Source organism: Streptomyces sp. NPDC090108, from assembly GCF_044747185.1.
GTDB lineage: Bacteria > Actinomycetota > Actinomycetes > Streptomycetales > Streptomycetaceae > Streptomyces.
Genome location: NZ_JBIVDQ010000003.1, coordinates 55,775 through 111,949 on the forward strand (window position 1 = coordinate 55,775; position 56,175 = coordinate 111,949).

Sequence of the window (56,175 nt, forward strand, 5' to 3'; positions counted from 1 at the left end):
TGCGGAAGGGGAACTCGGTCTCGGAGTCGACACGCATGCCCAGCAGGGAGAACTCGGGCAGCTCCTGCAGGTTCTTCAGCAGGTAGAAGTGGGTGAAGTTGAAGGTGGTCTCGAACAGGGTGCGCTGGGTGGCGAGGTCCTGCTTCATCTTCGCCATGGGGTAGCGGCGGTGGGGCAGCAGGTCCAGTTCGGCGCGGTACACCCGGCGGACGAGGTCCGCCCAGCTGCCGCCCGCCAGGTCCACCTGGAAGGGCAGGGTGTTCAGGTGCAGGCCGAGCGTGGTCTCCGCGCCGGGCAGTTCGGGCCGGCCGCTGTGCTCGTAGCCGGTCATCACCGCGTTCTGGCCGCTGACCAGGGCGAGGACCTTCATGTGGGCGGCGAGCAGGACGTCCTTGAACGGCACGGACAGCGCGTCGGCGGTGGCCTCGATGCGCTGGGTGAGACCACCGGGCAGCGGCACGTCGCGCAGGACGACGGAGAAGTCGTCGGTGTGCCGGGCGTCCGGCCTCGCGGGCACGGAGGCGGGGCGGGGGTCCTCCATCACCTGGCGCCAGAAGTCCCGGGACTGCTCCGACCGCAGTGCCTCCTGTTCCAGGCCGACGAAGTTGCGCAGGTGGTTGTCGACCGGCGGCCGGGAGGTGTCGCGGTCCTCGCGGATCTGGTGGTACAGCTCGAACAGCTGGGTGTGCAGCAGGGAGATGGACCAGCCGTCCAGGGCCGAGTTGTGCTGGCTGACGGTGTACCGGTAGTGCTCGTCACCGAGGACCTGCACGTGGAGGGTGACGAGACCGCCCTCCTCCCACTGGAACGCGCGGGCCTTCTCGCGGGCCAGCCACTGCTCGTGCCAGGCTTCCTGCCCCGCCTCGTCGAGGTGGCGCAGGTCGTCGACGGTGAGGGGCGGCGGCACGTCGCGGTGCACGATCTGCAGGAACTCGCTGTACCCGGTGAGGTGGTAGGTGGTGCGCAGGATGGCGTGCCGGAGGGTGAGCTGCCGTACGGCCTCGGTGAACGCCTCGGCGTGGAACGCGCCGGTGATCGAGTAGCTCAGCACGTCGTGGTACTGGCCGAGACCGCCGGTGATCTCGGTCTGGAAGATCAGGCCCGCCTGGAGCATGGACAGCGGGTAGGCGTCCTCGGCGTCCTCGGGCAGCAGGGCGCGGTCGGCGTCCCCGACCAGCTCGAAGGGCTGGAAGGCGCCGCGGGCGGCCACGTCCGCGACCACGGGCGCGCCCGCGGCGGCGGCGTCGAGGGACTCGACGAGCTGGGCGACGGTCTGGTGCCGGAACAGCTGCTGGAAGGTGAAGTCCAGGCCCTGGGCGCGGGACTTGGCGAGGACGGACACGAAGTGGATCGAGTTGCCGCCCAGCGCGAAGAAGTTGTCGTGCACGCCGACCCGCGGAAGGCCGAGGACGTCGCGCCAGATGCCGGCGAGGGTCTCCTCGCGCGGGTTGCGCGGTGCCACGTGGGAGGGTGCCTTGCGGCGCAGCGCCTCGGGGCCGCGCAGGAAGGCCCGGTCCAGCTTGCCGTTGGGGGTGAGGGGGAGCTCGTCCAGGACGAGGATCCGGCCCGGGATCATGTACTCGGGCAGCTCCTGGCGGATGTGCTCCTTCAGGGCGGCTTCGGCCACCGTACCGGCTCCGGCGTCGAGGACGACGAATCCGCGCAGCGCGGTCTGCCATCCGTCGTCGACGGCGACGACGGCGGCGTCCCGTACGTGGTCGTGGGCGCGCAGCCGCTCCTCGATCTCGCCCGGTTCCACGCGGAAGCCGCGCACCTTCACCTGGAGGTCGATGCGGCCCAGGTAGTCGAGGGTGCCGTCGGGCAGCCGGCGGACCCGGTCGCCGGTGCGGTACAGGCGCTCCTCGCCGGTCGCGGCGCGTACGGAGTCGCCGGTGACGAACTTCTCCGCGGTCAGTTCGGGCCGTCCGAGGTAGCCGCGGGCCACGCCCACGCCCGCCACGTGGAGTTCGCCCGGGACGCCCACGGCGGTCTGACGGCCCTCGGCGTCCAGGACGTGGAGCCGGATGTTGTCGATGGGCCGGCCGATGGGGATCCGGGCCAGGCCGGCGAGCCCTGTGACCGGCTGGTGGGTGACGTCGACGGTCGCCTCGGTGGGGCCGTAGAGGTTGACCAGCCGCGCGCCTGGGACGAGTTCGGCGCACTTCTCGCTCTGGGCGTGGGTGAGCGCCTCGCCGCTGGTGAAGATCTGCCGCACGGTGCCGAGCCGGGTGCCGTCGCCGAAGCGGTCGAGGTGTGCCAGGAACATGGTGAGCATCGAGGGCACGAAGTGCAGGGTGGTGACGCCGTGCCGGTCGATCGTGTCGAGCAGCTGCGCGGGGTCCTTCTCGGCGCCCGGTGCGGGCAGGGCGAGGGCGGCTCCGGTGAAGGACCACCAGAACAGCTCCCAGACGGAGACGTCGAAGGAGACGGAGGTCTTCTGCAGCAGGACGTCGCCGGGGCCGACGGGGTAGGCGTTCTGCATCCACTGGAGCCGGTTGACGGCGCTGCGGTGTTCCACCTGGACGCCCTTGGGGCGGCCCGTGGAGCCGGAGGTGTAGATGACGTAGGCGACGTCCTCGGCACCGGCCGTCGCCTCGACGGGGCCCGTGCCCGCGCTGTACGACGCCTCGTCGTCCAGGTCGATGCCGGGGGTGTCGCCGGTGGCGTCGGCGAAGCGCGCCTGGTGCAGGACGAGCCGGGCGGAGCTGTCGGTGAGCAGGTAGTCGATGCGGGAGCGCGGGTAGGCCGGGTCGACCGGGAGATAGGCGGCGCCCGCCTTCAGGACGGCGAGGACGGCGGTGACCAGTTCCGGCGAGCGTTCCGCGAGCAGGGCGACGATCGCGCCGGGGCCGATCCCCGTTGCGCGCAGGGTGTGCGCCAGCCGGTCGGAGCGGGCGTCGAGCTCGGCGAAGGTGAGGGTCGTGTCGTCGCTCAGCAGGGCCGGCGCGTCGGGGGTGGCGGCCGCCTGGGCGGTGAACAGGCCGTGCAGGGTGGCGTGCTGGTCGAAGGGCCGAGCGGTGTCGTTGGCCGCCTTGACCAGGGCGTCGTCGTCCGCGGTGCGCAGGTCGACGCGGCCGAGCGGCAGGTCGGGTTCGGCGGTGGCGCGCTCCAGCAGCAGCGCGTACTGGCCGGCGACGCACCGCATGGAGTCCTCGGCGAAGCGGCCGGTGTCGTAGTGGAGGTGCACGACCAGTTCGCCGTCCTCGCGGGCGACGGCGAAGCGGGTGCCGCCGGGGGTGGCGTAGCCGGTGTCGTGGAACCCGGTCAGTTCCAGGGCGGTCTCGAAGACGTCGTCGCGCCCCAGTTCGGCGGCGAGTGCGGCCACCGCGAAGTCCTGGTGGCGTTCGGCCTCGCGGACGGCCGTGGCGGCCTTGGGCAGCAGTTCGCGCAGGGTCCCGTCGGGGGCCAGGCGCACCAGCAGCGGGCCGCCCGCGAAGTCGGGTGCGGCGTTGCGTGTGGGCTGGGCGACGGCCACCTCGTCCTGGCCGGTGTGGCGGCCGAGCAGGGCGGCCAGGGCGCAGGTGAGGACGGCGTTGAGCATCTCGGGCTTGCCGCGGCTGATCCGGTCGAGCCGTTCGGTGAGGGCCGTGCCGAGGCGGTGGGCGTGGGTGCCGGTCTCCGCCTCGCCGCCGCCGGTGCGGGGCCGGAGGTCGGTGAGGAAGCCGGAGGGCTCCGCGAGCGCGGCCAGCTGGGATCGCCAGTGGTCGGCCTGCGCGTGCGGGGCGGAGATTACTGCCTCGTGGTCGAGCGACTGCATGCGATGTCTCCTGCGCTGAAGCGATGTGTGATCGGGCGTGCGTGTGGAGTGATCGATGTACCGCGGTGTTGCGCCCGTCGGGTGGTGAGTTGACGGGCCGAAGGGCCGGGGCGCGGGATGTGCGCCCGGGTCAGAGGTCGAAGTCGAATTCGAGATCGAGGTCGGCGTCGGTGTCCGGGGTCGCCGGCACGCGGGGTGCGGGGCGGTCGGGACACAGCGCGCCGAGTTCGGCGGAGGGGTCCTCGGCGAGGGCGTCGAGCAGGGCGGTGAAGTCGTTCCGCCAGCCCTCCACGGTGTCGCGGTGGAACAGCGCGGACGCGTAGTTCCAGGCCACGTTCAGGGTGTCGGCGTCCTCGTGGATCTGCATGTCGAGGTCGAAGACGGCCTGCCCGGTCTGTTCCAGACACAGCGGCAGACGGGTGCCCTGGAAGTCGGCCGCGAGGTAGCGGCCGCTGTGCAGGGCGATCAGGGCGTCGAACAGCGGGGTGCGGCTGTAGTCGCGTCCGGGCGCGGCCAGGGCGACCACGTCGTCGAAGGGGAAGTCCTGGTGGGCGAAGGCCTCCTCGGCGGTGCGGGCGGTGCGTCGCAGGTAGGTGTCGTACGGCAGCGCGGGGTCCGTGTCGCCGCGCAGGCACACCGTCTGGGCGAACATGCCGACCGTGCGGTGCAGTCCGGGGACGGTGCGGCCGGAGGCGGGGGCGCCCATCGTGACGTCGGCGGTGCCCTTGAGGCGGCCGAGCAGGATGCCGTACGCGGAGGCCAGCACCGCGAACAGGGTGACGTCGTGCCGTCTGGCCAGTTCCCTCAGGCGCGCGGTGCGTTCGGGTCCCAGGTCGAACCGGAGGGTGTCGCCGTCGAGTGTCCGCAGGGGCGGCCGGGGCAGGTCGGTGGGCAGATCGCTCCGGTCGGGCGGGGTGGCGAACACCTCCTGCCAGTGGGGCTTCTGCGATTCCCGCAGGCTGTCGCCCCCGGGGCCGGCCAGCCAGGTGGCGTAGTCCCGGTACTCGAGTGCGGGCAGGGGTGGTTCGTCGCCCGCGTACAGGGCCGCGAGGTCCTGGAGCAGCGGGGCCAGCGAGAAGCCGTCGACGATGATGTGGTGCAGGTCCAGGCGCAGGGTCACGGCGGTGTCCGTGCGGTGGACGTCGGCCCGCCACAGCGGTGCGCGGGCCAGGTCGAAGGGCCTCACGAAGCCGCTGAGCGGCCCGGGTCCGGTGTCGGTCACCCGGACGACGGGGTCGACGCTGCGGTCGATGTGCTGGACGACCTGGCCGTCGTCGGTGACGGCGAACCGGGTGCGCAGCGCGTCGTGGCGCTGGGTCAGCCGGCGCAGGGCGTCGGCCAGCCGTAAGGGGTCGGTGCCGGCGGGCAGGCGGAGGGTGAGCGGCACGTTGTAGTGCACCGCCCGCTCGTCCTTGATCTGCTCGAAGTAGATCTGGCGTTGTTGCGGGGTGAGCGGGTAGGACGGGCGCTCGGGCGCGGGTGCGACGACCGGTGCGGCGCCGGTGCCGCCGGCGGGGCTGCGCCGCAGCAGGGCGGCGAGCCGGCCGAGACTGCCGGGCCGCAGCACGGTGCTCGCGGGGCACGCGCGCCCGAGTCTCTCCCGGACGCCGGCGGCGATGAGGGTGGCGGTGAGGGAGTCGGCGCCGAGGTCGCGCAGATCGTGGGCGGTGCCGATCCCGGAGAGGCCGAGGGCCTGTTCGGCGAGGTCCACGAGGGTCCGCTCGATGTCGTCCGCGGGCGGGACGAACGCGGTGTCCGGCAGCAGGTCGTCACCGCCGGGTTCGGGCAGCCGCGCGCGGTCGACCTTGCCGGTGTGGTTCAGCGGCAGCGTGTCGAGCGGGACGAGGTGTGCGGGGATCATGTGCGGCGCGACGATCCGCGCCAGATGGGCCCGCAGGTCCTCCCGGGCCGGCGGCCGGGGGCCGGCGTAGTAGCCGCAGAGGTACTTGTCGCCCCGGCCGGGCCGGGAGCGGGCGGTCACGATCGCCTCGGCCACGTCGGGGTGGGTGAGGATGGCCTTCTCCACCTCGGCCGGTTCGATGCGGAATCCGCGTATCTTGACCTGGTGGTCGCGCCGGCCGAGGAACTCCACGATGCCGTCGGGGCGCCAGCGTGCCAGGTCTCCGCTGCGGTAGAGGCGTCCGCCGGCCGGGGAGAACGTGTCCTCGACGAAGCGCTCGGCGGTCAGTTCGGGCCGCCCGAGGTAGCCGCGTGCGACACCGTCTCCGCCCAGGCACAGCTCGCCCGGTACGCCGATGGGGCACAGCCGTCCCCGGTCGTCGAGCACGTACGCGGTCGAGTGCCCGATCGGACGTCCGATCGGGATGCGTCCGAGGTCGTCCCGGCCGAGCCGGTGGGTGAGCGAGAACGTGGTGTTCTCCGTCGGTCCGTACCCGTTGACGAGGGCGACGCCGGGGCAGGCCGTCATGGCCTTCTCGACGTGCGCGGGCGACAGGGCGTCGCCGCCGACGAGGAGTTCGCGCAGCGTGCGGAAGGCGGTGGCGTCCTGCTCCACGAGCTGGTTGAACAGCGGCGCGGTCAGCCACAGGGTGGTGATGCGGTGGGTGGCCAGCTCGTGCGCGAGGGCACGGGCGTCGAGGACGGTGTCGGTGTCGGCCAGGTGCACGCTGCCGCCGTTGAGCAGCGGTCCCCACAGTTCGAAGGTGCTGGCGTCGAAGGCGATGGACCCGGTGGGCAGGACCCTGGTGTCCGGTCCGAACCGGACGTAGTCCGTGTTCTTGACGAGCCGTACGACGCCCCGGTGGGTGACCTCGACGCCCTTGGGGCGGCCGGTGGTACCGGAGGTGTAGCAGATGTAGGCGAGGTCGGTGGCCGATCCGGGGCCGGGAAGCGGAGGGCGGGGCCCGGAGGACGGGTCCCCGGAGCCGGGCTCCTGGGGGTGGAGCACCGTCCCGTCGAAGGAGAATCCGGCGGGCAGCCCTGGTGACTCGACCAGGATCCGCACCGACGAGTCGGCGAGCAGCCACTCGGTGTGCGGGGCCGGATGGCTGGTCTCCAGCGGCAGGTAGGCGCATCCGGCCTTGAGGATGCCGAGCACGCCGACGACGAGGTCGGTGGTGCGCCCGGTGCGCAGGCCGACCCGGTCCCCGTGGCGTGCGCCGGCGGCCAGGACGGCGTGGGCCAGCCGGTCGGACGCGGCGTCGAGGGCGCCGTAGGTCAGCCGTGCGGAGCCGTCGGTGACGGCCGTCGCGTCGGGTGCGCGCCGGGCCTGCTCGGCGAACAGCGCCGGGATGGTGGCGGTGTGCGGGTACGGCCTGGCGGTGTCGTTGAACGAGCCGAGGATGAGCGCCCGTTCCTCGTCGCCGAGCAGGTCCGTCTCGTGCACCGGTGCCTGCGGTTCGCGGCCGAGGAAGTCGGCGATCCGCAGGAGGTGGGCGCCCAGCCGCCGTACCGCCGGCTCGTCGAAGAGCGAGGTCCGGTAGCCCAGGAGCAGATCGGCTCCGTCGCGGGTCAGGGACAGTTCCTCGGTCCCCGCGGACACCGGACGGTCGGCGTAGCGTACGGCGGTCCCCGCGGGCCCTCCCGTCGGCACGGCGTGCGCGGTCCGGGCCACGAGGGCGGCGGCCGGCTCGTCCGGGTCGACGGCGACGGTCAGGGATCCGGGGCCGCTCGCGCTCAGGTCGGTGTCGAGCAGGAGCAGCCGCTGTCCGGTGTGGCGGTGCAGAAGTACGGCGAACGCGGCGAGGTCGTGCGGTACGGCCGCGCCGGGCAGGCGGAGCTGGGCGAACGGTGCTCCGACGGCGTCCCGGGTGCGGGGGCGGTCGGTGACGAGGAGGACGGCGTCCCCCTGGGGGCCGGGACCGGCCGGAGTGTCAGGAAGCGGCGGGGACGGTCTCGGCATCGGGGTCGGTGTCACGCTGACGCTGGTCATCTTCCGCTGTCACCCCCAGCCGGAAGCGGAGGTTGCGGAACAGGACCATGGTGAGCGCGCCGGGCAGCACGGCGAGCGAGGCCACGACGAGGATGAGGCCGCTGTAGTGGCCGCCGCTGAGCAGCACGCCGCCGAGGGCGGAACCGGCGGGGAGCGCGCCGGCCATGACGGTACGCATGAGGGTCATCGCCCGGCCGCGCATGAATCCCGGTACCCGGGTCATACGGACGACACCGCCGAGGACCGTCATCGGCGCGGAGAGGATGCCGTTGAGCACGAGGCCGACCAGGATGAGCGGGAGGGCCTTCGGTACGAGGAGGAACAGCACGGCGCCGGACAGCAGTTGCAGGACACCGATGCGGAGCATCTGCTTCTCGGAGGTCTTCGCGGCCCCGGACACGAGGGAGCCGATCAGCTCGCCGGCCGCCATCACGGCCAGCATCAGGCCGAGCACACCGGGGCCGCTGTGGAACTCGTCCTTGGCGAGCCAGGGCAGCGCGACGACCAGGGCGCCGGCGGAGACGTTGAAGGCGCCGAAGGAGAGCGTGAGCACCAGCAGGAAGCGGTCGCGGGTGACCAGCCGGAACACCGGTCCCCAGCCGGGCTTCTCGCCGGGGGTGTCGCCGCTCGGCTCGGGCCGGCCCAGGGGTGCCTTGATCATGCTGATCAGCAGGGCGAAGCCGAAGTAGGTGAGGGCGTCGAGAACGAGGACGTTCTGCGCGCCGAACACCGTGATCAGTGCCGCGCCGAGTGCGGGTCCGATGACGTTCGCGGCGCCCATCGCGGTGGCCTCCAGCCCGGAAGCGGCCTGGAGCTTGTCCTCGGGGACCAGTTCGGGCAGCACCGCGGGGGTGCCCGCCAGCGGAATGATCTTCAGCAGGCCGTAGACGAGCGCGACCACGTACAGATGCCATACGTGCAGGACGCCGGCCAGCGCGAGCAGCGGGACCAGCGCGACGACGAAGCCGCGGAACACCGAGTCGGTGATGAACAGCCTGCGCCGGGAGAACCGGTCGAGGAGGGGGCCGACGAAGGCGCCTCCCACGATCACGGGGAGGGTGAGACAGACACCGAGTACGCCCAGACCGGCCGCGCCGGCCTTGTCGAGCGTGATCCAGGCGAGCGCGGCATAACTCGCGCCGTCACCCAGAAGATTCAGCACCAGGGCCGACCAGAGAAGTCGATAGTCCCTGAGCCTGAGAATGGCAAGATACGCTTTCACGAAACCGTACACCGTTCTATAGACCTGTAGGCAGCAGAAGTGCACGGGCAGGCGTGTTGTGCACACCGGTGGCCCGTTTGGCCGTGCAAGTCGAAAAGCGCGCCGATGGACTGCCGCTCGCTGACGAGCAGGCAGGCCGGATCCCTGCCATGAAGGCCGGCGCCACAAAATACTGATCCGCCGATTCGCCGATTCACCGAATCGCGGTCACGAAGGGCCGAAGCCCGAATCCCCCGATAGAAATACCTGCCGCAGCGCCCCCCGCCCTGCTCTCACCGCTTCGAACGGCAATCCCCGTTTTCCGCCACTTGTTCTAACAGCCTCGCCGAGATCGAGTCAAGCAATTCCTTCCGCGCGCTTTGGCGCGATCTCGACTTGATGTCTTTTTGCGCCATGTCTGAATTCCTTCGGTCGCGGCCGGCGCGGCGCGGCCGGTATGACGGTGACAGCTGTTCTGTCCAGTGGCAGGTGGGCAGGTGGGCGCGCGGCGGACCCGCGGCAACGCATGGCGGCTCCTCCGTGTGCGCGGATGTCCGCCTGTGGTCGCCCACGTGTGCGGCTCTGTGCGTGACCGGCCGCTCACACCTCGTCGGGACCACCTCTTCCGGCCATCGAAAAACAGTGCACACAGCCGGTTTGTTTGCCGACGGGTGGACCTGGGGGGTACGCCGTGCCCGTCCCGGACGGCATCGCGGTGCGGGGACGTGGTGGGGGCGCGACGATGGACTCCGCTACCGGCGGGCGCGGCGGATGCGGAGGGGGCCGCGGGCCTCGGCCTCCGTGACGGGGCGTCCCGCCTGGGTCACCTCGACCTCTCCGGCCGCCGCCAGACGCCAGGCCGCCCGGCGGGCCGGTTCCATCAGGGCCCGCCAGCCGTCGTCGTCACCCTCGTAGACCGCGCGCGCGGCGTCGGACGGGCAGATCGAGGCGCCCTCGGCGCGGCGTTCCAGCAGGCTCAGCACGGCCCGCTCCAGTCGCTCGGCGAGCTGCCGGTCCCTCTCGGTCACGTCCACGAGTGTGACACCGGCGCGTTTTCTCCGAGCGCTCACCACGCGGCCCGCGGCCGTCTTCTGCAGCAGGCCGTAGGCCAGGACCGGCAGGAGCAGGTGCGGCTTGTCGGGCAGCGCGGTCGTGATCAGGACCGCGCTCGCGCTGCTGTTGTTCATGCCGCAGGCGAGGGTGAGCGAGGAGGCCGTCGGCGCGTCGAGCCCGAGCAGGCGCGCGGCGGCGCGGCCGGCGGCGAACGACAGCGCGCAGACCAGCGCGGCCACGGCCGCCGCGGCGGCGAGCAGGAGCGGACGCGGGTGGGCCAGGAAGGAGCCGAGGGCACCCGAGGCGTTGACGTAGGTGAGGACGAGCGAACCGGCCAGGGCGACGGGCGTGACGACGCCGCACACCCGGCGCTGCCAGGACGCGGGCAGCGCCAGGCGGCACAGAACGCCGGCCGCGCACGGCAGGACCACCCCGGTCACGGCGAATCCGTCGCGCCCGGCGTCCGCGACCCTGGTGAGCGTGTCCGCGTAGCCGCCGCTGAGCACCGGCGCCAGGGCGCCGACGACGAGGGGGACGGTGAGGGGGCTGAGGAGGGTGGAGGCGAGGACGAGCCCGACCATGGTCGGCTGGTCGCCGTCGCCGTCACCGGTCCAGACGGTGGCACCGGCGGCGACGGGCATCGCCACGATCAGGATCATCGCGGTGACCAGTCCGCTGCCGCCGTCGGTGTCGGGAGTACGGCGCAGCAGGAACGCGACGACGGGGACGGCCAGCAACGGGATCGCCAGGTGCAGGAGCAGGCCGGTCACCAGGACGGCGGGCCGGCGCAGCAGTGCGCTCAGCGCGTGCACCGGTACCTGGAGTCCCGCCGAGCAGAGCACCAGGAAGAGCAGGACCGGCGGTGTGCTCCAGTCCAGGGTGCCCGCGGTCCCCAGCGGCACGGTGTGGGTCCGGCGCAGCGACAGCCCGGGACCGGGCACGAGCAGGGCGGCGGCGTAGGACACGACGACCGCGCGGCCGAGGTGGCGCCGGAGCCGGCTCGTCGTCGGGCCGGGCCGTGGCAGGGAGGCGGTGCGGTGGTCCAAGGCGGCCTTCTCGCGTCACGGGGGTCGGGAACGGAACGCGACGCCTCTATGGGGAAGGCAGGGTGGTCGTGGTGCACGGCGTCCATGCTGCTGGGACCGGAGGCGCGGGGTGCGCGGCGGCGCGCGGCGGTCAGGATGCGTTCAGGTGGCCGGTGGCCGGGTGCTGTGCGGGCGCCGCGGCCCGATCCACGAAGATCGAAGAGACGCCCCCTAGAAGGCCATCAGCGGCGGACACCGCGGGCCGGCCGCTGCGGACGCACGGGCCACCACGCGGGCGAAGTGGCCGCCGTAGAAGGCGAAGTGGGCGCCAGAGGAGGCGAAATGAGCGCCACAGGAGGCGAAGTGGGCGCGAGGGCCGCCGCATAGGGCGGGCCCCCCGCGCCCACCGTCCTCACGCCGCCTGGCGCAGTCCGTGGCGGTCGGCCCAGGAGGAGATCGCGGCGGCGATCTCGGCGGGACGGTCCTCGGGGGCGTGGTGGCCCGCGGCTCCGCAATGGACGGTCTCCAGCGCGGCGATGTGCTCCTCGCACCAGCGGGCCATGTCGGGGCCGATCAGCAGGGTCGGCGACCCTTCGAACGTCATGAGCAGCTTCGGGACGTCGTCGCTCTTCGCGAGCCAGGCGTCGTACGCCTCGATGCGGGCGACGAGTTCGGCGGGATCGCCGCCGAGGGGCATCTGCCGGGCCCATTCCAGGACGGGCCGGCGGCTGTCCCGCGTCGGGAACGGCGCGAGGTAGGTCTCCATGTCGGCGGCGGCGACCGGCGTGAGCACGCCTCCGGTGAACGCCTGGCGGACGAACAGGTTCTGGTCGAGCACCATCTCCTCGCCGGTACCAGGGGCGCGGATCGCCTCGGAGCGGGCGCGGGCCTGTGGGGACAGGTCCTCCCAGGCCATCGGCTTGACGATGCTCTCCAGGAAGGCGATGCCGAGCACCCGGTCCGGGTGCCTGGCGGCGTGGTCGAAGGCGAGCGCGCCGCCCCAGTCGTGGCCGACGAGGACGACGCGGTCCAGGCCGAGCGCGTCGAACCAGGCGTCGAGGTGGCGGGCGTGGTCGGCGAACCGGTAGGCGATGTCCGGCTTTCCGGAGCGGCCCATCCCGATGAGGTCCGGGGCCAGGAGCCGTCCCCCGCCGATGCCGGGCAGGACGTTCCGCCAGACGTGGGAGGAGCCGGGGTTGCCGTGGAGGAAGACGAGGGGGATGCCGCTGCCCGACTCCTCGTGGTGCATGGTGGAGTCGAGAACGCGTATCTCGGGCATGTCGGGCTGTCCTTCCGTCAGGCGTGCGGTGCGAGAGGGGCTTCCAGCAGGGAGGTCAGGGTGCGGACGAGGTCCGCGGTGCGCGGATCGTCCCGTCCGCCCAGCGGGGCGAGGAGCTGGTCGTGCAGTTCCTGGACGGCGTCGATCGCCGGGCGGACGGCCGCGTGCCCGGCACCGGTGAGTGCCAGTCGTACGATGCGGATGTCGTCGGTGTCGCGGGTGCGCCGGACGAGGCCGGCGGTCTCCAGCGAGCGGGCCAGCTTCGACACGTACAGCGCCTCCAGGCCGGTGTGGTCGGCGAGTTCCCGCTGGCTGGGCCGCAGACCGGAGCGCTCCATCCCGAAGAGCGAGGACAGCAGCACGTACTGCGCGTGCGTCAGATTCAGTGGAGCCAGGGCCTGATCCACGGCGACGCGCCACTTGATGGACAGTCGCCAGACGAGATAGCCGGGGGTCGCCCCGTTCGGTACGCCGCTCATGACAAATTAATGTACATGGACTCCATGTCCATGGCTACTATTTTTCGGCGCCCTGACACGACAGCCGTCCGCGGGACCGATCGGTCGCCCGCCCGGGAGATCCCGTCGACCCGAAGTCCACGCAACGCCCCCCGCCCGTACACCGGAGCCCGCTACGATGCGCTGCCCGCCGCCCGTGGGGACGGGCGAGGCGGAAGGGAAACCAGGGGGGATCTCCATGTTCGTACTGTCCGTACTGCTGCTCATAGCGGCGGTCGCGCTCTTCTTCACCGGCCGGGTCCGCGACGAGGGCGGCTGGAAACTGGGGGCCGCGCTCGGCGCGGTGGGCGCGGTCCTGGCCGGGCTCTTCGCGTGCGTCCACGTCGTCAGCGCCTACGAGGTCGGTGTCCCGGTCACGTTCGGCAAGGTCGGCACACCGCTGGGCTCGGGCATGCACCTCAAGTCGCCGTTCACCGACGTCACCACCTTCTCCACCCGTCCGGTGGACCTCGACCTCAACGACGACGACGTCGTCGAGGTCCGCTCGTCACAGGGCGGTGTCCTGTACGCGGACGTCACCGTCAAGTGGGCCGTCGATCCCGTGCGCGCGGTGGACCTGTACCGGCTCGCGGGCAGCGAGGACGCCGTCCAGGACCGGCTGGTGCTGCCCGACAGCCGCGAGATCATCCGCAACGTCTTCGCGCAGCACACCAGCGAGGAGGGGTACGCCTCGGCGCGGGAGGCGATCGGCTCGCAGATCGAGGACCGGGTGAAGGAGCGCCTGGCGCCGCGGGGCATCGACGTCACCACCGTCAACCTGCGCAACGTGCGGCCGTCGAAGCAGCTGCAGGAGCAGATCGACAAGAAGATCCAGCAGGAACAGGCGACCGAACGCGCGGTGGAGGCGTCGCGCACGGCGAAGGCGGAGTCCGAGCGCAAGCGGATCGAGGCCGAGGGCACGGCGCGGGCCAACGAGATCCTCGCGCGTTCGCTGAGCGACAAGGTGCTGTACAACGAGTGCCTGGACGCGTTCCGCGAGGCCGCCCGGTCCCACCCGGTGTACGCGGTGCCCTGCGGCTCCGGCTCCGGCCGCACCCCGGTCATCGTGGACGGAAGCAAAGACTGACGAACCGGTGCGCGGCGGGCGGTGAGGGGTCGTCGGCCGGCAGGTGAGCCGCTGTCAGGCGCCAGGGGAGGGAGCCTGCGCGGAAGAGGGCGGAACGGAGGCGTCCGCCCTCGGCGGCCGGCGCGGTGAGCCCGTCATTCCTGGGTGAGGGCCAGACGGACGCCGAGGCCGACCATCACCGCTCCGGACACTCCGCCGATCGCGGAGAGACGGCGGGGCGACCTGCGGAACCAGCCGCGAGCAGCTCCGGCGGCGAGCCCCCAGGCCGAATCGGACACCAGCGCGACGGCGGCACAGACGAGGCCGAGCAACAGCAGTTGCGGCGTCACGTTCCCCGCCGAACGGTCGACGAACTGGGGCAGGACCGCCGAGAAGATCAGGAAGCCCTTCGGGTTGCTCACCCCCACGACGAAGCCCTCCCGGACGATGCGCCGTACGGCCACGGGCGGTCGGCGCCGCGCGTCCGCGACGGCCAGGTCGCCGCGATGCCGCCACGCCTGGACGCCGAGGTGGACGAGATAGAGGGCACCGGCGAACTTCAGCACCGAGAAGACCACGATCGACCGCTCGACCACGGCCCCCAGGCCGAAGGCCACCAGTACGGCCTGGACGAGCACCCCGCCGTTGTTGCCGACCGCCGTGGCCAGCGCCGCCCGGCGCCCGAGCGCCACCCCGCGTCCGACCACGAACACCACGCTCGGTCCTGGGACGACGATCAGTACGCCGACCACGGCGAGGAAGGCCCAGAAATGTCCCACACCTGGCATCCCGTCAGGCTAGGGGGCGACCGGGCCCCGGCGTAAGGGGGCGTTCGCCGTGGAGACGTCCGCTGCACGGCCGGGGATTCCGGGAGATACTTCGGACATGCCGCATCCCGCGGAGCGGGCGTGCCTCGCCACGGCGTCGGGCAGGGGCGCGCACGCGCGGTACTGCCGGACGGCCGAACATGGTGGTGCCGGAGCGCAGGAGCCCTGGCCGTGCCCGGCCTGCCGCGCCGCCCGTCCCCGCGCGCGGCGCCTGACAGCGTCCCTCCGGCACTCCCCCGTGCGGCGCGTACAAGGCCTTCACCGGAGGGACAGCGCCTCCGCAACCGTCCGACGGCCGCTCCGCGCGCGCCGACGAGAGTGTCTCGCAAAGGAACCGATCATGGCCCTTGACCACGTGCTCACGGAGCGCATCGGCTTCGGCACGGCCCCCCTCGGGAACATGTTCCGCGCGGTCCCGGACGAGGAGGTGTCGGCCACCCTCGACGCGGCCTGGGACCAGGGAATCCGCTACTACGACTCGGCCCCGCTGTACGGGGCGGGACTCGCCGAGATCCGGCTGGGCGAACTGCTCTCGCAGAAGCCGCGGGACGAATTCGTGCTGTCCTCGAAGGTGGGCCGGGTGATTCTCGACGAGCTCGAGTCCGGCAGCCGGGACCTGGGGGACAAGGGCGACCTCTTCGCCCACGGAAGGCGCAACAAGATCCTGCACGACTGGACGGGCGACGCCACCGAGCGCTCGATCGAGGGCAGCCTGGAGCGCCTCGGGGTGGACCGGCTGGACATCGTCTGGGTGCACGACATCGCACAGGACTTCCACGGCGACGAGTGGCTCGGCAAGTTCGAGGAAGCGCGCACCGGGGCCTTCCGGGTGCTGTCGCGGCTGCGGGACGAGGGCGTCATCAAGGCGTGGGGGCTCGGGGTCAACCGCACCGAGCCCATCGAGCTCACCCTCGAACTGGACGAGCCCAGGCCCGACGGGTTCCTGCTGGCCGGCCGGTACACCCTCCTGGACCACGCGCACGCGCTGCAGCGGCTGCTGCCCATGGCCGAGCAGCAGGACGTCGGCATGGTCGTGGGCGGCCCCTACAGCTCCGGCATCCTCGCGGGCGGCACCCACTTCGAGTACCAGGACGCGCCCCCGGAGATCGTCGAGCGGGTCAGGCGCATCAAGGAGATCGCCGGCCGGCACGGTGTCTCGATCAAGGCCGCCGCGCTCCAGTTCTCCCTCGCGCACCCGGTGAGCGACGCCGTCATCCCCGGCGCGACCAAGCCAGGCCGCATCGCCGAGGACCTCGCCGCCCTGAACGAGGAGATCCCCGTCGAGTTCTGGCAGGAACTGCGCGAGGCGAACCTCGTGAGCCCGCTGGCGCCCCTGCCGGGCGGCGTCTGACCCCGCCGGGAGTCCCGGGCCCCCGCTCCGCCCCGCTCCCCCGGTCCCGTACGCCTCTTCGACGAGCTTGGAGACGCACCATGGCATCCACCTCGGTGAGCCGGATCGTCCCGGCCTCCCCCGCAGACGTGTGGCAGCTGATCGGCGGCTTCGATTCGCTGCCGGACTGGCTGCCGTTCATCCCGTCCAGCACGCTGGGGGACGGCGGCCGTACGAGAAGGCTCAAGAACCCGGACGGCGAGACCATCGTCGAGCGGCTGATCGATTTCGACGAGGAACGGCGTTTCTACAGTTACACCATCCTCGAGGCACCCTTTCCCGTGACCGACTACCTGTCCACCCTGCGCGTCCACGCCGTCGCCGGGGACGACTCGGTCAGCGAGGTGCAGTGGTCCGGACGGTTCACCCCCCGCGACGTGCCGGACGAGGAGGCCGTCGCTCTGTTCACCGGGATCTACAGTGACGGCCTCGCCGCCCTGCGGACAGCTCTGGAGTGACGGCGCGAACAGGATCCCGGCAGAAGCGGGGCCGAGGGTGTGAGGAGGCCGTCTCCGTGGCGGACTGGCATTGGCTGTTCGGCGACCAGCTCGGCCCGCACTTCCTCGCCCCCGGCGAGGACGGCCCGGACCGGGACGCGCCCGTCGTGATGATCGAGGCCCGGTCGGTGTTCCGCCGGCGCCGCTTCCACCGCGCCAAGGCCCATCTGCTGCTCTCCGCGATGCGCCACCGTGCCGCCGGGCTCGGCGACCGGGTGCGTTACGTCCGCGCCGAGACCTACCGGGCGGGGCTCGGCGAAGCCGTGGGGGACGGCACGGTGACCGTTCATCATCCGACCTCGCACGCCGCCGTCCGCCTGGTGCGCTCGCTGCCCCGGGTGCGAGTGCTGCCCGCGCGCGGCTTCCTCCTGCCGCACGAGGAGTTCCGCGCCTGGGCGGACGAGCACGGCGGTGAGCGCCTGCGGCAGGAGAACTTCTACCGCTGGATGCGCCGCGAACTGGACCTCCTCATGGACGCGGGGAACCCGGCCGGCGGGCGCTGGAACCACGATCACGACAACCGTCTGCCTCCGCCGAAGGACGCCCCTTCCCTCGGCGTCCCGCCGCCCTACCGGCCGCGCGAGGACGAGATCGACGAGGAGGTGCGGGCGGACCTGGACCGCTGGGAGCGCGAGGACGGCATCCGCTTCGTCGGGCGGGACGGCCCCCGCCTGCTGCCCGCCTCCCGTCGCGAGGCCCTGGTCGCGCTGCGCCGGTTCGCGGAGAAGCGGCTCGCCGCGTTCGGCCCGTACGAGGACGCGATGCTCGCCGGGGATCCCGTGATGAGCCACAGCCTGCTGTCGTCCTCCCTCAACCTCGGTCTGCTCGACCCGGCGGAGTGCCTGGCGGCCGCCGAGGACGCCTGGCGTGCGGGCCGGGCGCCCGTCAACAGCGTCGAGGGGTTCGTACGGCAGATCGCGGGCTGGCGCGAGTACGTGTGGCAGCTGTACTGGTACTTCGGCGACGACTACCGCCACCACAACGCCCTGCGCCACCATGCGCCGCTGCCCGAGTGGTTCAAGGAACTCGACGCCGACGCGGTCGCGGCACGGTGCCTGTCCACGGTTCTCGCCCAGGTGCGCGACACCGGCTGGACCCACCACATTCCCCGGCTGATGGTGCTCGGCAGCTTCGCGCTGCAGCACGGCTGGGACCCCCGCGAGGTGACCGACTGGTTCCACCGCTGTTTCGTCGACGGCTACGACTGGGTGATGCTGCCCAACGTGACGGGCATGTCCCAGTACGCCGACGGCGGCCGGATGACCACCAAGCCGTACACCTCGGGCGGGGCGTACATCCACCGCATGAGCGATCTGTGCGACGGCTGCGTCTACCGTCCCGGCGAACGGACCGGTGAACGGGCCTGCCCGTTCACCACCGGCTACTGGTCCTTCGTCCACCGCCACCGGAAGCTGCTCGCCGGCAACCCTCGCACCGCCCAGGCCGTCCACGGCCTGGACCGGCTCGCCGACCTGGAAGAGGCCCTCCACACGGAACACGCCCGGGGCGAGGGACCACCCTGACGGTCGCGGGGCGGGGCCGATCGTGCCCGGCCCGGTGCACGCTACTCCCTGAGCCGCTCTACGCGGAGCCGGGGCCGCGGTCGGAGAGGCGGACCCATTCGCCGCCCCTAGGGAGCGTCCAGGGCCGGATCCGGCGGAAGGTCAGCCGGGTCAGGGCGGCGAGGGCGATGAGCCAGGTCACGGACGACACCCAGAACAGGGCCGGTGCCGCGAAGGCGAAGCCGCAGGCGATCAGGGTGAAGGTGATCACGGCGAACACCATCACGATGATCTTCAGCGAGGGCCGGCGCGCACGCCGGGTGAGCGACGGGGTGAAGCGCACGACCCGTCGGGCGCGCATGTGGCGGACGAGCGCCGCGTCGCCGCGCAGCGACTCCTCCATCTCCGCCAGCACGCGGCGTTCCCGGGCGGAGAGGCGGATCTCGTCCACGGCAAGCACCTTCTCCCTGTCCCATGACGCGCGGGGCGGTGCGGCGACAGGACCGCCGCTCCCCGTCTGTCTCTTCACCCCGGCACGGAACGGCGGATGCGCCATGCATGCCCGAATCCCCCGCGACCGGCCCCGACACCCGACCCCGCCGCTCCGTCGCGGGTCCGCGGGTCCGCGGGTGACGGGTCCGCGGGTGACGGGTGCGGTCACCGGAGGCCTCCGGGCGCCGCTCTTACACTTTCACCCGATATCGGCCTCGCAAATGTTCGCAATGTCCACGAATTCCGCACAGATCCTGCCCTTATTCACCGTCCAGGGTGGTGACCGGCCGTCGAACCGTCCGTTGTGCGGTGCATGCGCCATGAAATCCCCGCTCCCTCCGCGCCAAGAGACGACCACGCGCCTCTCGCCGGTCATCGCGCGCTCCGCGTGTCGGCCTGCCGTCGGGCGTTCAAGGTTTCCTTCGACTTCGGCTTCGTCGCCGTCGAGTCGGTGGCCGCGGCCCTGTCCCTCGACGAGGTCGTACGGCTGGCGATGCGCGTGGACCCGTGTCACTGCGGCCGGCTGACGCTGGACGCGTCCGACCTCACCCGTGCGCATCTGACCCAGGTGGCAGCGAGCGCCGGTCTCACCGCCTGCCGGGGTCTCGTCCTGGCCGCGCTCGACTACGCGCACCGCGTCTGCGGGCAGACCGGGCCGGACGCACTGGTCGAGGAGCTGTGCGGCCAGGCCCCGTCGGCCGCCGAGCCGCCGGCTCTGGCCGTACTGCTGTACCGCGTCCAGGCCGCGAGCCGCTCCGAGGACGGGCGGGCCGATCCGCGCCGGGTCCATGAGGCGGTCACCTGGCCCCGGAGCGCCCGGACCTGCCTGCCCGAACTGGATCCGTTCGGGCAGTAAAGGCCGCGGGTGCCACCGCCGCCGTTCCCGGCAGGGAACACCCGCTCCGTCTCTCGCAGACATCCGCGCCCACCCGGCCGCGGGTCTCTCGTCCGGCCGTGTGACGCGGGCCCGCACCGGGTGTGGCGTCCGGTGCGACCGGGAAGACCTGCACCTCAGCCCTGCCACGCTCCGCTCGCCACCTCCGAGGAGCGGGCCGGCGCGCCGGGGAGCGCCCCGCGCGGCGCACTCGGCAACCGCTCGCCCGCGTGCGGTCGTACGGCTCCCGAGTGCGGTTGTACGGCTATCGAATGCGCATTTGTGAACCTTCGGCGCGGCGGCTTCGAGGTGGTGGAGACGCACGGTCACAATCTGGACGAGGAACCCTGTCTGCCCTCCTCGTCCACCACCGGGCCGTCGGTGACACCGCAGGTACCGCCGGCGATCACGTCGCGCTGTGGACACCACCGATCTCGTACCCGTCCCCGGAGGAACCGGCCGATGCCCAGCGACAAAGAACCCCTCACCTGTCCGTTCGATTTCAGCGACGCGCTCGAATTCGATCCCGCGCTCACCGAGCTGATGGAGCACGGTTCCCCCGTGCGCATCAGGCTGCCCTACGGCGACTCGGACGCGTGGCTGGTCACCGGTTTCGAAGCCGTGAAGAAGGTGACCACGGACCAGCGGCTGAGCCGGGCGGGGATCATCCACCACGACTACCCCCGGCTGACGCCGGAGCCGATCGTCTCCCCCGAGTCGGTCAACGTCATGGACCCGCCGCACAGCAGCCGTGTCCGCAAGCTGGCCTCGCAGGCGTTCACCCAGCAGCAGGCCGACAACATGCGGCACCGGATCGTCCGGCTCACGGACCGTCTGCTCGACGGGATGGAGAAGCAGGGTCCGCCCGCCGACCTGGTGGAGCACCTGTCCGACACGCTTCCCCAGCACACCGTCATGGACCTGCTCGGCGTCCCGAGCAAGGACTGGCCGCGCATGCAGGAGTACGTCCGCCGGCTGCTGGTCGTCGGCGCCGGCAACAAGGCCGCCGCCGCGGGTGCGAAGTCCGACCTCATCGCCTACTTCGCCGAACTCGTCGAGGAGCGCCGGAGCTCGCCCGGGGAGGACATCATCAGCCTGATGGCCGAGGCCCGGGACGGCGACGACTGCCTCAGCGACCGGGAACTGGCCGTCGTCGCGCTGACCCTCGCGCTCAGCGGACAGGACACGGCGACCTGCCAGATCAGCAACATCGTCTACCTCCTCCTCACCCGTCCCGAGCTGGCCGAGCACCTCAGGAGCCGGACGGACGACCTGACGGACGTGCTGAGCGAGATGCTCCGCCACATCCCGTTCCGCAAGGGAGTCGGCATCCCGCGGATCGCGCTGGAGGACCTGGAGCTCGACGGGGCACAGATCCGGGCGGGGGACTTCGTCCATGTGTCGTACCTGGCGGCCAACCGCGACCCGGAGCACTACCCGGACCCGCACACCATCGACGTCAACCGGCCGAACCGCCCCCACATGACGTTCGGCTGGGGCGGGCACCGGTGCGTCGCGGTACCGCTGGCCATGGCGGAACTGGAGGTGGCCATCGGCCGGCTGCTCGACCGCTTCCCCGAACTGCGGCTGGCCGTGAAGCCGGAGGAGATCCGCTGGGACACCGAGACGATCCGGCGCTTCCCGCTGGAGCTGCCCGTGGCCTGGTGACGGCCGGGCCGGCGTCCGCGCACCCTCCCGGAGCCGCACGTGCGGGTACGCCCGCACGTGCGGACGCGGGCCCGCGGTGCGCCGGGCCGCCCCCTGTCACCCGCCCGGTCGCGTGCCATGATTGCTACCGAACAGTAGCTTCGTGTGCGTGCCGATCGGAGGTCACGGAATGGCCCGTGTGTTCAGTGTGAGCGGCGACATCGTCATAGGGGTCTCGCCCGATGCCGCCTACCGGGCGGTGAGCCGCCCCGGCGACATGGGCCGCTGGAGTCCCGAGAATCTGGGCACGACGCAGGAGGCGGCGGACGGTCCCGTCGGGCCGGGCACGACGTTCGTCGGGCGCAACAAGCGCGGCAGGTTCCGCTGGGTGACGCGGTGCACGGTGACGGCGGCCGACCCGGGCCGCCGCTTCGCGTTCCGGGTCCACGCCATCGGGCTCGACCGGCCGGTGCTGCGCGGCCCGATCGCCACCTGGGAGTACCGCTTCGAGCCTGCCGACGGCGGTACGCGCGTCACCGAGACCTGGACCGACGACCGGCGGACATGGCCCGCCTTCGTGGCGAACACCTTCGACCGGATCGCCACCGCGGGCAGCACGTTCGCCGACTTCCAGACCCGCAACATCGGCACCACGCTGCGGAACCTCAAGCGCGAGCTGGAACGGGCCGAAGGGTGACCTCCGCGCCGGTCCGGTGGTGACGGACGAAGGCGGGACAGGGCGTGAACGTCGTGTGCGGACCGCGGTTCCGGCGAGATGGATGATCATGATCATCGCAGGTCCGGGTAGGCGTGCCAGTCGAGCGTGAAAGCTTACTGACATTGGAGTACCCATGCCGACAGACCCCCTGTCCCTCCAGGACGGTTCGTCAGCGGCCGTTCAGCTGGCGGCCTCCTGGCCGAGCTGGGCGGAGAACCACACGGCCGCCCTGGTCGAGATTCCGCTGCGCATCGCCCTCATCGTCCTCGTGCTGGCGATGGTCCGCTGGGTCGCGAAGCGGGCGATCACGAGGGTCGTCCAGCACATCCTGGAACCCTCCGGCAACGACCGTGAGCCCCGGCTGCGGCGCTCGAACCAGCGCGCCAACGTGCTGCACCGTGACCGCTCGCGCGCCTCGCAGCGACGCGAGCAGCGGGCCCGCACCATCGGTTCCGTCCTCAGCAGCGCCGTGACGATCGTGCTGTTCCTGATCGGTACGGCCATGATCCTCGACCAGGTCGGCATCGCGCTGGGGCCGCTGCTGGCCAGCGCGGGCGTGGTCGGCCTGGCGATCGGATTCGGCGCGCAGAGCCTGGTCGCCGACTACCTCTCCGGTCTTCTCATCATGCTGGAGGACCAGTACGGCGTCGGCGACACCGTCGACCTCGGCGAGGCGGTGGGCGAGGTCGAGCACGTCGGCCTGCGCCTGACCCACGTACGCGACCTCAACGGCGGCCTGTGGCACATCCGCAACGGGGAGATCATGCGGGTCCGCAACGACAGCCAGGACTGGGCCCGCGCCGTGCTGGACGTCGCCGTCGCCTACGACGCGAATCTGGACGCCGTGTACCAGGTGCTGGAGACCACCGGGCACTCCCTGCGCGAGGACCCGGAGTTCGCCGGCGTCCTGCTGGAGGACCCGAGCGTGTGGGGCGTGCAGTCGCTGGACGCCGACGGTGTGGTCGTCCGGATCGCCGTACGCACCGTTCCCCTGAAGCAGTGGGCCGTGACGCGCGAGCTGCGCCGCCGTGTGAAGGAGGCTCTCGACGCCGCCGGCATCGACATCCCCTTCCCGCAGCGCACCATCTGGCTGCGCAGCGACGACCCGGCGGCCGAACTCGCCTCGCACGGACGCTGATCCGGAGCACCGCACCGCGCGCCGTCCCGGTCCTCCGGGGCGGCGCGCGGGTTCGCGAGCCGCGTCCGCGCGGACGCGATCCCCGCCTCGCGTGCGGCTGGGATCATGAACCATGCGCACAGACGACTGGCAACTCACCTGCGAGACAGAGGACTTCCTCGACCGGGCCGGCGACTTCCTCCGCTCGCGTCCCGCCCTGCACACCATGCAGCTGTACGGCGTGGAGAAGCTGCGGACGTCCGGGGCCGACGCGCCCGGTGCCGAAGCCACGCTCTTCGGCACCCTGGAGTCGGAAGGCGAGGTGCGCGCCGCTTTCTACACCACTGCGCGCGGACACCTGTGGCTCACTCCCCTGTCCGCCGACCGGTCCGCAACCCTCGCCGCCCATCTGGCCGGACTGGGCCACTCCCCCGCCGGTGTGCTCGCGGACCGGGACACCGCCGCCGCCTTCGCCGGCGCGTGGCAGCGGCGCACGGGCGCGGCGGCGCCGGCCCCCTTCTGGCGGACGCATCTCTACCGCCTCGGCACGCTCCGCCCGCCGCACCCGCGGCCGGACGGCCGGGGACGGACGGCGGACGGCTCGGACCGTGCGCAAGTCGGCGGCTGGTGCCGTGAGTTCTGTGTCGAGGTCGGGGAACAGCGTTCCATCGACCTGATCGACGCGGGCTCCTGGGCCGAATCACGCTTCGGTGACAGGCACTTCACGTTCTGGGAGACCCCGGACGGCACCCCGGCCGCCATGGCGGCCGCGACCACCGCCGTCGGCGGCATGGTCCGGGTGGACCCTGTCTACACCCCGGCCCGCCTCCGGGGCCGCGGCTTCGCGGGCGCCGTGACGGCCGAGGTGAGCCGTGCCGCACTGGACGCGGGCGCGACGGACGTCGTCCTGTTCACGGATCCCCGCAACCCCACCAGCAACGCCCTCTACCAGCGGCTCGGGTACGAGCGCATCGCCGACTTCACCGGCTACGACTTCCCCGGCGCCGCGTCCGGGAGCGGCTCGGGGGCCTGACCGGCTCGGGGGTTTCCCGATGTCGCCCCGGGCCCTGCGGGGCGACACCCTCAGGGCAGAACCCCTTGACCCTCACGTGGCGTCAGGGTGCACAGTCGGGGCCGTGGAGGATCACTGGACCGTGGGGCGCGTGGCCGAGCTGGCCGGTGTGAGCGTCCGCACGCTGCACCACTACGACGACATCGGGCTCGTCCGGCCGTCGGCGCGGACCGCGGGCGGGTACCGGGCGTACGCGGCGGGCGACGTGGAGCGGCTGCGGGAGGTGCTGGCCTACCGGCGGCTGGGCTTCGGCCTGCGGGAGATCGCGGAACTGGTCGGCGACCGGTCCGCCGACGCCGTCGCGCACCTGCGGCGGCTGCGCGGCCTGCTGCTGGAGCGGCGCGATCGCGCCGCCGCCATGGTGGCGGCCATCGACAGAGAACTCGGAGCGCGGGCGAGGGGGCGGACGGTGACACCTGAGGAGCAACTCGAGCTGCTCGGCGCACGGTTGTACGACGTGATCGGCGGCGCCTACCCCGCGACCCGGCGCACCGAACCGCGGATCGCCGCGCGGATCCGGGACGCGCTCGGGGACGCTCGGACGGTGCTGAACGTCGGGGCCGGCACCGGCTCCTACGAACCCGCCGACCGTGACGTGACCGCGGTGGAGCCGTCGGCGGTCATGCGGGGGCAGCGGCCCGCCGGCTCGGCGCCCTGTGTGGCCGCCGCCGCGGAGAACCTGCCGTTCGCGGACGGGGCCTTCGACGCCGCGATGGCCGTCTCCACCGTTCACCACTGGAGCGATCCGGCGGCGGGGCTGCGCGAGATGCGGCGCGTGGCCCGGCGCGTCGTGGTGCTCACGTTCGACACCGACGAGCCCGGATGGCAGGACCGGTTCTGGCTGACCCGTGACTACCTGCCGGAGTTCGCGGCCGTCCTCGCGGACTTCCCCTCGCTCGCCGGGATGGCCGACGCGATCGGCGCGCGTACCGAGCCGGTGCCCGTCCCGTGGGACTGTGCCGACGGCCTGTTCGAGGCGTACTGGCGCCGGCCGGAGGCATACCTGGAGGATCGCGTGCGCCGCGCCATGTCGGTGTGGACGAGGGTCGGACCGGAGGCGGAGCGGCGGGCGGTACGGAGCCTCGGCGACGACCTCGTCTCCGGGCGGTGGACCGAACGCAACGGCGGCCTCGCGGACCTGGACGCCGCGGATCTCGGCCTCCGCCTGCTCATCGCGTGAACCACTCGGCGGGGTCGGTGGTATCCGTGAGCGGGCCGGCCGCCCGGCTGTGCTCCTCGCGTCCGCCGTCGCCGGGTGCGGGCGCGGGAGCAGACGCGGCTGTGGGCGCCGGAGCAGACGCGGGCGCGGTGCGGAGTTGCTGGATGCCCAGGTCGAGCGCGGCTTCCAGGTGGGCGAGGGAGCCGGTGGACATCATGATCAGGACACCGCCCTGGATGCCGGCGAGCAGGGCCGCCGCGGCGCGGTCGGCGTCGAGGTCCGCGGGGATCTCGCCCTGGTCCCGCATGGCCCGGACCCCGTCGGCGATCTGGTCCTGCCACGAGGCGATCAGCTGCCTGGTGACGGCCTGGGCGCCGGGGGTGGCGGGAGTCAGCTGGGACATGAGCGCGTTCAAGGGGCACTGCTGCCCCTGCCTGCGATAGCGGTCGACGACCAGGTCCCGCCAGGCGCGCCAGGCCTCCCAGGTGGTGAGGTGGCCGAGGTGGGGCTGCTGGTCGGACAGGACGCGGCCGGCCTCGTGCCGGGCCACCGCGAGCAGCAGTTCCTCCTTGCCGCCGGGGAAGTAGTGGAAGAGCTGGCTCTTGCTGGTGGCCGTGCGGGCGCGGACGTCGTCCAGGGTCGTCTCGGCCACGCCCCGCTCGCGGATCTCCTCCGCGGCTCCTTCGACGATGCGCTGCCGGGTGGCGGCGCCCTTGGGGGTCAGTCGTGGTGCCATGCCGCCATCCTGCCACTTTCTGGACTTGCGGGTCCATTTTCCTGGTGGCACCTTTGCCGTTCCCAGCCGGTTCAGTGCGGAAAGGCACGGCATCATGACCCAGCGACTCACCGGGCGTACGGCCCTGGTCACCGGTTCCACCAACGGCATCGGCGCCGCCGTGGCGCCGGCCCTGGCCGCCGAGGGCGCCTTCGTCGTCGTCAGCGGACGCGACGAGCGGCGTGGCGCGGAGGTGGTGGCACGCATCGAGAAGGACGGCGGTGCGGCCGCCTTCGTCCGAGCGGATCTGTCCGCGGACGCCGACGCGATCGCCCGCTTCGCCGACGAGGCCGTCGCCGCGGCCGGCGGTCACATCGACGTGCTCGTCAACAACGCGGCTCTGCTGCTCGCGCCCACCCCCACCGCCGAGGTCACGCAGCGGACCATCGACGAGGCACTCGCCGTGAGCGTGCGGTCGGTGTTCCTCCTCACCGGCCTGCTGGTACCGCCGATGGCGGAACGCGGTCGCGGCGCGGTCGTCAACCTGGGTTCCATCAACGGCATGCGGGGCATGGCGCGTTCGGCGCTCTACAGCATGACGAAGGCGGCGGTGCACTCGCTCACCAAGTCCTGGGCCGCGGAGTACGGGCCGCAGGGCGTCCGGGTCAACACCGTCGCTCCCGGTCCGACCATGACGGAGAAGGTGGCGGCCATGGAGGAGCACGTGGCGCCGATCGTCGCGGGCCTGCCCTCCCGCCGGGCCGGCACCCCCGAGGAGGTGGCCGCCGCCGTCGTGTTCCTGGCGAGCGACGAGGCGTCCCAGATCCACGGTGCCACGCTCACCGTCGACGGCGGGTTCACGGCGGTGTAGCCCGGCGGACACGGGGAGCCGCCGTGTCCTACATGCGGACGGCGCTGCTTCTCGGGCACAGCTAGGAGAAACCCCCGTCGAGAGGCCCGCCGGCGGGGAGGAGTTCGGCCACGGCGTGACCGAGGCGGGGGCGGATCCACTCGCCGTCGCGTTCGATGCCGAGCACACCGCCGAGGAAGGCCATGGCGCGGGTGCTGTCCGGCGTCTCCCACTGGAAGGGGACGCTGGAGACGTGCGAGGGGAAGGAGTCGCAGTCGGCCCTTCCGGGACCGAAGGACCGCTTGGGCACCGGTCCGTCGTCGCCGTACTCATGGGCGAAGAAGGCGGTGATCCAGCCCGTCACGGTGTCGCCGCCCGACCCCGACTCCCACTTGTAGAGCGAACGCCAGAAGTCCTGGTCGACGCCCCATCCCGAGGCCGTCGCACTGATCGTGTCCAGCACCGGGCACAGGGCGGCGAACCACGGCCCGAGGTCCTCGAACCACTCCGCCAGGTCCCGGACCCGGCCGGCCAGCAGGCGCCAGTCCCGGCCCGTGCCCTCCAGACGGATCCGGGGGATGCCGCAGAGCGAGATCCACCGGAACCGGTAGTACGGGCTGACCACGTCCATCAGCGCCACCAGTGCGGCCGTGGCATCGGCGGGTGTGGTGGTCGAGAACGCGGGCAGGAACAGGTCGGCCACCTCGTCACCGACGCGGGCGCGCAGCGGCGGCTCGACGAGGCCGGCCATGCGCTCCCAGTCCGGCGCGATCAGGCCGTCCCGGATCGAGATGGTCTGCCTGTGTCCGGGCGTCTCGGTGAAGACTCCCGCGTACGCGGCGGAGTCGAGGCGGACGTGGACCGCCACCTCGTGCACGACCGCGTACCAGAGCACGTCCGGCGAGAGGCTGAGCGGCAGATGGGCCGTGAAGCACAGGTGGGCGGCCCGCAGCAGGAGGCTGGAGGCCGGTTCGGTGGTCTCCTCGCCGTCCGTGGATTCCGGGGTGTCCCAGCCGAGGAGGCGGTCGGTGCTGCGGTGGTGGAGCCTCGCCGGGTCGCCGAGCACCGCCCGCAGGAAGCGCTCGTTGCCGAGTTCGGTGAGTCCGGAGGCGAGTCGCGCGGCGTCCGCGGCGGCATCGGCACCGCCGCCCTCGCCGAGCGGCAGGTCCATCTCGAGTGCCATCGCTTCCTCGTCCTCCCGCGCAGCCACCGGCTCCGCATCCTAGAAGATCCCCACGCGACGGTGTCGCGGCAGGGTGCGCCGCACTCCCGACAGGCCCTGAAATAGGGGCACTTGCAGGAGAGATCCGACTTCGGCACGGTCGGGACACCGCCGGGCGCAAAGCTTTGCGCAATGGCTATGCGCGGGCGCTCCGGGCCGCTAGCTTGTGGGCCCCGGACAGGTCGACGGCGACCTGCGCCGAGGCGAGCCGAGGAGAGGGGCGGATCGTGGGACGCCTGCGTTTCCCTGTCAGGACCTCCGTCGTCACCCTGGCGGGCGTGGCCCTGCTGGTGACCGGATGCACGTCGACCAGGAGTGGCGGAACGGACTCCGGCGGCGGCAAGGACGGCGACATCGCCGTCGGGCTGGTCACCAAGACCAACAGCAACCCGTACTTCGTGAAACTGCGCGACTCTGCGAAGGCGGAGGCCGGCAAGCGGGGCGCCCGGCTGATCGCGCTCGCGGGCAAGTTCGACGGCGACAACGAGGGCCAGGTCGACGCGATCAACAACCTGGTCGCCCAGCACGTCAAGGGCATCCTGATCACCCCGAGCAACTCCAGCGGCATCCTCGGCGCGATCAAGGCCGCCCGCGCCAAGGGCATCGTGGTGATAGCCCTGGACACCGCGACCGACCCGGCCGACGCCGTGGACGCGACGATCGCCACCGACAACAAGGCGGCCGGTGTCGCCCAGGGCGCCTACGTCAAGGCCGCGCTGGGGAGCAGGAAGCCCGATGTCGTCCTGCTGGACGGCACGCCCGGCTCGACCGTCGACGAACTGCGGCACTCCGGCTTCCTCCAGGGGATGGGGCTGACCGGCAAGTCCCCTGAGATCAAGGGCACCGCCGTCACCAACGGCGACCAGACCAAGGCGCAGACCGCGATGGAGAACCTCTATCAGCGCGACCGGAACGTGAACGCCGTGTACACGCTCAACGAGCCGGCCGCCGCGGGCGCCGCCAAGGCCCTGGGCGGGAAGAAGGACGTCGTCATCGGCTCCATCGACGGATCCTGCTCGGGCGTGCGCAACGTGCACGACGGGAAGTTCGCGGCGACCGTGATGCAGTTCCCGCGGAAAATGGCCGAGTTGGGCGTCGACGCCGTGGTCGACTTCGCCAAGAAGGGGAAGAAGCCCTCGGGCTTCATCGACACGGGCTCGCAGCTGATCACCGACAAGCCGCTGGCGGGACTCGCGTCCAAGGACACCGCCTGGGGCCTGAAGAACTGCTGGGGCTGATCCGTGACCGCCACGCACCCTCCCGCCGGGCCGGCGGAGCGGACCGCCGCCCCGTCCCCCCTGAAGAACGCCGCCGTGCGTGCCCTCGGCAACACGGCGGCCGGTCCGCTGGCCGCGCTGGTCGTCGCCGTGGCCGTGTTCGCGTTCGGCACCGACACGTTCTTCACGCTCGACAACGGCTCGCTGATCGTCGAGCAGTTCCTCGTGGTCGGCACGCTGGCGCTGGGCCAGACGCTGGTGATCCTGACGGCCGGCATCGACCTGGCCAACGCGGCCGTCATGGTGCTGGGCACCCTGGTCGTGGCCCGGCTCGGTCAGCACACGCTGCCCGCGGGCGCGGCCCTCCTCGCCGGCGTCCTGCTGTGCACGGCGGCGGGCGGGCTGGCCGGCGCCCTGGTGACCCGGCTGAAGCTGCCGCCGTTCATCGTCACCCTCGGCGTCCTCAGCGTGCTCACCGCGACCGGGCAGCTCTTCGCGGGCGGCGAGAGCTTCGCCGTCCCGTCGGGGATCCTGACCCTCCTCGGCGAACGCTCCTATCTGTTCGGCCGGATCGAGGTCACCTACGGCATGGGCGTCATGCTGGTCCTCGCGGCCGGGCTGTGGTTCCTGCTGACCCAGACCTCCTGGGGCCGCGACGTGTACGCCGTCGGCGACGACGCGGAGGCGGCCCGGCTGACCGGTGTGAACACCGGGCGCACCCTGCTGAGCGTGTACGCGCTGGCCGGGTTCGTCTACGCCGTCGCGGCCTGGCAGGCGCTGGGCCGTATCCCCAACGCGGACCCCAACGCCTTCCAGACCGGCAACCTGGAGAGCATCACCGCCGTGGTGATCGGGGGCACCAGCCTGTTCGGCGGCCGGGGCGGGGTCCCGGGCACGGTGCTCGGCGCCCTGGTCGTCACCGTCCTGGCCAACGGTCTGACACAGGCAGGCATCGACAGCCTCTACCAGCAGGTCGCCACCGGCATCCTCGTGATCGCCGCCGTCGCCGTCGACCGTGTCGTCCGCAGGAGGGCCGTATGAACGATCCCGGGACCGCCGCTCCGGCCGGCGGCACGGACGCACCCGGCACGGACGAGCCCGGCGGGGGCGGACCCGGCCCGGGCGCCGCCGAGGTGGTGATGCGGGCGACGGGACTCGTGAAGCGGTACGGCAACGTCGTGGCCATCCGGGAGTCCGACTTCGAGATCCGTGCGGGCGAGGTCCTCGCCGTCGTCGGCGACAACGGCGCGGGCAAGTCCAGCCTGATCAAGGCCCTCACCGGCGCGCTCGTACCGGACGCGGGTTCCATCGAGCTGAACGGGCGGCCCGTCCACTTCCGCGGGCCGCGCGACGCACGCGCCGCGGGCATCGAGACCGTCTACCAGACCCTCGCCGTGGCCCCGCAGATGGACATCGCCGCCAACCTCTTCCTGGGCCGCCCGCTGCGCCGCCCCGGGTTCCTGGGGTCGGCGCTGCGCATGCTCGACCACAAGGAGATGCGCGACCGGGCGGCCGAGCAGCTGGACCGGCTCGGCATCGCGACCGTCCAGGACATCACCCAGCTCGTCGGCACCCTGTCCGGCGGGCAGCGGCAGGCGGTGGCGGTGGCGCGCGCCGCCATGTTCGGCACGAGCCTGATCATCCTGGACGAGCCGACCGCGGCCCTCGGCGTGCGGGAGTCGCGTCAGGTGCTGCACCTGATCGCCCGGATCCGTGACCGCGGTGTGCCCGTCGTCCTCATCAGCCACGACATGCCGCAGGTCTTCGAGATCGCCGACCGCATCCATGTGCACCGCCTCGGCCGGCGCACCGCGCTGGTCACCCCGCGCTCCTGCACCATGACCGAGGTGGTGGGCCTCATGACCGGCGCACTGCGGACGGGTTCGGACGGCACCCTTCTGGAGAACACCGCCCAGCCCATGCCGGCGGAGGAGTCCGCGCACACGCGTGCGCCGGAGTCCGCCGGATGACGGGCCGTGGCGGTGGCCGCCCCGCCCCGGCCGGTGCCCCGGCGACGGCCCCGCTCTACCGGCTTCCGCCCCTGGACGGCCTCGTGGAGCGGGCCCAGGCCCTCGCGGGCACGCGCCGGACGCTGCTCGGCATCGTCGGGGAGCCCGGTGCGGGCAAGTCCACGCTCGCGGAGCAGCTCCGAGAACGCCTGGAGACCGACTGGCCGGGGCTCGCCGTCACGGTGTCCATGGACGGATTCCATCTGGCGCAGAAGGTGCTCGACGCGCGTGGGCAGTCGGCCGTCAAGGGCACGATCGACACCTTCGACGCGGACGGATTCCTGGCGCTCCTGCGCCGCAGCCGGACCGAGACCGCGAACAGCGTGTGGTGGCCCGAGTTCACCCGCGAACTCGAGGACCCCGTGGCCGGAACGGTGGAAGTGAGCCCGCGGCACCGGCTGGTCGTCGTGGACGGCAACTTCCTCCTCGCGGAACGCGGTCCGTGGCACCGGGTGCGCGACGAGCTGGACGAGACCTGGTTCCTGGACGCCGAACCGGGGGCGCGGCGCGAGCGGCTGGCCCGCCGTTACATGCGGTACGGCTTCACTCCCGAGGCCGCCCGCGCGAAGGCCGGCGGAGTCGACGAGGACACCAGCGCGCTCATCCGGAGCACCGCCTCACGTGCCGGTCTGCTGCTGAGCGAGGTCGGATAGGCTCCCCGGCATGCCAGGCAGAGCACCGCGACAGAGACCCACGATGGCGGACGTGGCGCGCCGGGCGGGTGTGTCGGTCTCGACGGTCTCGCACGTGCTCAACAAGACCCGGCCCGTGGCCGCGGCGACGGCACGCGGTGTCCTGGAGGCCGTGGCCGAGACCGGTTACGTGCCCGATCCGGTCGCCCGCGCCCTGGAGAGCACCGGGTACGGCACGATCGGCCTGGCCATGTCCGCCCTCTCCAACCCGTACTTCAGCAGCGTCGTCCACGGGATCGACCGGCACGCCTCGGCCGCGGGCTACTCCCTGGTGCTGGCGGACACCCGCGACGAGCGGGACACCGAGCTCAAGGCCGTGGGCGAGCTGCTGCGGCGCAGGGTGAGCGCGGTACTGCTCGCGCCGTCCGGTGACGGGGCGCAGGCCCTCAGCTACGCCGACCGGGTCGACGTCCCCGTCGTCGTCATCGACCGGTTCGTGCCGGCCGACGTCGACCAGGTGGCCGTCGACAACGCCGAGCCGACGGCCTCGCTCGTCGACCACCTGGCGTCCATCGGGCACAGCCGCATCGCGATGATCACCGGGCGGGAGGGCATCAGCACGACGGACGAACGCCGGGACGGCTACCGGGCGGGCCTCCGGCGCAACGGCATCGGCCACGATCCGGCGTACGAGGCGGGCGGCGACTCCAGCGAGGAGGGCGCCACGGCGGCGGTCCGCGGGCTGCTCGCCCTGCCGGAGCCCCCGACGGCGCTGGTGGTGGGCAACAACCGCATGACCATCGGGGCGATGCGCGCGCTGCGCGACGCCGGTCTGCGCGTTCCCGCGGACATGGCCCTGGTCTCCTTCGACGACTTCGAGTGGGCCGATCTGTTCCACCCCCGGCTCACCGCCATCGCCCAGCCCGCCCTGTCGATCGGCGAACAGGCCGTGTCGATGGCCCTGTCCCGGATCGCCGCGCCGTCGCTCCCGCCGCGCCGGATCAGCATCAACCCGGCGTTCGTGCACCGCGAGTCGTGCGGCTGCCCGGCGCCGCGGCCCGGCTGACACGGCGGCGGGAGTCCGGCGCCCGTACGGTCACTTCAGGTCGAGCCGGATCACTTCGTCCGTGACCGGGACGAGGCATCTGTTCTCGCTGCACGCGCCGTAGCTGACGACGACCTCGGCGCGCTGTGCGTTCCCGGCCTGCCGGACCGGGAGCGTGAAGGTCACGGGGCCGTCCGGGTAGACGGGGATCTCGGTCGGCAGCCCGGCGGGCCGCAGCAGCCGGGTGGTGACGTCGGCCTTCGGCCTGCCGTCCGCGGTGAGGCCGCCGCGGACGGCGAGCCGGGTGGGGATGCCCAGTCCGTCGACGCCGTGGGCGGGCAGGTCGACGCTGTAGAGGTGGAAGCCTCGCTGCCCGGGGCTGAACGTGGTCCGCAGTTCGGGCCGCCCATCGGACCGGTGCAGCAGGGTGGTGGTGACCGTGACTCCGCCGGCGGTGACGTGCGCGGTGGGCGTGGTCTCCTGCCCGCCGTCGCAGCCCACGAGTCCGAGCGCGAGCGCGGCCGCTACGGCGGCGGCGCCGGCCGGGGTGCGGTGCCGTCGCGCCACGGTCACCTGCCGTCCTCGGGTGCCCAGCGGGTCAGGAACTCCTTCACCCGCTGCGGGCTCATGGTCCGGGCGTTGGCGAAGGAGCCGTCGCTGGTCGCGGTGCGCACCTTGCCGTCGGGCTTCAGCACGACCAGCGCCGGGATACCGCTGGTCATCAGGTTGACGTAGGGGCGGGCGACGTCGAGGTTGCGGTCGAAGCGACCGACGTCGACGGCGACCACGACATAGTCCTTGCGCAGCACCGGCTCCGCCTGCGGCGACCGGAACAGTCTGCCGAGGACCATGCAGTCGGGGCACCAGTCGGCGCCGAAGTCGACCAGCACCTCGCGGTGTTGCTTCGCCGCGGTGGTGAGGGCGGCCTTGATGTCGGCCTTGGCGTTCCGGCTGGAGTCGTACCCGTCGGGCAGCGGCGGGGCGGCCGCCGGTGACGCCGCCTCGGGCGAACCGGCGTGGCTGGGGGAGGACTTGGGGGCGGGCGTGGTGTGCCGGGCGGGCGGCGTGCTCGCGGCCGGCTTCTTCGCCGCAGCGGACGGGGGCGCGGCGCCGGTGGTCTTCTCCGCGGCGCATCCCGCGCTGAGTGCGACGGCGCATATCGCGGCCGCCAGGCCAAAGCGCTTACGGCGCATGATGGTTCCCCTCCCATTGATGATCAGCCGGAGGAGGATAGCGCGCTGCGCGGACACCGCCGCGGGCACCCGTCGTGGTCCGCTTCCCGCACCCGTCGCCGTCCGGCTCCCGTACCCGGCGTGGTCCGCGTCGCGGCCCCGGGGTCCGCACCGCGGGCCGCCGAACCCCGCTCTGCCCGCGGCCGTTCGGACCCGGCATGATGACCGGTATGACTCCTATCGCCCAGACCCCGATCACCGGCATGGATCTCACCGGCTTCACCGAGTTCCAGCCCGGTGTGTGGACCGACGAGGCGGGAACCTTCCTTTCGGTCCACTTCTTTCCCCTCGTGCCCGACCTGCCGGCCCCTCTGCACGAGCTGGAGCGGCTGCGCTTCGAGCACGTGCGGGAGTCGGCGCGGCACGGGAACGGCGTCATCGAGACGACGGTGGACACCCTGGACGGGATCCCGGCCATGCGCCGGCTGGTCAAGGCCCGGATACCGGACCGGCCCCACGGGCTGGCGTTCATCGGCAGCTGGACGCTGCCGAAGGACCGCTGCAGCACCGTGATCAAGGTGCAGGCGGAGGAGACCGGGACGACCGGCGTCCGGGAGGCCATGGTGATGAACGAGGTGGGACCGGCCGCGATCTTCCCGCCCCATCCGTACACCGGCGGCGCGCAGGCCGGCGGGCTGCCGTACAACGTGGCCGATCTGGAGGAGTGGGACGCCCGGTTCCCCGACCATCCGCTCTCCCGGGTGCGTGCCGCGCTGAACCGGGTCGCGCCGACCCTGACGTTCCACGAGGAGTTCCGGAAGCTGCCCGCCTTCGCGGGCCCGGTGCCGTCCCAGCCTCACGCGGGACCGCCGCAGCCGCCCGTAGGCCCGCCGCCGTCGCCGTTCGGACCGCCGTCGCCGTACGGGCCGCCTCCCTCCCCGTACGGCCCGCCGCCGTCGCCCTACGCCGGTCCGGTTCCGCCCGTGCACCCCGGCGCCGCTCCCGGGCCGTACCCGGGTCCCACTCCCCCGCCGTACCCGTACCCGGGTCCGCCCGCCCCGCCGGCTCCCCGGCGCGGCTGGTTCCGCCGCAAGGGCGTGTAGGACCTGGCCGGCGGTCAGTGGGGGACGCAGCCGAACCAGTTCACCGTGCGGTTCTCGGACGTGTAGCCCAGGCACCTGATCGTCCTGTCGTGCAGGGTCTCGGTCCGGTCGACGCCCCCGTTCGTGTACTCGGTCTTGTAGTGCGGCTGGACGAGGGTGTCGATCTCGACGGTGTACCAGCGGCGCTTGCTGTCCGGGAGGCTGCAGCCGTGGCCGGTCACGTTGCGGCTGGGCCCGTCGCGCCAGATGGGCCGCTCGGCGCGGTCGCAGTGCGCCCTGGAGGATCTGCCGGCGGCGTCCGCGGGGCCGACGCCGGTGCCCAGCAGGACCGCGGTGCCCGTGGCCACCGCGGCGGTGGCGCCGAGCAGTCGCTTGAGAGTGAGGTTCATCGGAAAGGGTCCTCCTGCCAGCTTTGGTGACGGCCCGGAATCGCCGTGTCACCCTGGAGTGATAGTCACACCCATCCGGGAGGTCCGGCTCGGCGGCCGAGGGCGCAGTCGTCCGACCCGGTGACTGCGGTGATGCCAATGCAGCATCCCCGGGCACGTCCGCCGCGACGGCTCCCGCTCCGGGGAGGGGCCGCCGGGGAGCCGCACCGGGCCACTGCACGCCGGTGGCGCGACAGGGCAAGCGACGCAGCAACGATGCGTCTGGCGACGGCCCGGATCCCGGTCGCACCATGGGGTGAGGACGCAGCGGCGGACCGCGCTCCTGCCCGCCCGCGGGCGCGTGCCCTCCCGCCGCGGACCGTCCGGGTGCCGTCGCCGTCCGCCTGTCCCGTCCCCTCGGCGATGCGGGAGACGACGCGCTCGCGTACGACACCCCGGGCCGGACGACGGCGACGAGCGATTGGGGGAACGGTGAGCAGCGACCGACACCCCTCCTCCCACGTGCGCGGGTCCGGTCCGCCGTACGCCGCGGGCACGGACATCGGGTCCGGCCCGCCGCACGCCGCGGACGCGGACACCGGGTCCGTACCGCCCGGCCCCCGGGACCGCCCTCAGGATCCGGCTCCGGCGGCCGGCCCCGACGGGGCCACGCGGGTGCGGGTGTCACGCCCCGGTCTACGGGGGCGGCTCGGTGACGCGCTGTTCCGCGGGGTCGCGGGGCCCGGCGGGCCCGAGAACCGCAGGCGCGTCCACGGCACACCCGGGCCGCGCTGGTTCGCGGCGGACCGGCCGATCCGGGTCGTCCACGGCGACGCGGCCATGTTCCCCGGCGGGCTGTCCGCGCTGCTCCTGCAGTCGCTGCACCCGCTGGCGATGACGGCGGTCGCCGCCCACTCCGACTACCGGCACGACCCGTGGGGCCGTCTCGCCAGGACCAGCACGTTCCTGGCGTACACCACCTACGGGACCGCGGACGACGCCCAGCGGGCCGTCGACCGGGTGCGGTCCGTGCACGAGGCGGTCCGGGGCCGGACCGCCGGCGGCGAGGCGTACCACGCCTCGGACGCGCACCTGCTGGCGTGGGTGCACGCCGCCGAGGTGTACTGCTTCCTGACGGCCCATCAGCGCTACGGGGCGACACCGCTGGACGCGGCGGGCCAGGACGGATACGTCGCCGACATGGCGACGGTCGGTGCGGCGCTCGGCGTCGAGGATCCGCCGCTGACCTTCGCGGAACTCACCGAGCGGCTCGACGCCTACCGCCCCGAGCTGCACGCCACCGAGCAGGCACGGGACGCGGTGGGGTACGTCCTCCTGCGCCCTCCGCTGCCGCGGCCCCTGCTGCCCGCGTACCTCGTCCTGGGCGCGGCGTCCGTCGCCCTGCTGCCCGACTGGGCCCGCGACCATCTGGGGCTGCCCGTGCTCCCCCGTGCCGAACGGTGGTGCGTGCGCCCGGCGGGAGCCGCCGTGACCCGGCTGATCAGATGGGTACTGCCGCCACCGCCGCCGGCCCGCGTGCACCACGCCTGACCACCGACCACGGATGAGGCCCCTCATGTCCGATTCCCCCGCCCGGCCGCCGGACGGCCGCCCGCGCCCCGCGGAGTCCGTCTGGCGCTATCCCCGCCCGCCCGCCGTGGTGTCCGACGACCGCCGTGTCCTGGTCACCTGCGCGGGCGTCACCGTGGCCGACACGCGCGAGGCGGTCCGCGTGCTGGAGACCTCCCACCCGCCGGTCTTCTACCTGCCGCCCCAGGACGTCCGTACGGACCTTCTGGTCCCCGCCCCCGGCAGCACGTGGTGCGAGTGGAAGGGACGGGCGGTCTACTGGGACCTGGTCGTGGACGGCGAGGTCCGCGCCCGGGCGGCCTGGAGCTATCCCCGCCCCACGAGCGGCTACGAACGGCTCACCGACCACTTCGCCTTCTACCCCACCCGCGCGGGCCTCTGCACGGTGGACGGGGAGCCCGTCGTCGCGCAGGAGGGCGACTTCTACGGCGGATGGATCACCGCCGAGATCGAGGGCCCGTTCAAGGGCGGGGCCGGTACGACGGGCTGGTGACGGGACGCGCAACGGGGCGGGGCGGGACGGTGGGCGGGCACCCCGGCGGCGGGAGCTGGGGCTGTCACCGCGGCCGCAAGTAGACCTCGTCGGCATAGCACCACGCCCAGTCCTCCCCAGGCTCGGCCGAGACGGCCACGGGGTGTCCGCTCGCCTCGTAGTGGGAGGTCGCGTGGGCGCCGGGAGAGCTGTCGCAGCAGCCGAGGTGTCCGCACGTGAGACACATGCGCAGATGGACCCAGCGCCGGTTCGCGGCCGTGCACTCCTGGCAGCCGCCGTCCGCGAGCGGGGGCGGGCCTGGCTGGTCCAGATGCGCGCAGTTCCGGCCCTCGGGCCGGCCGCCGTCCGTTCGCGGCACCCACGTCGTCATGGCTCACGTCCGTTCTCGTGGTCCGCTCCGTACGGCGGACCGTGCGGTTCCCCTCCGGGTGTTCCGCCCGGATCCCGCTCGCGGTTGCACGTCCGGGGGCCGCGCCGGCGCCCTCCGGCCGGAGGATGCTCCGGGCGAAGGGCGCCGAGGCGCGAAGGGGTGGCGTGCCCGCCCGCCCCCTCCGCGTCTGCGTCGCTAGACCTTGCAGAACCCGCTGGTCTTCAGAGCCCGGTTGATCCGCCCACCCTGCGCCTGCGTGGTCTTGACGTCCTTGTAGGAGAAGCGTTGCGCGGCCGACCGGTCCAGCCCGGCGGCACGGCCGTTGATCGCCGAGCACTGGTTACGGGCCGCGTCGACGGCCTTGTCCTCGTACTTCACGATGTTCGGGCTGACGGCCGAGAGGTCGTGCAGCAGGCGGGCGCGCTTGGGGCCGGTCGGCTCGGGCGGGACACCGAGGGCCTTCCCGGCCGCCCCCTGATCGCCGCTCCGGCCGGCTCCCGGGCTCGCGGCGCTCTTGGCCTTCCCGGCCGCGTCGGACTTTCCGGCCTTGCCGGACTCACCGGTCTTGGCTGCGTCGCCGGTCCTGCTGTTCTCACCGGCTGCGCCGGCGGAGCCGGTCGAACCGTTCTCGCTGGTCTCGCCGGCTGTCGCGGTCGGCGCCGCGTGTTCCCCGCCGCCCGGGCCGTCGGCGTGGCCGGGTCCCGAGCAGGCGGCGAGTGCGAGAGTGGTGGCGGCCGCGAGGAGCGCGGCGGTGGTGCGGGTGTTCAAGGTCCCCCCTTGGACGGTGTGCTTGAGGGGCCATCATGCCGTCTGTGATGTCCGTGTGAGTTACGTATGGTCGGATCAGGTGGAATTTCATCCTGTCGCACGGACTCTTCCGCGTTCGCTTGTCGTGACGGCCGGCTCGGCTGCCGGTCTCACGGCTGCTTCGGGGCGTAGGGGGCCGCGTTCCCGGCGGGGTCCGGTGTCGGTGCGCCGTGTCCGGTCGCGGCCCAGCTGGCGAGCAGCATGAGGGCTCGGTGCGAGGGCGATCCGGGTTCGGCGGTGTAGCCGATGACCGTGAGGCCGGGGGCGCTGGTGACGCCGAGGGCCTCGAAGCGCAGGGTCATGTCGCCCACCGCGGGATGGTGGAACTCCTTCGTGCCGTTGAGGTGGGCGCGGACGTCGTGCGCCGCCCACCGGGTCCGGAACTCGGAGCTGCGGGTGGCCAGTTCACCGATCAGACCGGTGACGGCCCTGGAGTACGGCGATCTGGTGGCCTCCACCCGCAGCAGCGCCACGGCGTCGTCGGCGGCCTTCTCCCACGCGGGGAAGATCTCGTCGGCGGCGGCGTCCAGGAAGATGAAGCGGGCCAGGTTGGGAGGTTCCGGCTGGCGCTCGTGGACGGCACCGTAGAGGGCTCGTCCCAGGGGGTTGGTGGCGACGATGTCGAGGTGGGCGTTCTGCACGATGGCCGGCGCGGTGACCATCGTGTCGATGAGTGCCTGGACGCTCTCGGGGACCTGCCTGCGCGTGCTGCGGGCGCGCGCCTGCTTTCTGCCCGCCCTGGTGCTCGCGGCGCGGGCCAGGTCGAACAGGTGGGCCGTCTCGACCTCGTCCAGCCGGAGGGCGGCGGCGATGGCGTGGAGGACCTCGTCGGAGACCCCCGTGACCTGGCCGCGCTCGATCTGGACGTAGTACTCGGCGCTCACCCCGGCCAGGAGAGCGACCTCCTCACGCCGCAGGCCGGGCACCCGGCGGCGTCCCGACGAGGGCATCCCCACCTGGTCAGGGGTGATCCTGGCCCGGCGGGTCATCAGGAAGTCCTTGATCTCCTTGGCGGTGTCCATGTTCCGAGGCTAGGCCCGTACCGGCCGGCTATGCAGAGGCTGCCGGTCCCCCCGATGAGCAGCGTCTCCCACGCCCTCGCGAACGGCCGCAGTCTGGACGACGTGGCCCGGACCGACCGGTCGGGCACATCAGCACAGACATGGAGCGACAGTGGAAGCCATCACCTTCCCCAACGGCCCGATCACCATGGCCGGCCACCTCTATCTGCCCGCCGGTTTCGACCCCGAGGGCAGCTACCCGGCGGTCGTCACCGTGCACCCCGGCGGTGGCGTGAAGGAGCAGGCCTCCGGCCTGTACGCGAGCAAGCTCGCGGAGCAGGGCTTCGTGGCACTCGCCTTCGACGCCTCCTTCCAGGGCGACAGCGGCGGCGAGCCGCACCACCTGGAGGACCCCTACGCCCGCGTGGACGACGTCCGCGCCGCCGTGGACCACCTCCAGTCCCTGCCCTATGTCGACGCCGGGCGCATCGGCGCCCTGGGCATCTGCGCCGGTGGCGGCTACGCCGTGAACGCCGCGATGACCGACCACCGCATCAAGGCCGTCACCACCGCCAGCGCCGTCAACATCGGCACGTCCTTCCGCCGCGGCTGGTACGGCACCGACTCCGACGCGGCCGCCGTGCCCACGCTCCGGGCACTCGCCCAGCAGCGCACCGCCGAGGCGCAGGGCGCCGAGGTGGCCTACCTCCCCTACGTCCCGGCCGAGCCGGACGCGACCACCCCGCGCGACCTGGTCGAGGCGCACGACTACTACCTCACCCCGCGCGCCCAGCACCCCAACGCCGAGAACAAGTTCCTCTTCACCAAGAGCGTCTCCCGGATCTTCACCTTCGACGCCTTCCACATGGTCGAGGACCTCCTCACCCAGCCCGTCCTCATCGTGGCCGGCAGCGAGGCCGGCTCGCTGTGGATGTCCACCGAGCTCCACGGCCGCGCCCGCGGCCCCAAGAAGCTCGTCGTCGTCGAAGGCGGCGCCCACATGGACTTCTACGACGTGCCGAAGTACGTCGACCGCACCGTCGAGGAGGCCGTTCCCTTCTTCCAGGAGCACCTCACCACCGACGCGAGCTGACCTTCCCGGGAGCGACAGCCCGGACCTCCCCCTCCCCGACCGTCACCCACGACGGAGACCCGCCCCTCTCAGGAGGGGCGGGTCTCCGTCGTCGGCGCCTCGCCGCCGGTTGTACGGACGAGGCCCGCGCGTCAACGGCTGGTGGTGCGGGGGCCGTTGTACTGCCGGTCGGTGACCGCTTCGTTCCACTCGGTCTCCGGGCTGCCGTCGCCCCTGCCCTCCCACAGGGCGATGTGCTCCATGAAGCGGTCGGGGGTGGCGCCGTGCCAGTGCTCCTCGCCGGGCGGGCAGGTGACGGTCTCGCCCGGGTGGGCCTCGAAGACCGTGCCGTCCCGGGTGCCGATCAGCGCGACGCCGGACACGACGTGCAGGGTCTGGCCCAGGACGTGCGAGTGCCAGTGCGTGCGCGCGCCCGGGGCGAAGCGGACCAGGTTGGCCCGCAACCGGGACGGCTCCTGACCTGCGTGGATGACGTCCCACCACACGTCACCGGTGAACCAGTCGGCCGGTGCCTTGCTCGTGGAGGGCTGCTTGACGAATTCCATGGTGTCCCTTCCGGGGAGTATGTCGTTCCTGATCAGAGGGTGTCGGTGCGGGCCAGGTCCATGCCGGGCCCGCGCGAGGCCTCGGCCTGCGCCGGCAGTTCCCCGCCCGTGACCGCGACGGCCTCGATGGCGTCCGAGCCCGCGACGAACCGCAGCGGCGGCTCGTCCAGCTCCACGACCTTCGGCAGGGCGTCCGCGAGCTCGACGGGGTCGCCGTGCTGACGCCGGTTATGCGCACGCGGCCCTCCCGCAGGGCGCTCCGGACGAGGCGAGGTGGCGGGGGCGGCCGGGCCGCGTGCTGCGGTCCGGCCCGGCCGCCCGGGGTGACGATCGACGTTCAGATGGTGGAGTTGTCGATCACGAAGCGGTAGCGCACGTCACTGCGCAGCACACGCTCGTAGGCTTCGTTGACCTGTTCGGCACTGATGACCTCGACCTCGGCGCCGAGCCCGTGTTCCGCGGCGAAGTCGAGCATCTCCTGGGTCGCGGGGATGCCGCCGATGCCGGAACCGGCGACCGACTTGCGGCCCATCATGAGGGAGCCGACGTTCGCCGAGACGGGCTTCTCGGGGATGCCGAGGTAGACCATGGTGCCGTCGGTACGCAGCAGGGAGAGGTAGGCGTCCCCGTCCAGGGAGGCGGAGACCGTGTTGAGGATGAGGTCGAAGGTGCCGGCCAGTTCCTCGAAGGTCTTCGGGTCGCCGGTGGCGTGGTAGTGGTCGGCGCCGAGCGCGAGTCCGTCGTCCTTCTTGCGCAGCGACTGCGACAGGACGGTGACCTCGGCGCCGAGCGCGTGGGCGAACTTCACGCCGAGGTGGCCGAGGCCGCCCAGGCCGATGACGGCGACCTTCTTGCCGGGGCCGGCGTTCCAGTGACGCAGCGGGGAGTAGGTGGTGATGCCCGCGCACAGCAGCGGGGCGGCCTGCTCCAAGGGGAGGCCCTCGGGGATGCGCAGGACGAAGTGCTCGTCGACGACGATGTGGGTGGAGTAGCCACCCTGCGTGGGCGCGCCGTCCGTGTACCGCTCGGTGTCGGCGTAGGTGGCGACGAGGCCGCCGCCCGTGCAGTAGACCTCCAGGCCGCGCAGGCAGTTCTCGCACTTCCGGCAGGAGTCGACCATGCAGCCGACGCCGACCCGGTCGCCGGCCTTGTACTTCGTCACGCCGGGCCCGGCCTCGGTGACCACACCGGCGATCTCGTGGCCGGGTACGAGGGGGAAGCCGCCGCGGCCCCATTCGTCGCGGGCATGGTGGATGTCGGTGTGGCAGATGCCGACGTATTTGATCTCGATCAGCACGTCGTTCTCACCGACGGGGCGACGCTGGATGGTGGTGCGCTCGAGCGGCGCTCCGGCGGAGGGGGCGGCATAGGCCGAAACGGTGGTCATGATGAGAAGTCCTTGTGGGGGGGGGTGGGGCGGTCGGTCGGACGGGACACCCGCGCGTGGGGCGCGTCAGCGGTCGATGACCGCCATGCTGATGTCGTCGTGGCGGTCGCCGGCCGCCGGGGTGAGGTCGTTCAGGCGGGCGATCTGGTCCGCGGTCAGCTCGATGCCGTCGGCGGCGCTGTTCTCCTCCACGCGCGAGACACGCTTGGTGCCCGGGATCGGAGCGATGTCGTCACCCTGGGCGAGGAGCCAGGCCAGCGCGGTCTGCGCCGGGCTGCTGTCCGGCCCCACGCCCTCGCGGCCGCTGTGGGAGATGCCGCCGCCGGACTTCGTCGCCGGCACCACCTGGTCCCGGCGCCCCTTCAGGGCCCGGCCCACGAGCTCCTCGTCGGTGAAGGGGCCGTACACCTCCGCGGTGTCGATGTGGGTGACCCCGAGGTCCAGCGCGCGGTGGACGGTGCGGACCGACTCGGCGTCGTCACTGCCGGCGCCGGTGTAGTAGGCGGACATCGACATGGCGCCCAGACCAAGGCGGGACACATCGAGTCCGCCGAGGGAAACGTGCTTCATGCGAAAGTGGTTCCGTTCTCCGGATACACGGCGAGGGGAAACACGGCCTCACCGATGTGTCGGGCCTCGTCCGGCGAAGCGGGCACGCGTCCGCGCCTCATTTCTTCATCGCCCTTCCATGCTGGAAAGAGTCACACGCCGCGAGAGAACGTTCCAGGGTATGAATCTCTACCCCCCACTCAGGCGGTCCCGGCAGGACCGCGGCAGTACCCTGAGCGGCATGAGCAGGGACGTGAACCGCAGTGAACTGGGACAGTTCCTCAGGGCCCGGCGGGCCGAGCTGAGCCCCGCGGCCATGGGACTGCCCGAGACCGGGACGCATCGGCGGGTTCCCGGCCTGCGCCGCGAAGAGGTGGCCCAGCTGGCCTCGATCAGCGAGCAGTACTACACCCGCCTGGAGCAGGGCAGACTCCAGGCCTCCGCTCCGGTGCTGACCGTTCTGGCACGGGTGCTGCGCCTGGACGACGACCAGCGCGACTACCTGTTCGAGCTGGCCGGCAAGGAGAGCGCGCGTCCCCACCGGCAGAAAGGGCAGAAGGTCCGGCCGCCGCTGCAGCGTCTTCTCGACACCCTCACCGATATTCCCGCGGTGGTGCTCGGCCGCCGTATGGACATTCTCGCCTGGAATCCCCTCGCGGCCGCCCTGATCACGGATTTCTCGCGCATACCGCAGGAACAGCGGAATTACGTGCGGCTGGTGTTCACCGACCCCGCCGTACGGGACCGGTATCTGGACTGGGAGACCATCGCCCGGGACTGCGTCGCTTTTCTGCGGATGGAGGCCGCGCGGAATCCGGACGACCCGCGCCTCACGGCGCTCGTCGGGGAGCTGTCCGTCAAGGATCCGCAGTTCCGTCAGTGGTGGGCGGGTCACCATGTCGCGCACAGGGCCTTCGGGACCAAGACGATGCGTCACCCTGTGGCCGGTGAGCTCGTCCTCGACTGGGAGACCCTCGGCTCCGCCGCCGATCCCGACCAGCAGCTGACCGTCTGGACGGCCGAAGCGGGCACGCCCTCGTACGAGGGCCTGCGCTTCCTCGCCTCCTGGACCCCCGCGGAACAGCCCGCTTCACGGCGGACCGGCCAGACCTGAGGGCTGTTCGTGGCCCATTGCGGGTGCGCGGGGGCAGGCATTTCGCGGCCGGTTCCGGTGCGCGGGGGGCCACGCCTTGCGCCGCCGGAGGCCGGTGCGGGGGGGGCAGGCCCTTCGCGGCCGGTTCCGGTGCACGGGAGGGGCAGGCCTTTCGTAACCGGTTCCGGTGCGGGGGGGGGCAGGCTTTCCGCAGTCGGATCCGCATGCCTCAGATGACGCCGTCGGCCCGCAGTTCCTCGATCCGGGCCGCGGAGAGGCCCAGTTCCGTCAGGACCCGCTCGGTGTGTTCGCCGACGTCCGGCACGGGGTCCATGCGCGGCGCGACTCCCGTCAGGTCCGCCGGCGGCCGGAGCGCCGGCACCACGGCGCCGGGGATCGCGACCTCCCGCCAGCGGCCGCGCCCGGCGAGCACCGGATGGTCGAGGAACTCCTCCACGTCGTTGACCCCGGCGTTCGCGACGCCCGTCGCCTCGAGCAGCTCCATCAGCTCGTCAGCACCTGACCGCAGGAACCGTGCGGCGACGATCGCGTCGAGTTCGCCCCGATGGGCGACGCGGTCGGAGCCGGTGGCGAACCGTGGATCGTCCGTCAGCTCCGGCTTCTCCAGCACCCGTTCGCACAGTGCCGCCCACTCGCGTTCGTTCTGGACGGAGAACAGCACCTGCTTGCCGTCGCCCGTCGTGAAGGCGCCGTACGGTGCGATGGTCGGGTGCTGTGTGCCCATGCGCGGGGGTTGGACGCCTCCGTGGCGGGTGTAGTAGGCGGGCTGACCCATCCACTCCGCCAGCGCCTCGAAGAGCGACACCTCCACCGCCCGCGCCACACCCGTGGTCGCCCGCGTGTACAGGGCGGTCAGGACACCGGAGTAGGCGTACATGCCCGCGGCGATGTCGGCGACCGACACACCGACCCGGGCGGTCTCCTCCGCCGTACCCGTCAGGGAGACCAGGCCGGTCTGGCACTGCACGAGCAGGTCGTAGGCCTTGCGGTCCGCCCAGGGGCCGGTGGTGCCGTATCCGGAGATGGTGCACAGGATCAGCGACGAGTGCCGCCGGGCGACGGACGCGGCGTCCAGGTCCAGACGGGCCGCAGCACCGGGCGCGAGGTTCTGCACGAACACGTCCGCCCGGCCGAGCAGTTGCTCCAGCACGTCCCGGCCGGCCCGGGTCTTGAGGTCGAGGGTGACGGATTCCTTGGACCGGTTGGCCCAGACGAAGTAGCTGGACTGGCCGTGCACCGTGGTGTCGTAATGGCGGGCGAAGTCGCCGACCCCGGGCCGCTCGATCTTGATCACGCGCGCGCCGAGGTCGGCGAGCTGGCGGGTGGCGTAGGGCGCCGCCACCGCCTGCTCGACGGTCACGACGGTGACTCCGGAGAGCGGGAGCACGGTCATGTCCGGCCTCTGCCGCGGGGGTACTTCTGCAGGAGTCATGATCATCCCTTCGACCCGGCGGATCTACCCAGGGATGTCACGGCCGGAACCCGGCAGGCATATTTCATGCCCGCGTCGCGGTGAAGAGGGTGCCCGCCCGGTCGGTCCGTTTCAGGGCGGCCACATATAATCGACTGATGCAAGAGCGGGCTACAACTGTCGACCCTGCGGTGTCCGGGGCTCCACCCGAAGACCTGATGATCGCCGTGGAGCAGCTGGTCCGCTATGTGCGCCAGAGCGCCACCGCCGGCGGCCTGAGCACCGCCGCGTCCACCGCGATCGCCCGGCTGGGCCGGGAGGGCCCCCAGCGGCTGACGGCGCTGGCCCGGGCCGAGGGAGTCTCCCAGCCGAACATGACCCAGCTCGTCACCCGCATGGAACGGGGCGGGCTGGTCCAGCGGGTCGCCGATCCCAGCGACGGCCGCGTGGTGCTGGTGGAAGCCACCGAGGCCGGTCTGGAGATCTACCGGCAGCGCCACGCCGAACGCTCCCAGGCCCTGCAACAGCTGATCGAGGAGCTGGCCGGGCCCGAACAGCACGCGGTGAAGCTCGCGCTCCCTGCCCTGGCCCGCGCGATCCAGGACCGCCAGTCGCGTTCCTGACCCCGGTGCGCGCGGGAGCCCTACCGGCCCGATGCGCCGTGCCCCGGTCGGCGGGGCCTCGTCATCCGGCTCAGGCTGCCCGGTGCCGGCGGGCGCGACCGCGACACGGGAGCGCTGCGGGAGAACGGTCAGGGTCTACTCGTTGTACTCGACCTCCTTGCCCTCCACGGGGTTGGTCAGATCGACGTAGCTGTACCTGGGCATGAGGGCTTCCCCTCGGTGAAGGGAAGAGAGGTGATCGGCGCGGGGTTCAGCGGTCGAGCAGGGTGATCACGGACTTGGTCTCGAGGTACTCCTCAAGGCCTTCCAGGCCGTTCTCGCGCCCCCAGCCGGACTGCTTGTAGCCGCCGACGGGCATCTGGACGCCGCCCGCGCGGTGGACGTTGATGCCGATGCGGCCGGTGCGCAGCCTGCGCGCGATGGTGTGGGCGACCGCGATGTCGCGGGTCCAGACGCTGCCGGCCAGGCCGTAGTCGGTGTCGTTGGCCGCGGCCACCGCCTCGGCGGTCTCGGTGAACGGGATCACTCCGAGCACGGGGCCGAAGATCTCCTCGCGGATCATGCGCATCGACGGGTCGGCGTCGGCCATCACGGTGGGCTCGAAGAAGAAGCCCCTGTCGCCGATGCGGGAGCCGCCGGTGACCACGCGGGCGCCTTCCGCGATCCCGCTCTCGACGTACTCGGTGACCCGGTCGAGCTGCCGCTGGGAGATGAGCGGGCCGAGGTCGATGCCCGGCTGGGAGCCGTGGCCGACCTTGAGCGAGCGGGCGTGTCCCGCGATGCCCTGGACGACGTCCTCATAGACGTCCTGGTGGACGAAGAGGCGGGTGCCTGAGGTGCAGATCTGGCCGGAGTTCCAGAAGATGCCCATGGCGACTCCGGGGATCACCTGGTCCAGTTCGGCGTCCGGGAGCACGATCACCGGGGACTTGCCGCCCAGCTCCAGAGAGAGCTTCTTGAGGTTGCCGGCGGCCGCCTCCACGATCTTCTTGCCGACCGCGGTGGAGCCGGTGAAACTCACCTTGTCCACGTCGTCGTGCGCGGCCAGCGCCGCACCGACCGGACCGTGCCCGGTCACGACGTTGACGACACCCTCCGGCACCCCCGCCTCCAGCAGAAGGCGTGCGAGTGCCAGTACCGTCAAGGAAGCCTCCTCCGACGGCTTGACCACGCAGGCGCAGCCCGCGGCGAGTGCCGGAGCCAGCTTCATGGCGATGCCGATCAGCGGCGCGTTCCACGACACGATCAGCCCGGCGACCCCGACCGGCTCCTTCAGCGTGACGCCCTGAAGGCGCCGTGCGCCGGGACCGATCTCCACGGCCTGGCCGCGGATCTTGTCCGCCCAGCCCGCGTAGTAGCGGAACAGGTTGACCGCCTCGCCGAGCATGGCCCGGGCCACCGACAGCGGCATGCCCACGTCCAGGCTCTCCAGCCGGGCCAGTTCCCCGGCATTCGCCTCCAGCAGATCGGACACCCGCCACAGCACGACCGCCCGCTGCTGACTCGAGAGACCCGTCCAGCGCTCCTCCTCGAAGGCCTGCCGGGCGGCCCGGACCGCCGCGTCCACGTCGGCGGCGTCGCCCTCGGGAATGCGGGTGACCAGGTCGCCCGTGCCCGGGTCCACCACGGCGAAGGCCGCACCGGACCGGGCCGGGACCCAGGAGCCGTCGATCAGCATGCGCTCCGGCTCCACGAGCGGGCCGGGTCCCGGCGTCCCGATGTCGGCTGTCACTGTCATCTCTCCTCTGCTGCCGGCGCCGGATCGCGCACCGTTCCCGCTCGCGAACCGGCCGGGCGCGACGCCCGGTCGTCCAGTTCCGCCCACGGTCCCGGGCCGCTCATCGAGAGGGGGCGAGACCGACCGTCAGTGACGGTGGGCACGAGATGCATAATAGCGCTATATAAATGAGTTATCCATGTGGTCCATCTCTCCGCGCGCGACCCCACTCCGAGCGCACCCGCAAACGATGCAGATGCATAAGGCATGTATATAATGAACGCATGCACTCGCGGGCGCAGGACGCAGAACGGATCACGCGTGCCTCCAGGGACCTGCTGAGCGGCATCGGCAGGCTGGGCCGCACCCTGTACCGCCTCGGCGAGTTCGGGGTGCCGCACAGCCATGTCAACGTGCTGACCGCTCTGGAGTCGGGCCCGCACCGGGTGGGCGACCTGACCCTGCCCACCGGGCTCACCCAGCCCAGGGTCACCGTCCTCCTCCAGGAACTCGAGGAGCGCGGGCTCGTCGAGCGGCGGCGCTGCACCGACGACCGGCGCGCGACCCACGCCCGTCTCACGAGCCAGGGCCGGGAACTTCTGCGGCAGGCGCGGCGACGCATCGCCGCGGCCCTGCTCGACGCGCTCGGTCCGGACGCCGAGGCCGCCGAACCCGCCGTCGCGGCCGCCCGCGAGACCGTACTCACCCTCCTCAACGCACTGGAATCCGAGGCTCCTTGAGCACCCCCACCGCTTCGCCGGCCGTCGACAACGCCCCCTCCGGGACTTCCTCCGGCTCAGCCGCTCCCCCCGGAACACCTCAGTACAGGTTCGCTCCCGGCCGGGTCGGCGGACCGCGCCGGTGGTGGGACTGGGTGCTCGCGCTCGACCCGGGGCTCGGCCAGACACAGGCGGGCTGGCGCACCCTGGTGTCGATGATCACGGCCCTGGCCGTGGGTCACGGAATGTCCCACGCCCTGGGCGTCCCGGCCGTGCTGGGCATGACGGCCGGTGGCGTGCTGGGACTGGTGGGCGCCTTCCTGATCGCCGAGAACACCCCCGGCCGGCTGGCGCGTGCCGTCCTGTGGATGCCGGTCCCGTTCGGTGCCGTGCTGCCGCTGAGCGCGTGGCTCCGTCCGTACCGGCTGCCGAGCCTGTGCCTCCTCGTCGTGGCGCTGGTCCTCATCATGGTGCTGGCCAGGTTCGGCCCCCTCGGCCTGCTGACCGGCACCCTGGTGTTCGTCGCCTTCGTGGTCGGGGCGATGGCTGCCGTCCCGCTCTCCGAGTGCGGCCCGCTCTTCGCCCTCTCGCTGGTGACTTCGGTGGCTCTGCTCGCCGCCCGGCTGCTCCTGTGCTGTCCGATGCCTCGCGAGGACCTGCTGCGGACCCAGCGGGCCTTCGTGGTCGAGGCACGCCGGGTCGCCGACGCCGCGGCCGACGCCCTGGACCCGGACGCGGACCCCGCGGTCGCGATCAAGCGCATGCAGCGCGCTCTGCGCCGCCTCAACATCACCACCCTGATCATCGACGGACGGCTCGCACAACCGGAGGTCGCCGCCGACCCGGAAGCCGCCGAACTGCTGCATCAGCACCTGTTCGACGCGGAACTCGCCCTCCAGGGCATCGGCGAGGCCGTGCGGGAGATGTCGCGCCACCCCGTGCCGCCGGCGCTGCGCGAGACGCTGGTCGTCGGCCTGACCATCGCCCGCGACACGCCTCTGGGCCGGGCCGACGCCCTGCGGCCGGCCGCCGAGCTGATCCGGGGTCACGCCAAGGGAACACCGGGGGCCACGGACCGGGACGAGGAGGTCCACGCGTCGGCCCGGCGGGTCGCTGACCTGCTGGACTCGCTCGCCGACTCGCTCGCCTCCTGGCTCCGGCTCGGCCGGCACACCTCCCTCACCCGAGCGAAGGTCCCCTTCCAGCCCAGCGTCGTGCTGGAGAACGGGCGCCTGCCCGAAGCCGGTCCGGCGGCCCGGCGCGTGGTGTCCGCGCAGAGCGAGCGTGGTCCGCGGCGGGCCGTACCCGCGTTGCGCGCACCCCTTCAGGCCGCCGCGGCGGGCGCGATCGCCCTGGCGGTCGCCGATGCCGTCAACCCGCAGCGCTACTACTGGGGCATCATCGGCGTGATGGTCGCCATGGTCGGGACCAACACGACACGCGAACGTCTGCGCAAGCTGGCACACCGCGTGGCGGGCACGCTCGCCGGCGCCGTGATCGGCATCGCGCTGCTCCGCCTCATCGGCCCGGGCCACGTCCTGTGGACACTCCTGGTCATCGTGGCCGCGCTGTCCCTCGGTGCCGCGTGCATGCAGCGCCGGTACGGCTACATGGTCACCGGACTGGTGGTCGCGCTGGTGCAGGTGTACGGCCTCGCCACGCCGTACGCCCGGATGGACAGGCTGCTGGCGGACAGGCTCCTCGACAACGCGCTGGGCATGCTGGTGGCCACCCTCTGCACCCTGCTGATCCTCCCGGTGTCCACCCGGAAGATCTCCCGCGAGGCCGCGCACGGCTACCTGTCCGCGCTGGAGGAGCTGATCGGCAGGCTCAGCGAGCGGTGGCGCGATCCCGAGGCGCCGGTGCGGCTGCGAGGCGCGGCACGCGGCGTGGAGGCCGCGCTGTACCAGATGAAGAGCGTGCACCAGCCGCTCATCAGGATGCCGCGCGGAACGCGGGGCCGCGGCGCCGACAACCTGCTCGGACTGCTCGGCACGGCCACCCGGCACGCACGGTCCCTGGCCGCGGCGGCGGACATCGACATCGACCTCTCCCCGCGGCTGCGCACCGGAGTCGAACACATCACGGAGGTCCTCACCGCCTCCGTCCGCGCACTCGACCGGCAGATCACCACCGGCGAGCACGGCGGGACCCGGGTCCGTGTCGGCCCCGCCGTCTCCAGGCTGAAGGCCGAACTGCACTCGGCGGTCGGACCCCGCGCCGACCGGCTGCACAGGGCGCTGTGCGAACTCGCCGCGCTGGACGAGGTGCTGGCGAGCATCGCCCAGAGCCGCGGCCTGACCGTCACCACGCCGACCGCCGCGCCCACCGGCGCCGGAGGGACCCGGCCACGCCACGACACCTCGGGCGCGGTCGCCCTAGCCGGCAGCCCGCGCACCCCGGGCCGCGACGACGACGGAACGGTGACCCTGCGCGGGTCGGTCCACTGCCCGGAGCACGGCCGGTGCGAGGCGTGGATCACGGTGGTGGACGGCCGCGGCAAGCGCCGGGCCCAGGTGCGTACGTCCGGCGGCGACTACACCGTCACCAGGCTGGCGCAGGGCCCGTACACGCTGGTGGTGTCCAGCCAGGAGCACCCGCCGCACGCGCAATCCCTGCTGGTCCACCGGCCCGGTCACGACCTGCGCCGCGACATCGCGCTCGCCCCCGGAGAGCCCGGCGAGCTCCAGGAGCACGGCGAGCCCCAGGAGCCCGGGGAGCACGGCCGGCCCGAGAAATAGCGGGTGGGGCCTGCTGCCGGACATCGCCGCAGTTCACCGGGCCGTGCCGTCTCCCGCCCGCCGGGCGGGGCGGTGAGGTGCGAGGCCCCGGACGGCATGAACCCCGGACGGGGCCCGCGGAGCCCTCGTTCTTGCTGCGCTTTGGCCGGTTTGGTGCGGCAAACCGTGCGGAACATCCAACCTGTTCGATTGCAGACGCGTGGTGAGCAAGGTGGCTCAGAGGACGGGGGGTCTGTTGTGCGTGACAGAGATCGGGGCAGACTGCCGGGCTGCACCATGGCCCACCAGGGGATGTCGACCGAGGGCGGCATAGACGTCCAGCAGCAGTTGGAATCCCTCATCAGGGACTTCCGCACCAGCGATCCGCCGATGCCGGTCGTCGTGCTGCACGCCGAGGACGCCGCCGACGACGAACGGGTCGTCACTTGCGTCGAGGAACTGCGCCGTGGCCAGAGCGCGCACGGCACCCGGTGCGCGGTCGCCTCGGGCGTACCGGAGGGTGCCACGCAGGTGCGCCGGGCGGCCGGACTGGTACGGGAACTCGGCGACCCCAAACGCTGGGGCGACGGCGCGTCCCTGTACCGGCGTTACGCCTTCCCCCGCCTCCGGCTGGTGCACGCCATCGAGGACGCGGTACGCGAACTGGGGCCCGACTGGCCCGCCCCGGCCGCCGGCGGCGCTCCGCCCGACAGCCTGCACGACCCCGCGCAACTGCTCCTGAACCAGTTGGCGAAACAGCGGTGGCGGCCGCGGAGTACCACGCGCTGGGACTCCGTGATGCCGCTGTTCGACATGGCACACGTCCTGCCCGCGAGTCTGATCGCGGTGCTGACCGCTCTCCTGGCCCGCACCGGCTGGTACACGGCCGTCGTCCTCGGACTGGGCTTTCTGCTGCTCCTCGCGGTGCTCAGCTACATCCTCCCGGGCCGGGCGCCGATCTTCCTGTGGCTGCGCAGGGAGAGCAAGTGGTTCATGACCACTACCTTCCTCAGGGCCGCCGCACGGGACCGGTTCACCGAGGTCTCGCTGCTCAGACCCGTGCGCTCGTGGAAGGCGATCGCCGCGCGCGCCTCCGACGTGGCGGAGGCGCTGAAGGAGGGCGAGGAGTTCCAGCTCCAGCTGTACGTGCTCGCCCTGTTCGAGGACCTGCGCGACAACCACCGCCGCTGGAGCTGGGATCTGCGCGGCTTCAAGCGCACCCGGCCGCCCATGCTCTTCCTGCCCCGCGCCGGCACGGACAACGGCGGCATCGAGCTGATCAAGGCCATCAGCGACGTGCGCAGCCGGCGCAGCGAGCTCGATCCGCTCCTGTGCGTCGCCGCGGTCCCGGCGGCAGGCATCCAGCGGCTGGAGCGCGGTGTCGTCGGTGAGCCGCAGCCGGACCGGACCGCGCGCCCGTTCCAGGACCGGCTGCGGGACTGGTACGAGCAGTGGGCGCGCAGTCTCCGCTCCGGCCAGTCGCCCAGCCGTGAACGGTCGGTGCTGCCCTGGGTGCTGAAGATCCCGCTGCCCTCGTCCGAGCTGGCGCAGTTGCGGGACCGTCGGCGGCACTGCGTGAAGGCGTCGACGAGACCCACCCTCGCACGTGTCACCTGGGCGCTGCACACGCTGGTCGTGGTGGCCGTCGTCGTCGCGTCGACCGTCGCCGTGCGTGCCGGGCAGCTCTCCCACGCGTACTGCTCGGCGACGGTGCTGACGGCCAACCGGGACACCCGGCGCCTGGCCGCCGCCGACGGGGGCACGGAGTGCATCGGTGTCGCCACCGGGGATGTGCGCTTCGCGGACTGGCTGCCCGACGAGGCGGCCGGCGGCACCGACGCGAAGGCGTCCGCCGACGCGAAGCGCGCGCCGTGGACCCTGGCCCAGCTGGAGGACCGCATCGCCCAGGAGAACGAGCAGGTGCTGCGCTCTCATCCGGGCGACTACGTCAGCGTGGTCTACGCGGGTCCACTCAGTGTCGATCCGCACGGTGGCTCCTCTCCGGTGAAGGGCATGGAGGAACTGGCGGGCGTGTATCTGGCGCAGGCCGTCATCAACGACACCTTCACCGTCAAACTCCGCGTCCTGATCGCCAACGGGGGCGTGGACCTGGACCACCAGACCGACATGGCGAAGTCCGTCGCCGCCTACGCGGCGACCGATCCGACGGTCGTCGGGGTCGTCGGCACCGGTCGGGACCTGAAGTCCAGCGAGGCGACGACACGCACGCTGCGGGACGCGGGTCTGCCCATCGTGTCGGGCACGAACTCCGCCACCTACCTGCCGCGCGAGTTCGCCAACTGGTTCAGCCTGGCCGCCACCGACGAGTGGCAGGTGTCCCAACTCGGGCTGATCGCGCACCAGCTGCGGAAGCCGGGGACCCAGCAGTTCTCGCTGACGCTCGCCCGTGACACCGCCCGGACCGACGACCGCTACACCGACGAGCAGGCACGCTACGGCGCGCAGATGCTGAGCAGGACCGGATTCACCGCGCTCCCCCAGCGCCGCTACACCCTCAGCGGAGGAAAGCCCGAGTTCCGTCTGCCCGCCGAGGAGTTCTGCGGCGGCAGCCGCGTACCGTCGGTGATCTACTTCGCCGGACGGGTCGAGGACGTCGACCCCCTCATGACCCAGCTGGGCACGGAACCCGGCTGCGCCGACAAGAACATCTCCGTCATCACCGGTGACGATCTGTCCAAGGGCGACTTCGCCCAGGGCCGGGACGCGGTTGCTCCCAAGGTCACGCTGTACCACGCCTCGCTGGCCGAACTGCGCAAGCCGGCCAGGGCGACGACGTTCTACCAGGACGCCGGCAAGTACCTCCCCGGACTCGGCAAGGAGCCCAGCCGCTACGACTCCCCGGCCTTCGCCAGCGGCCAGACCGCTCTGGCCCATGACGCGACCCGGGCCCTGTACTGGGCGGCGACCCGGAACGGCATCCCGCAGAGCCGGGCCGCGACCTGGGTGAACCTCAGGACGGTCGACCTCGAGGGGATGGCCACGGGCACCATCGACTTCACCCGTGCCCCGCTCTACGGCGACCGCAGCGGGCACAGCATCGTGTTGATGGAGGTCTGGCACGCCGCCGACGGAAGCCTGGAGTCCCGCGAGGTGTGCAGCAGGGTGGCGGGAGACGTGCGCCCGCTGTCCTTGAAGGAGTGTTCCATCAGCCACCACGGCTGACGGCGGTGCGCGGCGGTCGGGGGGCACGGAAGGTCAGGGCGCCCTCAAGTGGTCCCGCCGGACGGTCGGTCGACGAACTCCATGGCGGGATATCGGGCCGAGGGTCCGTCGAGGAGTCCGGCGGGGCCGCCGCGCAGCCAGTGGTCGAAGAACGCGGCTATGTAGGCCTCCTCGGTGCGCAGTGCGGTGGCCGGATCGATCGTGCCGATGTCCCGCGTCCGGGTGCCGGCGGGCAGGCCCATCCCGGGCAGCAGCGCCTCCGCGTCCGTGAACGAGGCGTGCTCGGAGCCGCGGAGGACGAGCCGGCGGCTCCAGCCTGGCGTGTGGGCGCGGAACGCCTGCCAGCCCGGTCCGGTGTCCGTCTCTCCGTCCTTGCCGAGGAGCAGGAACGGCCGCGTGAGACCGTGCTCGGCCACGGGCATGGGTGTGCCCTCGTAGTCGGTCAGATTGCCGTCCATGTCGATGCCGGCGTCGATCCGCGGGTCGCTGTCCATGGTCGTCGCCGCGGCCGAGCCGCCCAGGGAGTGGCCGAACATGCCGACCCTGGAGAGGTCGAGCGCCCCGGCGAGACCGGCAGGCAGACGGCGGCCGTCCGCGTCCGGATTCCGGCCGGTGTTCAGCCGGGCCAGCCGGTCCAGGACGAAACCGGTGTCGGTGGCCCGCACGGCCAGGGACTTCCTGATGAAGGCGCCGGGGTCCTCCGGCGTGACCATGGTGGCCAGCGAACCGTCGGGGAACTGGACCTCCGGAGACTCGTAGGTGTGGTCGACGGTGACCACGACATAGCCGCGGGAGGCCAGCTCCGTGACGAGCGTGGTCCCCCAGGTCCGGGGTTCGCCCAGGCCGGGCGAGTAGACCAGTACCGGTCGGGTCACGTGACCTCCGGCGACGGGAGCGCCCTGGGCCACATGCGTCCTGACGGCCGCCCAGTCGACCTGTCCGGTCGGCAGGTCCAGCCCCAGGGCGCCGTCGGCGGTCACCGAGTCGAAGTGGGCCGCCGCACGCGGGAGCATGTAGGGGGCGTCGGGACGGTCTCTGGTGCGCCGCGCGGGGTAGAACACGCTGATCATCAGTTCACGGTGTCTCCTGTCCGCCCGCCAGGGATCGGGCCGGGACCGGTCGACGAGATGCACGTCGGCTTCCCCGACCTCATGTGTCCCGGTCGGCTCCGGCAGCCGCAGGGCACCGGGACCGGGACCGGAACCGGTGGTGCGTCCGGCACCGGTGGCGCGTCCGGCACCGGTGGCGCGTCCGGCACCGGTGCCCCCGGCGATACCCGCCGCATCCGCGGCGGACGCGCTCCCGGCGGGCAGGGCTCCCGCCAGGGCCGCGACGGTGAACACCGCGCCGGCGATCACGAGTCGTACGCGGCGATGCCGAACCGTTCGTTGCCTGACCCGCTGTCGTCTCGTCATGACCACCATGCTGCGGGCGATCGGGTGTCCGGCACTATCG

The 56,175-nt window shown here is 72.4% G+C and carries 47 protein-coding genes and 2 pseudogenes (1 of these 49 running past the window's edge); 25 read left to right on the top strand and 24 right to left on the bottom strand.

Going from position 1 to position 56,175, the window contains the following annotated elements:
* The 7 genes and pseudogenes from ACIPRD_RS10445 to ACIPRD_RS10475 all read right to left on the bottom strand — a co-directional run.
* Positions 1–3,757 carry the 5' portion of an amino acid adenylation domain-containing protein gene (locus tag ACIPRD_RS10445; protein ID WP_401562062.1) on the bottom strand. 1,280 nt of this gene lie to the left of the window's left edge, so the window shows 3,757 of its 5,037 coding nt (coding positions 1–3,757); it begins with the start codon at positions 3,755–3,757; its stop codon lies off the left edge, out of view.
* A gap of 130 nt (positions 3,758–3,887) precedes the next feature.
* Positions 3,888–7,649 (bottom strand): amino acid adenylation domain-containing protein, encoded by a 3,762-nt coding sequence (locus ACIPRD_RS10450; RefSeq protein ID WP_401562064.1) that lies wholly within the window; start codon positions 7,647–7,649, stop codon positions 3,888–3,890.
* Entirely contained in the window at positions 7,591–8,916 is a 1,326-nt protein-coding gene (locus tag ACIPRD_RS10455; RefSeq protein ID WP_356402566.1) for an MFS transporter, read from the bottom strand. Before ACIPRD_RS10455 ends, ACIPRD_RS10450 begins: the two co-directional genes overlap by 59 nt.
* 686 nt (positions 8,917–9,602) lie before the next feature.
* On the bottom strand, positions 9,603–9,878 hold the full coding sequence (locus ACIPRD_RS10460) for a DUF3253 domain-containing protein (RefSeq protein ID WP_401563147.1): 276 nt from the start codon (positions 9,876–9,878) through the stop codon (positions 9,603–9,605).
* Positions 9,879–9,905: 27 nt separating this feature from the next.
* Positions 9,906–10,949 (bottom strand): annotated as a pseudogene (locus ACIPRD_RS10465) (sodium-dependent transporter); the annotation flags it as partial.
* A 391-nt stretch (positions 10,950–11,340) separates the two neighbouring features.
* On the bottom strand, positions 11,341–12,207 hold the full coding sequence (locus tag ACIPRD_RS10470) for a haloalkane dehalogenase (RefSeq protein WP_401562066.1): 867 nt from the start codon (positions 12,205–12,207) through the stop codon (positions 11,341–11,343).
* A gap of 17 nt (positions 12,208–12,224) precedes the next feature.
* Positions 12,225–12,686: a MarR family winged helix-turn-helix transcriptional regulator gene (locus ACIPRD_RS10475; RefSeq protein ID WP_401562068.1), complete on the bottom strand. Its 462-nt coding sequence runs from the start codon at positions 12,684–12,686 to the stop codon at positions 12,225–12,227.
* 217 nt (positions 12,687–12,903) lie between these two features.
* On the opposite strand from ACIPRD_RS10475, the gene ACIPRD_RS10480 reads away from it, so the two are divergent.
* Positions 12,904–13,791 (top strand): prohibitin family protein, encoded by an 888-nt coding sequence (locus ACIPRD_RS10480; RefSeq protein WP_401562070.1) that lies wholly within the window; start codon positions 12,904–12,906, stop codon positions 13,789–13,791.
* 134 nt (positions 13,792–13,925) lie between these two features.
* Here the strand turns inward: ACIPRD_RS10480 and ACIPRD_RS10485 are convergent, their stop codons facing one another.
* Positions 13,926–14,558, bottom strand: coding sequence for a LysE family translocator (locus ACIPRD_RS10485; RefSeq protein WP_401562072.1), 633 nt, complete (start codon positions 14,556–14,558; stop codon positions 13,926–13,928).
* A gap of 379 nt (positions 14,559–14,937) precedes the next feature.
* On the opposite strand from ACIPRD_RS10485, the gene ACIPRD_RS10490 reads away from it, so the two are divergent.
* The 3 genes from ACIPRD_RS10490 (at position 14,938) to ACIPRD_RS10500 (ending at position 18,007) form a co-directional block, all read left to right on the top strand.
* A complete protein-coding gene (locus ACIPRD_RS10490) occupies positions 14,938–15,948 on the top strand; it encodes an aldo/keto reductase (protein WP_401562074.1) in 1,011 nt (336 codons plus the stop codon).
* A gap of 80 nt (positions 15,949–16,028) precedes the next feature.
* A complete protein-coding gene (locus ACIPRD_RS10495; protein ID WP_401562076.1) occupies positions 16,029–16,445 on the top strand; it encodes an SRPBCC family protein in 417 nt (138 codons plus the stop codon).
* A 56-nt stretch (positions 16,446–16,501) separates the two neighbouring features.
* Positions 16,502–18,007, top strand: a complete 1,506-nt coding sequence (locus ACIPRD_RS10500) for a cryptochrome/photolyase family protein (protein ID WP_356402580.1) — start codon at positions 16,502–16,504, stop codon at positions 18,005–18,007.
* Positions 18,008–18,065: 58 nt separating this feature from the next.
* Here the strand turns inward: ACIPRD_RS10500 and ACIPRD_RS10505 are convergent, their stop codons facing one another.
* Complete coding sequence (locus ACIPRD_RS10505) at positions 18,066–18,437, bottom strand: DUF3040 domain-containing protein (protein WP_401562078.1); 372 nt, start codon at positions 18,435–18,437, stop codon at positions 18,066–18,068.
* Positions 18,438–18,866: 429 nt separating this feature from the next.
* Between ACIPRD_RS10505 and ACIPRD_RS10510 the strand changes: the two genes are divergently transcribed.
* The 6 genes from ACIPRD_RS10510 (at position 18,867) to ACIPRD_RS10535 (ending at position 25,086) form a co-directional block, all read left to right on the top strand.
* Positions 18,867–19,334, top strand: a complete 468-nt coding sequence (locus ACIPRD_RS10510; protein ID WP_401562080.1) for a hypothetical protein — start codon at positions 18,867–18,869, stop codon at positions 19,332–19,334.
* 480 nt (positions 19,335–19,814) lie between these two features.
* Positions 19,815–21,020, top strand: coding sequence for a cytochrome P450 (locus ACIPRD_RS10515; protein WP_401562082.1), 1,206 nt, complete (start codon positions 19,815–19,817; stop codon positions 21,018–21,020).
* 169 nt (positions 21,021–21,189) lie between these two features.
* Positions 21,190–21,696 (top strand): SRPBCC family protein, encoded by a 507-nt coding sequence (locus tag ACIPRD_RS10520; protein WP_356402590.1) that lies wholly within the window; start codon positions 21,190–21,192, stop codon positions 21,694–21,696.
* A gap of 154 nt (positions 21,697–21,850) precedes the next feature.
* Entirely contained in the window at positions 21,851–22,855 is a 1,005-nt protein-coding gene (locus ACIPRD_RS10525) for a mechanosensitive ion channel family protein (RefSeq protein WP_356402592.1), read from the top strand.
* 112 nt (positions 22,856–22,967) lie between these two features.
* On the top strand, positions 22,968–23,867 hold the full coding sequence (locus ACIPRD_RS10530; protein WP_401562084.1) for a GNAT family N-acetyltransferase: 900 nt from the start codon (positions 22,968–22,970) through the stop codon (positions 23,865–23,867).
* A gap of 121 nt (positions 23,868–23,988) precedes the next feature.
* On the top strand, positions 23,989–25,086 hold the full coding sequence (locus ACIPRD_RS10535; RefSeq protein ID WP_401563148.1) for a MerR family DNA-binding transcriptional regulator: 1,098 nt from the start codon (positions 23,989–23,991) through the stop codon (positions 25,084–25,086).
* Between the two features lie 109 nt (positions 25,087–25,195).
* Here ACIPRD_RS10535 and ACIPRD_RS10540 read toward each other — a convergent pair.
* A pseudogene (locus ACIPRD_RS10540) lies at positions 25,196–25,801 on the bottom strand (TetR/AcrR family transcriptional regulator); the annotation flags it as partial.
* A gap of 94 nt (positions 25,802–25,895) precedes the next feature.
* On the opposite strand from ACIPRD_RS10540, the gene ACIPRD_RS10545 reads away from it, so the two are divergent.
* Entirely contained in the window at positions 25,896–26,651 is a 756-nt protein-coding gene (locus ACIPRD_RS10545) for an SDR family NAD(P)-dependent oxidoreductase (protein ID WP_401562086.1), read from the top strand.
* 61 nt (positions 26,652–26,712) lie between these two features.
* On the opposite strand, the gene ACIPRD_RS10550 is transcribed toward ACIPRD_RS10545, so the two are convergent.
* The gene (locus tag ACIPRD_RS10550; protein WP_401562088.1) at positions 26,713–27,813 is read right to left on the bottom strand and encodes a DUF4419 domain-containing protein; all 1,101 of its coding nucleotides are present in this window, start codon (positions 27,811–27,813) and stop codon (positions 26,713–26,715) included.
* A gap of 266 nt (positions 27,814–28,079) precedes the next feature.
* Between ACIPRD_RS10550 and ACIPRD_RS10555 the strand changes: the two genes are divergently transcribed.
* The 5 genes from ACIPRD_RS10555 (at position 28,080) to ACIPRD_RS10575 (ending at position 32,776) form a co-directional block, all read left to right on the top strand.
* On the top strand, positions 28,080–29,090 hold the full coding sequence (locus tag ACIPRD_RS10555) for a substrate-binding domain-containing protein (RefSeq protein WP_356402601.1): 1,011 nt from the start codon (positions 28,080–28,082) through the stop codon (positions 29,088–29,090).
* A gap of 3 nt (positions 29,091–29,093) precedes the next feature.
* Positions 29,094–30,110, top strand: a complete 1,017-nt coding sequence (locus tag ACIPRD_RS10560) for an ABC transporter permease (RefSeq protein WP_356402603.1) — start codon at positions 29,094–29,096, stop codon at positions 30,108–30,110.
* Positions 30,111–30,208: 98 nt separating this feature from the next.
* Positions 30,209–31,039: an ATP-binding cassette domain-containing protein gene (locus tag ACIPRD_RS10565; protein ID WP_401563150.1), complete on the top strand. Its 831-nt coding sequence runs from the start codon at positions 30,209–30,211 to the stop codon at positions 31,037–31,039.
* On the top strand, positions 31,036–31,731 hold the full coding sequence (locus ACIPRD_RS10570) for a nucleoside/nucleotide kinase family protein (protein WP_356402605.1): 696 nt from the start codon (positions 31,036–31,038) through the stop codon (positions 31,729–31,731). The genes ACIPRD_RS10565 and ACIPRD_RS10570 overlap by 4 nt, the downstream gene beginning before the upstream one ends.
* A gap of 10 nt (positions 31,732–31,741) precedes the next feature.
* Positions 31,742–32,776 carry a LacI family DNA-binding transcriptional regulator gene (locus tag ACIPRD_RS10575; RefSeq protein WP_401562090.1) on the top strand — a complete coding sequence of 345 codons (1,035 nt, stop codon included), beginning with the start codon at positions 31,742–31,744 and terminating at the stop codon, positions 32,774–32,776.
* Positions 32,777–32,806: 30 nt separating this feature from the next.
* Here ACIPRD_RS10575 and ACIPRD_RS10580 read toward each other — a convergent pair whose 3' ends face one another.
* Together ACIPRD_RS10580 and ACIPRD_RS10585 are read right to left on the bottom strand one after the other, a co-directional pair.
* Entirely contained in the window at positions 32,807–33,328 is a 522-nt protein-coding gene (locus ACIPRD_RS10580) for a hypothetical protein (RefSeq protein ID WP_401562092.1), read from the bottom strand.
* Positions 33,325–33,948: a thioredoxin family protein gene (locus ACIPRD_RS10585; RefSeq protein WP_401562094.1), complete on the bottom strand. Its 624-nt coding sequence runs from the start codon at positions 33,946–33,948 to the stop codon at positions 33,325–33,327. The genes ACIPRD_RS10580 and ACIPRD_RS10585 overlap by 4 nt, the downstream gene beginning before the upstream one ends.
* 209 nt (positions 33,949–34,157) lie before the next feature.
* On the opposite strand from ACIPRD_RS10585, the gene ACIPRD_RS10590 reads away from it, so the two are divergent.
* A complete protein-coding gene (locus ACIPRD_RS10590; RefSeq protein ID WP_401562096.1) occupies positions 34,158–35,030 on the top strand; it encodes a hypothetical protein in 873 nt (290 codons plus the stop codon).
* 14 nt (positions 35,031–35,044) lie between these two features.
* On the opposite strand, the gene ACIPRD_RS10595 is transcribed toward ACIPRD_RS10590, so the two are convergent.
* Positions 35,045–35,419, bottom strand: coding sequence for a hypothetical protein (locus ACIPRD_RS10595; protein WP_401562098.1), 375 nt, complete (start codon positions 35,417–35,419; stop codon positions 35,045–35,047).
* A gap of 654 nt (positions 35,420–36,073) precedes the next feature.
* On the opposite strand from ACIPRD_RS10595, the gene ACIPRD_RS10600 reads away from it, so the two are divergent.
* Entirely contained in the window at positions 36,074–36,949 is an 876-nt protein-coding gene (locus tag ACIPRD_RS10600) for an oxygenase MpaB family protein (protein ID WP_401563152.1), read from the top strand.
* Between the two features lie 25 nt (positions 36,950–36,974).
* On the top strand, positions 36,975–37,481 hold the full coding sequence (locus ACIPRD_RS10605; protein ID WP_401562099.1) for a DUF427 domain-containing protein: 507 nt from the start codon (positions 36,975–36,977) through the stop codon (positions 37,479–37,481).
* 64 nt (positions 37,482–37,545) lie between these two features.
* On the opposite strand, the gene ACIPRD_RS10610 is transcribed toward ACIPRD_RS10605, so the two are convergent.
* The 3 genes from ACIPRD_RS10610 to ACIPRD_RS10620 all read right to left on the bottom strand — a co-directional run bounded on the left by ACIPRD_RS10610 (position 37,546) and on the right by ACIPRD_RS10620 (position 39,680).
* Complete coding sequence (locus ACIPRD_RS10610) at positions 37,546–37,851, bottom strand: UBP-type zinc finger domain-containing protein (protein WP_356402620.1); 306 nt, start codon at positions 37,849–37,851, stop codon at positions 37,546–37,548.
* Between the two features lie 195 nt (positions 37,852–38,046).
* Entirely contained in the window at positions 38,047–38,619 is a 573-nt protein-coding gene (locus tag ACIPRD_RS10615) for a hypothetical protein (protein WP_401562100.1), read from the bottom strand.
* A gap of 149 nt (positions 38,620–38,768) precedes the next feature.
* The gene (locus tag ACIPRD_RS10620) at positions 38,769–39,680 is read right to left on the bottom strand and encodes a helix-turn-helix domain-containing protein (protein ID WP_401562101.1); all 912 of its coding nucleotides are present in this window, start codon (positions 39,678–39,680) and stop codon (positions 38,769–38,771) included.
* Between the two features lie 151 nt (positions 39,681–39,831).
* Between ACIPRD_RS10620 and ACIPRD_RS10625 the strand changes: the two genes are divergently transcribed.
* Positions 39,832–40,752 carry an alpha/beta hydrolase gene (locus ACIPRD_RS10625; protein ID WP_401562103.1) on the top strand — a complete coding sequence of 307 codons (921 nt, stop codon included), beginning with the start codon at positions 39,832–39,834 and terminating at the stop codon, positions 40,750–40,752.
* A gap of 131 nt (positions 40,753–40,883) precedes the next feature.
* On the opposite strand, the gene ACIPRD_RS10630 is transcribed toward ACIPRD_RS10625, so the two are convergent.
* The 4 genes from ACIPRD_RS10630 to ACIPRD_RS10645 all read right to left on the bottom strand — a co-directional run bounded on the left by ACIPRD_RS10630 (position 40,884) and on the right by ACIPRD_RS10645 (position 43,254).
* The gene (locus ACIPRD_RS10630) at positions 40,884–41,297 is read right to left on the bottom strand and encodes a cupin domain-containing protein (RefSeq protein ID WP_356402628.1); all 414 of its coding nucleotides are present in this window, start codon (positions 41,295–41,297) and stop codon (positions 40,884–40,886) included.
* A gap of 32 nt (positions 41,298–41,329) precedes the next feature.
* On the bottom strand, positions 41,330–41,473 hold the full coding sequence (locus ACIPRD_RS10635) for a hypothetical protein (RefSeq protein ID WP_401562104.1): 144 nt from the start codon (positions 41,471–41,473) through the stop codon (positions 41,330–41,332).
* 161 nt (positions 41,474–41,634) lie between these two features.
* Positions 41,635–42,684: an NAD(P)-dependent alcohol dehydrogenase gene (locus tag ACIPRD_RS10640; protein WP_401562106.1), complete on the bottom strand. Its 1,050-nt coding sequence runs from the start codon at positions 42,682–42,684 to the stop codon at positions 41,635–41,637.
* A 66-nt stretch (positions 42,685–42,750) separates the two neighbouring features.
* Positions 42,751–43,254 (bottom strand): aldo/keto reductase, encoded by a 504-nt coding sequence (locus tag ACIPRD_RS10645; protein WP_401562107.1) that lies wholly within the window; start codon positions 43,252–43,254, stop codon positions 42,751–42,753.
* 220 nt (positions 43,255–43,474) lie between these two features.
* On the opposite strand from ACIPRD_RS10645, the gene ACIPRD_RS10650 reads away from it, so the two are divergent.
* Complete coding sequence (locus tag ACIPRD_RS10650; protein WP_401562109.1) at positions 43,475–44,347, top strand: helix-turn-helix domain-containing protein; 873 nt, start codon at positions 43,475–43,477, stop codon at positions 44,345–44,347.
* Positions 44,348–44,555: 208 nt separating this feature from the next.
* On the opposite strand, the gene ACIPRD_RS10655 is transcribed toward ACIPRD_RS10650, so the two are convergent.
* Positions 44,556–45,740: a CaiB/BaiF CoA transferase family protein gene (locus tag ACIPRD_RS10655; RefSeq protein ID WP_401562111.1), complete on the bottom strand. Its 1,185-nt coding sequence runs from the start codon at positions 45,738–45,740 to the stop codon at positions 44,556–44,558.
* A gap of 176 nt (positions 45,741–45,916) precedes the next feature.
* Between ACIPRD_RS10655 and ACIPRD_RS10660 the strand changes: the two genes are divergently transcribed.
* Positions 45,917–46,381: a MarR family transcriptional regulator gene (locus ACIPRD_RS10660; RefSeq protein WP_356402639.1), complete on the top strand. Its 465-nt coding sequence runs from the start codon at positions 45,917–45,919 to the stop codon at positions 46,379–46,381.
* Between the two features lie 250 nt (positions 46,382–46,631).
* Here the strand turns inward: ACIPRD_RS10660 and ACIPRD_RS10665 are convergent, their stop codons facing one another.
* Positions 46,632–48,119: an aldehyde dehydrogenase family protein gene (locus ACIPRD_RS10665; RefSeq protein ID WP_401562113.1), complete on the bottom strand. Its 1,488-nt coding sequence runs from the start codon at positions 48,117–48,119 to the stop codon at positions 46,632–46,634.
* 263 nt (positions 48,120–48,382) lie between these two features.
* On the opposite strand from ACIPRD_RS10665, the gene ACIPRD_RS10670 reads away from it, so the two are divergent.
* The 3 genes from ACIPRD_RS10670 (at position 48,383) to ACIPRD_RS10680 (ending at position 54,720) form a co-directional block, all read left to right on the top strand.
* Positions 48,383–48,838: a MarR family winged helix-turn-helix transcriptional regulator gene (locus ACIPRD_RS10670; protein ID WP_401562115.1), complete on the top strand. Its 456-nt coding sequence runs from the start codon at positions 48,383–48,385 to the stop codon at positions 48,836–48,838.
* 134 nt (positions 48,839–48,972) lie between these two features.
* On the top strand, positions 48,973–51,558 hold the full coding sequence (locus ACIPRD_RS10675; RefSeq protein WP_401562117.1) for an FUSC family protein: 2,586 nt from the start codon (positions 48,973–48,975) through the stop codon (positions 51,556–51,558).
* Positions 51,559–51,834: 276 nt separating this feature from the next.
* Entirely contained in the window at positions 51,835–54,720 is a 2,886-nt protein-coding gene (locus ACIPRD_RS10680) for an ABC transporter substrate-binding protein (RefSeq protein ID WP_401562118.1), read from the top strand.
* Between the two features lie 44 nt (positions 54,721–54,764).
* Here the strand turns inward: ACIPRD_RS10680 and ACIPRD_RS10685 are convergent, their stop codons facing one another.
* Entirely contained in the window at positions 54,765–56,135 is a 1,371-nt protein-coding gene (locus tag ACIPRD_RS10685) for an alpha/beta hydrolase family protein (RefSeq protein WP_401562120.1), read from the bottom strand.
* Between the last annotated feature and the right edge of the window lie 40 nt (positions 56,136–56,175).

What these genes read in the sequence shown, in the direction of transcription:
- ACIPRD_RS10475 (WP_401562068.1), bottom strand. Translation starts at nt 12,686, where the DNA reads ATGAGCGGCGTACCGAACGGGGCGACCCCCGGCTATCTCGTCTGGCGA.
- ACIPRD_RS10480 (WP_401562070.1), top strand. Translation starts at nt 12,904, where the DNA reads ATGTTCGTACTGTCCGTACTGCTGCTCATAGCGGCGGTCGCGCTCTTC.
- ACIPRD_RS10610 (WP_356402620.1), bottom strand. Translation starts at nt 37,851, where the DNA reads ATGACGACGTGGGTGCCGCGAACGGACGGCGGCCGGCCCGAGGGCCGG.
- ACIPRD_RS10545 (WP_401562086.1), top strand. Translation starts at nt 25,896, where the DNA reads ATGACCCAGCGACTCACCGGGCGTACGGCCCTGGTCACCGGTTCCACC.
- ACIPRD_RS10630 (WP_356402628.1), bottom strand. Translation starts at nt 41,297, where the DNA reads ATGGAATTCGTCAAGCAGCCCTCCACGAGCAAGGCACCGGCCGACTGG.
- ACIPRD_RS10660 (WP_356402639.1), top strand. Translation starts at nt 45,917, where the DNA reads ATGCAAGAGCGGGCTACAACTGTCGACCCTGCGGTGTCCGGGGCTCCA.
- ACIPRD_RS10490 (WP_401562074.1), top strand. Translation starts at nt 14,938, where the DNA reads ATGGCCCTTGACCACGTGCTCACGGAGCGCATCGGCTTCGGCACGGCC.
- ACIPRD_RS10575 (WP_401562090.1), top strand. Translation starts at nt 31,742, where the DNA reads ATGCCAGGCAGAGCACCGCGACAGAGACCCACGATGGCGGACGTGGCG.
- ACIPRD_RS10590 (WP_401562096.1), top strand. Translation starts at nt 34,158, where the DNA reads ATGACTCCTATCGCCCAGACCCCGATCACCGGCATGGATCTCACCGGC.
- ACIPRD_RS10585 (WP_401562094.1), bottom strand. Translation starts at nt 33,948, where the DNA reads ATGCGCCGTAAGCGCTTTGGCCTGGCGGCCGCGATATGCGCCGTCGCA.
- ACIPRD_RS10550 (WP_401562088.1), bottom strand. Translation starts at nt 27,813, where the DNA reads ATGGCACTCGAGATGGACCTGCCGCTCGGCGAGGGCGGCGGTGCCGAT.
- ACIPRD_RS10470 (WP_401562066.1), bottom strand. Translation starts at nt 12,207, where the DNA reads ATGCCCGAGATACGCGTTCTCGACTCCACCATGCACCACGAGGAGTCG.
- ACIPRD_RS10680 (WP_401562118.1), top strand. Translation starts at nt 51,835, where the DNA reads ATGGCCCACCAGGGGATGTCGACCGAGGGCGGCATAGACGTCCAGCAG.
- ACIPRD_RS10670 (WP_401562115.1), top strand. Translation starts at nt 48,383, where the DNA reads ATGCACTCGCGGGCGCAGGACGCAGAACGGATCACGCGTGCCTCCAGG.
- ACIPRD_RS10515 (WP_401562082.1), top strand. Translation starts at nt 19,815, where the DNA reads ATGCCCAGCGACAAAGAACCCCTCACCTGTCCGTTCGATTTCAGCGAC.
- ACIPRD_RS10570 (WP_356402605.1), top strand. Translation starts at nt 31,036, where the DNA reads ATGACGGGCCGTGGCGGTGGCCGCCCCGCCCCGGCCGGTGCCCCGGCG.
- ACIPRD_RS10450 (WP_401562064.1), bottom strand. Translation starts at nt 7,649, where the DNA reads ATGACCAGCGTCAGCGTGACACCGACCCCGATGCCGAGACCGTCCCCG.
- ACIPRD_RS10605 (WP_401562099.1), top strand. Translation starts at nt 36,975, where the DNA reads ATGTCCGATTCCCCCGCCCGGCCGCCGGACGGCCGCCCGCGCCCCGCG.
- ACIPRD_RS10650 (WP_401562109.1), top strand. Translation starts at nt 43,475, where the DNA reads ATGAGCAGGGACGTGAACCGCAGTGAACTGGGACAGTTCCTCAGGGCC.
- ACIPRD_RS10525 (WP_356402592.1), top strand. Translation starts at nt 21,851, where the DNA reads ATGCCGACAGACCCCCTGTCCCTCCAGGACGGTTCGTCAGCGGCCGTT.
- ACIPRD_RS10495 (WP_401562076.1), top strand. Translation starts at nt 16,029, where the DNA reads ATGGCATCCACCTCGGTGAGCCGGATCGTCCCGGCCTCCCCCGCAGAC.
- ACIPRD_RS10595 (WP_401562098.1), bottom strand. Translation starts at nt 35,419, where the DNA reads ATGAACCTCACTCTCAAGCGACTGCTCGGCGCCACCGCCGCGGTGGCC.
- ACIPRD_RS10640 (WP_401562106.1), bottom strand. Translation starts at nt 42,684, where the DNA reads ATGACCACCGTTTCGGCCTATGCCGCCCCCTCCGCCGGAGCGCCGCTC.
- ACIPRD_RS10565 (WP_401563150.1), top strand. Translation starts at nt 30,209, where the DNA reads ATGCGGGCGACGGGACTCGTGAAGCGGTACGGCAACGTCGTGGCCATC.
- ACIPRD_RS10530 (WP_401562084.1), top strand. Translation starts at nt 22,968, where the DNA reads ATGCGCACAGACGACTGGCAACTCACCTGCGAGACAGAGGACTTCCTC.
- ACIPRD_RS10685 (WP_401562120.1), bottom strand. Translation starts at nt 56,135, where the DNA reads ATGACGAGACGACAGCGGGTCAGGCAACGAACGGTTCGGCATCGCCGC.
- ACIPRD_RS10485 (WP_401562072.1), bottom strand. Translation starts at nt 14,558, where the DNA reads ATGCCAGGTGTGGGACATTTCTGGGCCTTCCTCGCCGTGGTCGGCGTA.
- ACIPRD_RS10655 (WP_401562111.1), bottom strand. Translation starts at nt 45,740, where the DNA reads ATGACCGTGCTCCCGCTCTCCGGAGTCACCGTCGTGACCGTCGAGCAG.
- ACIPRD_RS10665 (WP_401562113.1), bottom strand. Translation starts at nt 48,119, where the DNA reads ATGACAGTGACAGCCGACATCGGGACGCCGGGACCCGGCCCGCTCGTG.
- ACIPRD_RS10520 (WP_356402590.1), top strand. Translation starts at nt 21,190, where the DNA reads ATGGCCCGTGTGTTCAGTGTGAGCGGCGACATCGTCATAGGGGTCTCG.
- ACIPRD_RS10645 (WP_401562107.1), bottom strand. Translation starts at nt 43,254, where the DNA reads ATGAAGCACGTTTCCCTCGGCGGACTCGATGTGTCCCGCCTTGGTCTG.
- ACIPRD_RS10620 (WP_401562101.1), bottom strand. Translation starts at nt 39,680, where the DNA reads ATGGACACCGCCAAGGAGATCAAGGACTTCCTGATGACCCGCCGGGCC.